This window comes from Sporosarcina ureae (genome assembly GCF_029267015.1).
In the GTDB taxonomy this organism is placed as follows: domain Bacteria; phylum Bacillota; class Bacilli; order Bacillales_A; family Planococcaceae; genus Sporosarcina; species Sporosarcina ureae_D.
In genome coordinates, this window is record NZ_JARIEA010000060.1 from 57,672 (window position 1) to 115,342 (window position 57,671).

A 57,671-nucleotide genomic window follows, 5' to 3' on the forward strand; every position below is an offset into this window, starting at 1 on the left:
TATTTGGCTATCTATCCCTGCTTCTGAGTTTATCGTATTTGTTGGAGTATATTTATATCAACGAAACGCGACTCGTCATTCGCTGAGTGGATAACTTGATTAAGGAAAAAGTTATAGTGCAGATCCTATATGGATACTGCGCTATTTTATTCCTTTCATAAATAATAGTGATATACTGAGAGAGCAACTGAATATCGTGTTAGAGATAGGTGCGTTTATTTTTCTTAAACGCTTAAAAGGGAAATCGGTGAAAAACCGATGCTGTCCCGCAACTGTGAGTTGGAGTATAATTCGTTACCACTGTTTCACCGCAAGGGAAATGGGAAGGTGAAATATACGTTGAAGACGAGCCAGGAGACCTGCCTAGATCAGTACACACCAATACCCTACGCGGATAGGAGGTGTCAAGTGCGGCTTATGAACAATCATACACAAGCCGACGTACGAAAAAACGGGATCAGGACATTCATTAGGTGGCTTCGATACAGCTTCTATCGATCCACTATATATGAATATCCGACTGAACCGTTTAATTCGTCATGGCTTCCCACTTAACATCCTTCCAGGTATTTACTCGGACGGATGTTTTTTGTCGACGAACCACTACAAAACACGATGAGGAGAATGAATTATGAATAACCAAACAATCGATGATTTTACAAACTTATTAAAGGATACGCTGATGTCGGACCGAGTGAGCACTCACTCTACTCCACTCCCCTTAGTACTCAATGATGTGAAGAAACAGATTTCCGAAGATACTTCAAAAGATCAAATAGAAAAAGAACAGCAACTTTATAATTTAGATAAAGCATATAAAACAGTAGTAGAAGAATTGGTTGGTAGTAACTAATAGTAAATACGCCTCTGACATTAATCTGTCAGAGGCGTTTACACTTTATAGAGAATCTTTTATCACACGTTTATAATTTATAACGGATAGTAATCCGAATATCGAGTATAATGCCGTGTAGATGAACATCACAATAATCATTGGTGTTAGCATTTCAGTACCGAATAAAAACCAGCCCGACTTTACTGCGAAGTAGCTATGGAGCAATCCGACAACTAATGGAATACCAAAGTTAAATAATTGCTTTTTCTGGATGCCCTTCAACAAATCAGATTGTGTAAAGCCCAATTTACGAAGAATCGTGTAGTTTGATTTCTCATCTTCACTTTCGTCCATTTGTTTGAAATAGAGAATGCAGCCGGATGTGATGAGAAATGCAAGGCCTAGGAAGCCTACGATAAACATCGTGATGCCAACACTTTGCTTTTGGTTTATTCTTTCTTCATATTTTGATTCATGTCCCGCCCATACATTTATTTCCAACTCATTGAAAATAGCATTCGCTATTTCAAGTTGATTTTTATTATTAATATTCACTCCATGATACTCAGTGAATTCAGACGTAAAGGAAGAATCCTTATCTACTAGCATTCGCTGAAATACTTGGTCATCGACTACAGCGACAGGGAAAGCATAGGTTATACGAGTTGGTAGAATAACCAAATTCTCTACACCTTTAAAAGTCAGATCATATGAATGTTCTTCACCTTGGAATATGACTTGTTTATCAGCTTGAAACTTCATAAATTTTTCCATGACAGAATCTGAATTAATAAACAGTACTTCGTTTTCCTCTACATCTACTTTCTTTACTGTTTTCTCGCTCATTACGATCATACGCGTGTTACTATAGCTTTGATCTCCAGGAACCTCTCCTAGAATAGACAGTACTTGCGATAAATCAACTGGTGATGTTAATAAATCCGTAGCCGTCTCCGTATAGGCTACGTTCTCTTTTTCTAACGCTTGTGTGAATTCCGCGGCACGCTCAGTATTTGGAATAGTGAAGTCTGTAGGAATAGTTCTTTCCACAGTTTTCTCTACTGAGTAATACGAAATGTAACTAAGCGATAGCAACGCAATAGATAACGCGGATAATGTTGTGATAATCATCAATAAAAATGAATTGGATTTCATTCGGAACATAATAGATGATAAAGACAATACATCGTTAACGTTTAAATATCCCCCTTTTCGCTTACGGATCAAATTAAAAATGAAGCTGACAGAGCCTTTATAAAATAAATACGTACCTATAACAACAGATGCCAGAATGACGACCATTGTGAGAAACAAGTACTCGCCAAGGATTGCGCCACTGAATAGCCGAGTAGATAAATAGTAGCCAAACGAAATAAGCAAAATGCCTACCACGCCAATGAATGCTTGAAATGTTGTTACCTTTTGTACACGTTGCTGCGCAACAGTCGTTACACTAAATAGTGACAAGATGCTTTGACGTTTAATAAATAATGCATTCATAATTAAGATTAATACATAAATCACTGCAAATACTACGATTGTTTGAAGCATTGCTTCCAACGAGAAACGCAATGTTGCCACGTCGGTAACACCTGTTACCTTAAAAAGAATGATCATCAATAATCGAGACATAGAAAAACCTAGGAATATACCCACGAGCAGAGATCCAATGTATAACACGAAATTCTCAACACTCAATATGCGGAAAACTGTCCCTTTCGTCATGCCAATCAATTGGAATAAACCTATTTCCTTACTGCGACGCTTGATGAATAAATTGTTAGCATAAAGCAAGAAGATCGATACGATAACAATCAGTAAAATCGAACCCGACTTAATAGCCGCCGCACCTTTTACTCCACCCGTTGCATCGTCTAATGCTGGATCAAATTGCAGTGTAACGAATGAAAAGTACAGACCAACACTAAAGACTAAAGCAAAGATATACACATAATAATGCTTGAGGTTTTTCTTAATATTGCGGAAGATTAGCTGATTAAGCGTCATGTTGCACACCACCCAATACACCTTGCGTTTTTATAATGTCATTGAAAAACTCATTCCGTGTTTGGTCTCCTTTATATAGTTGCGTGTAGATTTGTCCGTCTTTAATGAACACGACCCGCTCACTGAAACTTGCCGCTAATGGATCATGAGTGACCATGACGATAGAGGCATTTCGTTTCGTGTTAAGTTCACTTAGTTTATTCAAGAGATCAGATGCTGCTTTTGAATCGAGGGCGCCCGTTGGTTCATCTGCAAAGATGATACTTGGATCATGAATAAATGCCCGCGCAGCAGACGTTCTTTGCTTTTGACCACCTGATATTTCATTAGGATATTTGTCTGCAATGTCTGCAATGCCTAAGTCTTCCGCCACTGCATGAAATTTTTCATTGGCTCTTTTTTTCGCTACTTTTTGTACCGATAACGGAAGTAGAATATTTTCTTTTACAGTTAACGTATCTAGTAAGTTATAGTCCTGAAAGATGAAGCCTAAGTGACGTTTACGGAATTCCGCCATTTGCTTCTCCTTCATTTGATTAATATTCTGCCCTTCTATGCTAATCGTTCCTTGACTCACCCGATCAATAGAGGAGAGAACGTTAAGCAGAGTCGTTTTACCGGAGCCAGACGCCCCCATAATACTGACGAATTCACCTTTATTTACTTCTAAATCAAGCGCACTGAGTACTTCTTGTTTATTAAATTTGTTGCCGTATGTTTTATATATTTTCGTTGCTTGTAGAATTACCATGTCCATCACTCCTTCTTAATGCTATCTTAATCAAGATACGGATGTTTCTCCTGTCTTTGACATGACAATTAGAAAAAGCATGTGACATTATCGTCACATGCTGTAAGTTGGGGTGACTAGTAGTATTCTGCATCGCCCCACTTTTTAAGTAGGATTGAAGCGTTCGCTAGCTGGAGCTACAATCCCAGACCACTTATCTCCTACATACCAGCAATGCGTATCAACTCGTTTTCTTTCGCAAAGATCAAGTTGAACCGCGTACTTTTTCCATGTGTGGACTCTACTTGGATATCAATCAGCAGTGCGTCCGCCACTTGTTTAGCTAAGTACAGTCCCATTCCTGTAGCTGCATGGTCTTGGTGGTCGACAGTTCCGGTGAAACCTTTGTCGAATATGCGGGATATGTCTTTCGGATCGATTCCACGGCCAAAGTCTTCTATTGATAGCGAAGTCATTTCATTATGCGTTGTACTTCGAATACGTATATCTGACGCTTCACTGTATTTCACCGCATTCGTCAACAGTTGTCGAATGATAAAGCCGCACCATTTTGCGTCAGTCAGCACTTCTTCTGTCTCCAACGATATATCAAATCCTATCCCTTTTTGCATACACCATTGTCTTAATGACTTAATCTCTTGAAATAACAGCTTCTCCATTTCCACTTTTTCGATATATAAATCATTTTGAATGAATGGAATACGCTTATGATGAAGTTGTTGATCGAGTAGCAGATGAATACGAAGCCATTCATACATTAGCCGTGAACGAAGAACAGGATCTTCCGTACGTTCAATCATTAACTGCATTGTCGTAAGCGGTGTTTTCACCTCGTGTATCCAATTTAAAATATCGTCTTTCTCTTGCTCAACACTCGTTTGTAATTCATTTAATTGAAGGTTAAACATCTGGTTTTGTTCAGCTATCCTTTCGGCTGTTACTACTTCGAAAGGGGTATTGGCTACTGGTATTTCACTATTATCAAACGTTGAATTTAGTCTCATTAGACCTTTGTAAAACCGTGTTTCTCTTACATAGCGCATTACTAAAAACAGTAAGAAGAAGAGGCTAGACAGAAACACAATGTACATAGCAGAGCTAAATGACACACTTGTATCAAGATAGCCCATTCCTATAATCAACAACTGCAAAAGAACAAAAAACAGTATCCAGCTGGCCCGCTCTTTTACAAACAATCGAATCATAGCGGTTCTTCTTTCGCCATATAGCCTTGACCCACTTTTGTTTCAATTACATCCACTAAGCCAATTTCCGCAATCCTTTTTCGTAAACGATTCACGTTGACTGTGAGCGTATTGTCACTAACAAACCGTTCATCATCCCAGAGGCTCGTAATAATTTCTTCTCTCGATACGATTTCATTCTTCCTATCTATCAATATTTTTAAAATATATATTTCGTTTTTCGTTAACTCAATTGTACCGTTTCTATTAGACAGCGTACCTTTTACAAAATCAACAGTTGCGCCACACCACGTTTTGACTTCCAAGATCTGCTCGGTATTATAGTTATAAACACGTCGTAAAATAGCTTGAACCTTTGCGATCAGTACATCGAAATGAAAAGGCTTTTGGACAAAGTCATCGGCTCCCAGTTGCATGGACATGACGATATCAGTCGGATGGTCTCGTGAAGACAGAAAAATGATAGGTACATTCGAATGCGCGCGGATCATCCGACACCAATGGAATCCGTCAAATTTAGGTAACTGAATATCGATAATGACTAGATCAGGTTTGATTTCTGTAAACTCATGCAGCACATTTGAAAAGTCCTGAATTCCAGCCACTGTATAAGACCACTGTGTTAGACGTTCTTTAATTTCTTCAAATAATGTCTGATCATCTTCTATCAGCATAATCGTAAACATAGGACTCACCATACTTCCTTTAATTACATTTAGTTTATCCTATCTGAAGGTAGAATCAAAACAACGCGCAAGTGAAAGTTGATTTCACTTGCGCGTTTATATTCGTTTGGGCTATACGTTATTTCAAATAAAATAGCCCGCCATTCACAATATCCAACGTCATTCGCGGTTTAAAACGTTCTTCCATCGCACGTTTCTCATTCTCATAACTCTCAGGTTTTTGTTCCTGTTCCTCATAGAAATAATCCAAGACTGCTAGATCCTTTTTCCATCGTTTTTCCGCTTCATCTATCCACGTTAGGTCTTCATTTTCAATTACTTGCGTGATTACAGCGTCCAGTCGATCAAGTGCCCGAACAGGTGTGATGATATACGGCAAATGAAATACGTGTTCAGATTGTTGCTCGGTCATGTCCCGTAAACTAATAGCTTCCTGAAAATCTTTCACTACGGCACCCGTCATCAAATTAATGCCTAATGAATACAGCATTTCCTTTGTTTGATGACTGATGAATGATACTTTATAATTTACACCAACCCACGGGGTCAAAACTATCTGCTTGTTAACTTCAACTAGCCGCTCATACATTTTCACGAACTGTCCCATCTCTTTGGTCACTCTAAAAAGCTGATGCAAGCGAGGAGAACCAAGATGAATGACTTCTCCCTTCATTCCATGTTGCAACTGCTCCATGTCCGTGATCAACGTAAGTTGTGCGGGATTCGGTGTTTCATTGACACTTTCTATATACCGCCAATAAAATGGCCGGTTCATGATCCTTTTATCCATATCAATTGTCAGTTGTACAGTTAAATAGTGCTCGTTTCCATGAAGTACTTCACAGTTATTCTCTTTAAAGAATCGGTGAAGATACGTATGGATTTCTGTCGAATGCATGGATCTACCTCCTTCACACAGACTGTTCTTTCATCACCAATATATCATCTAGTTCGCCTACCACTTGTTCAAATGTATCAATCTTACCTTGCAATACATTCATCACGTGATCATCTATCGTGTCTTTTACAGCGAGATTGTAAATCTGTACATCATGTTCCTGTCCTAGTCGGTGAACTCGGCCAATTCGTTGCTCCAACTTCATTGGATTCCAAGGCAGATCATAATTGATGACGTGATGGCAAAACTGTAGGTTAATCCCTTCAGCGCCGGACTCAGTCGCAATTAGCACTTGCGCTTGCTGCTTGAACAGATGTTTAATCCATTCTCTACTACTCTTACTTAACTTTCCGTTGAAAATGACATTTGATATTCCATTCGCATATAGATAGTCGCTTAAATATAACTGTGTCATGCGATACTCTGTGAAAATAATCACTTTATCTTTTGCTTGTATGATCAGTTCGGTTGCCTTCTTAGCTTTTGAATGGAGAGGCAAACTTTCTAATTGTCCGAGGATTTTTTCCACGTATGTGATTTCTTCTGGCTGCTTGCATTCTTGACGTAATTTCATCAATGTACCTATTGTTGCATCTGGACTGCTACACATCTCTCTTTGCAATGTCATAGTAGAAAATGCATCCGAGAATACGGACGATATGTTTTTGAGATTGGATACCGCTGCATAGACTTGTTTTTCTTTGTCCGTAAATGTTATAGGTATCGCGTGCACCTTTCGAGTGGACCATTCTACGCCCGTATCCTGTCGTCTGTTGCGCACCATGACTTGACTAACTAGCTCTCTTAAATATCCATCTCGTTCTTCATCCCGAACTTTAGTAGAAAATACTGCAGAAAACTCCTCATAGTTGCCTAAATGTCCTTGTTTAAGTAAAGTGACCAAATAAAATAATTCAAAAATATCATTTTGAATAGGTGTAGCTGTTAGTAATAAGCAAAATTTCTTCTTCAAACTTTTCACAAACTCATAACTAATGGTTTTATGATTTTTTAATTTATGTGCTTCATCAACAATAATCAAATCATAGTCTTGTGCAAAAATCTTTTCCTTATGTGGACTCCGCTTAGCTGTATCCATACTCATGACTACTACGTCTACATAATCGAGCTCGTAATTCTTTTTGTATAACAGAGCAGGGATGTGAAACTTTGTATACAGTTCCTCTATCCATTGATTTACAAGAGAAGCAGGAACTAATATAAGTACTTTTTTCACTAGTCCTCGCAGCATATATTCCTTAATAATCAGACCTGCTTCAATTGTTTTTCCAAGTCCTACTTCATCGGCTAAAATCGCTTTACCATTCATCTGTTCAATCACTCGTTCGGCCGCTTGTAATTGATGGGGTAAAGGTTTGATGTTAGGTAAATACGCAAGTGATTGTAATCCTGTAAAATCAGTAATTAAGTTATTTTTCGTGATGGCGTAGCTCATGTTATAAAGCGTAGAACTGTCCCACGGTTCATGGTTTTCAAGTCGTTTGATAAATCCTTCTTTCCAAGAAGACGATCTTTCAATTAGCATTCCAATCACCTCAACTAGCTTGTATGTTTTGATTAGAATACCCATAAAAGAAGATATTATGATAAAACATAAAAAACCTTCCGCATACAGGAAGGTTTAAATTATTCTTCGATTAGATTTCAAAAGCGACAAAGCTCCCTTCGTCTTCAAAATCGGTCACATGTATTACGCGGTCAGAAAATGATTCTGCAATGGTAGTATCACTCCCTAGCACTAGAGTAAGTACATTGAATTCCTTTTGCTTTTTCTTCTCATTAAATTTAATTAGGAACGCTTCACTCATTTCATCTTCTCCATCACTGACAAAAATAACATCGGCGTTTTTGAATGTACTTTCTTCTATCACTTCTAATGCCCCTTGTAGCGATAACGAAAAGTCTGTCCCACCGCCTAAGTAAGTTCGTGCTAACCTTGCAAGTTCATTAGACGTGATTTTGCCTTTCACGAAAGTATCTTTCTGGATCGTGGTGGAAAATAATAAAACGCATAAGTCACGACGTTGTTTTTTGGCTATCGAGAGAAGTGCCAGAATAAATCCTTTTGACTGATTATCGAGCAATTTCATACTTCCCGACTGATCGAGACAAAAAATGATTGGTCCCTTTCCAAGATTTTCTCTTTTCTTCTGTTCAAACTGCATAGTTTCACCTTCAGCAAAACGACGAAGAAAGTCTTTTTTTGTTTTTTTATTTGAATAAAGTCCTAACTCCATAGGTAATAGCCGTTCCAGTTCACTTCCCATAGTCACTCCACGTCTTTCCATCGCTTCTATATAATCCGTTTTCTGTTTCTCTCGCGCTATTTCTTGAAAACGCCCTGCCCATTCCGCAATTTCTTGCATCTTGGGATCCATCGCTACTTGATCAGCTATCGCTAATTGTTCACGTAACGGCACTTTCTTTAATTCTGCATCTCCTTTACCGGCGGTGCTGCCACCCATAAGGGAAATCAAGCTGTCCTTTACTTTGATTGTTTCATCAACCGCTTCGTCTATCGCTTGTAAAAACCGTTCGCCATTCGTTTCTAGTGTTAATTCAAGCTTATCATTTAATTTATCCGTAGCATCGGCGAGTTCTTGGACAGGGCCATCTTCTATTTCACCCTGTTCCTCATCTGCTTGCTCAAACGGCACATCATCTTGTAGTGATTCTACGGCTTCCATTTGTTTTAATAAGTCATCATCGAGAGCCTTTGCCTCAGCAAGCCAAACATTGATCTTCTCGCCAAATTTCACTGTACAGACCGTGGCTGCCAAATCATCCAGTTTGGTGAAGCTTCTATATTCTTCAAAATGCTCGTCACTCATTAATTTTTCTAAAATCGTCCGATTCGGTTTCAGCGCAGGGTTTATTCCCTCTTTTAAGATCTTAGGCTTCATTTTATATAGCGCCGCCCAAATATCCCCGAGCAATGATTCCGTAGTGGGTAATTGACCTTCTTCTCTAACCTTTTGCAAGCCTTCTGACATCTCGAACAGCTCTTTAAAACGCCTTTTATCGTATGCATCAGTATTCAATACGGAGCGATGATCTCTGACTATTTTACTGCGTTTCATAGAAATCACCCCTTTTACATTCTGAAAAAGACTCCCGTCTGGTCGCCATTTCTATCTTTCTGTTCATTCGTTTCGCCATAGTAAGCAGTATCCAAACGACTGCTTTCCACTTCATTTTTTAATGAAATGAGCTGATTTTGTAAGTGATCAATTTCTGTCACTCGGCTTTCATTTTCCTCTTTCAACTTATTTACTTCTGTTGATAAAGCTGAAAATTTCTGGACCGCCTCCATACCTGCTTCCGTCGACTGGTCACGCACTGCGGAATCATAGATTTCATTCGCTTCATTTTCAATCGCTGAAAGCCTTTGTGCTAATCCATCTTGTGAATGTCGGCGAACTATGTTGCACACTGCTTCTTTCTGATCAAGAGTTTCCCACAATGCGTTTTCAAGTATCGCAATATCCTCTATTTGTACTGACTCTCTTTGATTGATTAGGGCCCTCGCTTGCAAGATACTTAAAGATTGTTTGAATCGACGGTCGGACGGCTGAATTCCTTCATCCTGTAGTTCCCTGCGGATAGTAGACAATGTTTCATATACTTCATCAGGAATTTTCACTTTATCCGTCATGTTTTGAAGTTGTATTAATTCATCCAAATGCATTTTGGGAGTTTCAACATCTTCTCCCTCGTCTTTCATCATCGATACAAAATTCGATTCGTCGGCAATGAAGTCTATTTCAAAGCGCAATAAAAATCGGTCAAATAAGGCTTCAAGCCCTTCACCCTCTTCGGGATATTCGTTGGATGCGCCAATAACTGATATTAACGGTACTTCAATCGGATGACCGTCATTATAAAATAATCGTTCATTAATTAGTGTCAATAAACTGTTGAGTATTGCAGAGTTCGCTTTAAATATTTCGTCCAAAAACACAAGATGCGCTTCCGGCATTTTGGAAGTAGTATTTCGTTTGTACACGCCTTCCTCCAAATCTTTTAATGAAAGAGGACCAAACACTTCTTCTGGTGTACTAAATCTTGTCAGTAGCCATTGAAAATAAGAAGTACCTTCAACGATTTTTGTTAATTCTACTGCTAATGCAGATTTCGCAGTTCCTGCTGGTCCAATCATTAACATATGTTGTCTAGACAAAATCGCTACTAAAATCCCCTCTACTTCATTTTCTCTTTCGAAAAACTTTTTATTCAATGCACTTTTGATTTCATGTAACTTCTGTAAATTAATATCCATATAGGCAACTCCTCAATTTATAGTAATGATCTACTGTTGGCTTTATAGAACAGTGTGACTGAAATAGCATGTTTTTAACCTTTAAAAGACTAATTCTTTCATGATGTCTCGGAGTTAGTATGATTACCCCTTTGTCTAACCTTAGACAAAAGTTTTAAGTTCAATACACACTTTGTTTATACAAGACTCTCTACTCTATCATTACCCCCTTTGCTCTATATAAACTCTTCTATACTATATATTTTTGTAATACTTTATTGATAGTAAGTCATAAATTTCCACCCATAGGTTGTACAATGATTATACAAATATATATTTTGCGATTTTTTCAATGTAAATTGATATGGTATGATGAATGTATAATTTAGGGAGGTGAGTGTTAAATGTCGATTGAAAAGAAGAATACAAAAGTTGTCTTAGTGGATTACAAAGATAAAATGTCACTTACACACGCTGCTGAATTCCTTGAAACACTCGCAAAGAAATTGAGAGAAGACGGCACATTTACATTGACTCACGATGGAGTACATCACGGAGTTACACCCGCTTCAGAGGTAGAGCTCGAAATAAAATTAGAAAAAGAACAGAATAAGTATTCATTCGAAGTAGAACTTGAGTGGCGTGATGGGAATAAAAGTACGGATTCTAGTATTTCCATTAGTTAATAGGATGAGACGGAAAAAGGCTATCCATTATATATAAACGATGGATAGCCTCTTGTGTTTTACTTGCTATTTAATGTGTAGTTAACAAATAATTATTTATTTCAGCTACCTATCGTAATCGCATTGCCTTTATTTTGTAGAGTAGACAAAATACTTAATGCGGCAAGATAGCTCGTTTTAGGATTATTCGGCATAGGTTCGTTTTCAATCGTCAAATTCATTTTGCCGAAATCACCCTTCGCTTCAATACTATGTGTATTACGTTGAATTTTCGGATCCGCGATAACACGGACTGTCGTATGTTGCGCACCAAGTCCCGCAATTGAAAGTAACAACGCCACATTAACATTTTTAGGAAACTTCTCGATGGCATCTAGTGCAATACCATCAAAAATACATTCTTCTACATATTGAACTTCAAGCCCTAATGATTGGTATGATTTTCTGGTTGTAATATGTACTTCTTTTAAGCCGCCCATTGAATTTGCTGATTGAAGAAGATCCAGACCGCCTATCGCTCCTGAAGGCAAATAGATATGTTGCTCATATGATTTTGCAATTTCTTTCATTTCATTTAGAAAGTCTACGTTTTTAAACGCGCCAATACTGCTTAGAATCAGATCTTTTTTGTTCTTCAATACTTCTTCCATGTGCTCTATCGCCACGCTGATCGTTGCAGCTTCTACAACTATATCGACAGGAGATTCAATGAACTCTTGAAAATTCGTGTAAAATTTCGTACCATACCGTGACTCTAGTTGTGGTCCCACTTCCTGATTCCGTCCAAATAAAGAGACTATTTTCCCATTCACTTTTTCACCTTCATTGATACTTTCCAATAAATATTGGGTGATATTTCCAGTTCCTATTACACCAATTTTCATTGCATAACACCTCTTCCTCTAGTATATACACTTCCACAAGAAATAGATGACTTTCTATTTAGATACCCTGTCTGTACATAATCAACACCCCAGACGAATAGGATGATGTTGATGGCAGACAATAGATAAGTAGGGGGAATGTACGAAATGGCTGGGTATACAGACAATTATGAACGCGATGCGTATGGTATTATCGACTTTTGGGTACGTAACAACTTTGAGCATGGGGAATTTTTCGATCGAGAAATCAGCCATCATGAGCTAGAACTAGCACGCGCCAATCAGGAAATGGTTGATCGCATGGGCAAAATCTTCAAGAAAACTGAATCTAAAACAGGGGATATTGGATTAATTATCGATGAGGCGAAGAGTTCGACGAAAGAGTTTTCTGATTTACTAATTCATACAATGGACCGTGCACTTCATTGTGATGTAATCATTTCTACCCCGACTTCCCTCCTTGATCATATGATACGAGAAGCCGAAGAAGCAGAGCGAGTGTTCAAGTTAATCGAAACGAATTCCTACGTTACTCCTGCCGATGCGACGTTGCATGAAAGTAACTTCTGGCTTCGTCAAATGCTTGATCACTTAATATTCATTAGTCACTACGTAGATGCTTCCAACTATGAATTGCACGATCAAGTGCGTGCTATGACAAGAAAGTTTGAAAATCTTTTGTTGCAGGCGCAAGCTCTGAAGACCATTATTCGTAGACCACGCAATGAAGTTTCACCTGTGTTGAATACGTTCAATCAAATGATAATCAAAGAAGCCAAAGCGCTAGAAGCCTTTAAGTTAGAATTAAGCGAACTGATCAAAGCTTGTGCTGCAGTTACGACTGCTCCACCTGATTTACTTGAACACATTGCGAGAGAAGCGCATCATCTGTGGAAAAACCTTGAAGATCAAGTGGTTAACTAAATTACACGAAAACATGACGATATATATTTTCTCGTCATGTTTTTTATTACGTGAAAATCTACTAGAGCAAAACTATTCTTCATCGAGCTTCGTTATAGTAATAGAGAGGCGGTGGTGGGAATGGATTCCGTGAAACTGGAACAGATCATGGATCAATACGGGGAACATTTATTGAAAATGGCCTACTTCTATTTACGTGACCATGAACAGGCAAAGGATATCGTCCAGGAGGTATTCATTTCATTTTACGAGAAATCTAACTATCAAGAACGAGGAAAGTTACGCGCTTATTTAACGAAACTAACAGTGAACCGCTGTAAAGATCATTTGCGAAGTTGGTCTTTCCGACATTTGAAATTTAATAAAGAATGGGCAGAAACTATACATACTGAACATAATCGATTGATTCTAAAAGAAGAAAGATCTATGATTGCTTCTGCTATATTGGCATTACCTGTAAAGTATCGAGAAATTATACTGTTTTATTATTACGAAGAACTAACTATGCGAGAGATTGCTGCGTTTCTTGATCTGTCGGAAAACACCGTGAAAACGAGAATGACCAAGGGGATTCCGATGATTTACGCTACCGCATATTCCAAGGCATACTTGAAATCGACTCTATTTTTGATTATGCCCATTCTTTAGGCTATGAGGAAGACATGGAGAAAATCGATACACTTATCGCCGAACAACAAAAAACGTTCTTTGATGACTTTACAGAAGAACAAGCAAAGAAGATGAAAAAAACTCAAGTAGACACATTCGGATATAGCTATGATCAATATTTAAAAGTTATTTTGAAATACACTCAACGTCATACACTCGTCATGGACTGGCTCGAGCGTAATAAATTAGAAGACCAAACAACCCAACGACAAATACTAAACGCTTTCCAAAAAGAGCATCAACAAGTCATCACTGCGTTCATGGAGAAGAAATCTATTCCAGATTTAACGGAAAAGTTTCGAACTCAGAAGTTAGATGGCGTGGTAGCATCTGCAGATCAAGGACAAGTATTACTTGTGTTAGGGCTTGAACCAAAAGATTATGAGGGTCTATCTACGGATGAAATAATAGAGGCAGCTTATGAATCGGCCTGGTTCGACTACAGCGAATCCTTTGATGGTATTCAACCTGATATGCATATTGAAATTACTTTTGATCCACTTTCATACGTCATCACTCAGCAAGAGCGTCCGACAAGATTCCATGACATAATCAAATGGAATGAATATAAAAAGTAAAAGAAGCGGTAGACCCATTTTAAAGGGCTACCGCTTCTTCACGTAACTTAATACTTCACTAGATATATATATTAAAAATCAATGTGCATAAAAACGATCTATATTTATCTGAGTAAAGTAAGTGATTTTTATTTTACCACCGTCACAGGACAATCAACATGTTTCATTACTTTATGACTGACACTACCAAGTACCATTTCCTGAATAGTATTCAATCCACGACTGCCGATCACTAGTATATCGATTTTCTTTTCATTGACATACTGAATGATTTCCTGACTGGGATTGCCTTTTAGCATGATCACTTTAGCATCGACCGCGGCTTCCTTCGCCATCGCTAAAATCGGATGTAATTTTTGCTCACGTTTTAATGATAGACTTTCAGGGCTTTGCGATAATAATCGTTCATCTTTTGCTTTGTTATAATCCTGTACATAGATAACTTCCAACGTAACTTTAGGTAAATACTCCGCCAGCATTATTGCGTGTTTCGCAGCACGCATTGCATTTTCTGATCCATCAATTGCTACAGCTATCTTCATACTATTCACTCCTTCACAATAATTTTTCATATAGTTGTTGGCTCGAGGAATTTAACCCTCGCATCGTGACGTTGATCCCCCTGCTTTCTAATTTGCTCACAACTTTAAAAATCGCACCTACAGCAGATTCATCCCACAACTGACTATTTTCAAAGTCGATCGTGATCCTCTTTTCATATACATGATCAAAAGCTTGAATAAATTTTGTTGTGGAAGCAAAGAATAGCGGTCCTTGGATTTTATAGACTCCATCGTGATTGGTTACAGTCACGCGTGAAATCTTCGCTACAAAGAATAATGCACTCAGAATAACTCCAATAACCACGCCAATTGCCAAGTTATGCGTATATAAGATGATAGCCACTGTAACAAGCATCACTACAGACTCTGAACGTGGTGCAGAGCGCAAGAACTTAAACGAACCCCAATTAAATGTTGTCGCAGCTACCATAACCATGACCCCAGCGAGAACTGGCATCGGAATTTTAACGACTACATCTCCCAGTACAATAATCAAGAACATCAAGAATACTCCTGCGGTCAACGTGGACAAACGCCCTCTGCCTCCCGACTTCATATTGATCACCGATTGGCCAATCAATGCACAACCTGCCATACCTCCGAAGAACCCAGTGATGAAGTTGGCAATACCCTGTCCGCGTGCTTCACGGTTTTTATTACTCGGAGTGTCTGTTATATCATCAAGAACTTGAGACGTAAGTAAGGACTCAAGCAATCCTACAATAGATAATGCTAATGAATACGGTAAAATGATCTTCAATGTTTCAAAGCTTAACGGAATGTCAGGGAAAAAGAATGTCGGCAATGAGCTCGGCATCGTCCCTAAATCACCGATTGACTGCAACTTCACACCGCTAAATAAGGCAATCGCCGTCATGACGACAATGGCGATCAGTGGAGCGGGTATAGCTGTGAAAAAACGCGGTACCGCATATACCAATATTAGTGTCGCAATGGCGAATACATATGTCATCGTACCAGCACCAACCAAGTACGGTAATTGCGTAATGAAAATCATTATTCCAAGCGCATTGACGAACCCAAGCATGACGGAATTCGGAATGAAGCGCATTAGATTCGCGACTCCTAATGAGCCTAAAATTAGTTGTATAATACCTGTTAAAATAGTTGCTGCCAGTACATATTCAAGACCGTGATTGGCCATTAAACTGACGAGTACTAGAGCCATTGCACCTGTTGCGGCAGATATCAGACCTGGACGACCGCCCACAAACGCAGTTATAACTGCAATAGTAAATGATGCATATAACGCTACACGCGGATCGACACCCACGATAAACGCAAAAGCCAATGCTTCCGGAATGAGCGCCAATCCTACGACAATCCCTGCCAATATATCCGCTCGCACATTCCCGAACCATTGTTGTTGTAATGTTTGCATATTGTTCCCCTCTCATGATGTCAGCCATTTTCCATGTTAGAATGTAAACAGCATAACATTTACAGTCCCATAAGTGAATGGTTTTGGGAGGAAAGGAATGAAATGATGAAGTATGGATATATACGACCGATCGTTGAAGATCAGCAAGCAACAGATCAATTAATGGATTTACTAGTAGATAGGATGTATATAGAAAAACATGGTTTAGCCAAAAAGAGAACAGAACTTGAACGCTTATTCATGCAAATAGAAAATGGAGATGAATTGTATGTTCAAAACATTGAAGTATTAGCTGACTCGCTTCAGCAGTTTCTTGATATTTTACGATTAGCAGAACGGGATCAGCTGATGATTTATTTTGTCGAAGATGGGTTAACTAATCAATCGATGATGAATGCTACACTGCTTCAAAATATTGAGTTTTTTACTAGCTTACAATCTATATTCTTAAGTCATTCTTCTACTTTCACCTTGCAAGCTGCCAAGCAGGAAGGTAAATCGATCGGTCGACCACGAAAATCTGATGTAAATTTACAACTCGCTTTTGAGATGTATGATAGTAAAGACTTTTCATTGTACGAGATCAAAGAAGCGACTGGAATCAGTAAATCAACGCTTTATCGTTACTTGGACGATCGAGCCGCAACAACGTCGGATGATAAATAACATCTACATCCGACTACTTTTGTTATCTTAATTGACTCCCACCATTATCCATGTTTACTATACCCTTTTTTCCACCTAATCTATTCCGCTAATTATTATTTTTCCGCATCCACTCTCCTATCTAAAACTTTCCTACGATAACATCTGCATAAATAGTAGTCTAAATAACTATTAGTAGACTACAAACGAAATTGCAGTTATAGTTAAAAGTATCTATACTCAATTAAATTATTAGGAGGCGTGATAGATTATGTTTTCGTTCAAAAGCATTCGCGGAAAACTTTTGACGGGTTTTTCTATAATCTTAATATTAATCATCTTACTTGGGTTCTTTATTTTCTCTACACTTCGTGCGAATAACGAAGCAACGAGAAACATTCTGGAGAAAGAATTGCCACTATTGATTGCAGATGAGCAGCTATCGCTTGATATGGCAAACCGGATTTCTAGTTCGAGAGGATTTATTCTGACAGGGGAAGAGAGTTATAAAGACTTATTTGATACATACACAAAAGATAGTGAAAAGCATCAAGCCACTATTAAAAAAATAGGTACGTCCGACGAAACAATAGACTTAATGCGAAGAACTGTTGAATGGCGTGAATACGTCTTAGAGAATGTATTCGCTGAACACGCACGCGGTAACAAAGAGTTAGCAGAACGTAATCTATTGGCAGTTAATGATGACGCACGCGAATTAATGACTTCGTATGAAGAAGCTGCGCAAAATCGAGAAAAGATTATTATTGATATTGAAAAAAATTTACTTTCTAGTGGAAACAGCACATTAATTTTAGTTACTACTATCATTTTACTAGTCATTCTTTTAAGCATGGCGGTTGCTTTATTCACCGCAAATTCAATATCTAAACCGCTACAAACTGTTATGGAGCGCATGAGATTAATTGCAATGGGAGATTTAAGTAGTCCTCCTTTAGAGACGAAGTTACAGGACGAAATTGGACAACTGATCAAATCTACAAATGAAATGAGTAGCAATACACATAATCTATTGGACGAAATTCACATTGTGGCTCAAACAGTTTCTTCTCAAAGTGAAGAATTGACACAGTCTGCGGGTGAAATTAAAGCAGGTACAGCACAAATCGCTACAACTATGGAAGATCTGGCATACGGCACAGAATCGCAAGCTACCAATGCAAGTAGCTTATCAACCTCAATGGAAAATTTTGTTGCAAGAATAATGGATGCCAATGAAAACGGTACGTATATTCACCAGTCATCAAATGAAGTACTTTCGATGACAAACACGGGAAGCGAAGCGATGAATACTTCTTCTAAGCAGATGAAAGTTATCGATCAGATTGTTCATGATGCAGTTGTAAATGTTGAAGGATTGGACAAGCATACTCAGAATATTTCTCAACTCGTAGCTGTGATACAAAGTATTGCAGCGCAAACTAACTTATTAGCATTGAATGCAGCGATCGAAGCTGCACGTGCTGGTGAACACGGTAAAGGGTTTGCAGTTGTAGCCGATGAAGTACGAACTCTTGCAGAACAATCTTCTGAATCTGTTACGAACATCACTGAAATCGTCAATAAAATTCAAAGCGAATCTAGTTCAGTAACAAATTCTTTACGTGAAGGTTATAAAGAAGTAGAAGAAGGCACAAATCAAATTGAACGTACGGGCGAAACATTCCAGAAGATCAGTGCTTCTGTAACTGAAATGGTCACACGTATACAGACTATTTCTAATGACCTGCAAAACATTTCTGAAACAAGTCAGGAAATGAGCGGTTCGATCGAAGAGATTGCTGCAATTACTGAGGAATCTGCTGCGGGAGTTGAACAAACATCAGCTTCTTCCCAACAAGCAAGTAGCGCTATGGAGGAGATAGCGAGTAATTCTAATGATTTGGCGCAATTGGCTGAAGAACTTAATAATCTTGTCCGAAAATTTACCTTATAATAAGAAAAAGCGTCTGCTCTTGGGCAGACGCTTTTTCTTCATGTACTTTATTTCAAATAGTTTGCTTTCCATCGGATGCATATTAATAAATTAAACAACGTGAAGTCTGTCTATTACTTTTACTTTACTTCTATTTGTCCCATCATTCCATTGTCTTCATGTTCTAAAATATGACAATGGAACATATAGACGCCTTTATGTTTGAATTGTATAGCGATTCTCACTTTTTCTCCCGGATGAACAGAAACAGTGTCTTTCCAACCTCTTTCATTTTCCTCGGGTTCTACACCATCTCTTGAGAGTATTTTAAATTGTGTACCGTGAATATGGAATGGATGAATCATCCCCCCCATCATATCTTTCTTATTGTAGATTTCCCACACCTCAGTGACACCTTGCTCTTGTGTGAAATCAATTCTTTGGGGATCGAATTTCTTACCATTGATTGTCACATGATCCATCATGCCAAACAGTTCAATATTTTTTGTGACCGGCATAGCTTTTTCTTCATCTGTCACAGAAAACTCATTCAACTGTTTCACTTCTTGTGTACTCTCTACTTCTTGATCTGATATTTCAAACGGTAGGAGGATGGATCCATCTTCATTAATTAATGATAAATCATTTAGCGAATTGAGCTGTGAAAAGTCAACAATAATTTCTGCTCGTTCTGATGGTGTCAAGGTAACTTCGTTCAATGTGACGGGTTCATTCAAAAAGCCGCCATCTGTCGCGATTTGAACAAACGATTCACCCGTATTTAGCTTGAATGTGAAGTTCCTCGCATTCGATCCGTTCAGCAAGCGAAGAAGCACTTGTTCTTTCCCTACTTTTAATACGGGATTTACTGTGCCGTTAACTAATAATGTATCACCTATCGTCCCGTCCTCATTCATCACGGCTTTATAATCTAATTGATGTTGATCATCGAAAATCCGGTCTTGGAAAACTAAAGGTATGTCATTCTCTCCATATTGTTTAGGAATTTCTAACTTGGCTGAATTAGGATCTTCAATATAAATCATTCCTGCTAAGCCTTTATATACTTGTTCAGATGTCTTGCCCTCTGGGTGGGGATGAAACCATAAGGTAGCCGCCTCTTGTGTGACTTCAAATTCTATTGTCTCTTCTTCACCTGGACTAAGTGTTTTATGTGGTCCGCCATCTGCTTCGCCAGACACTTCTAAACCATGCCAATGAAATGTTGTTTCTTCATCTAATTCATTTACCGTATTTATTTTTACAGTTTCACCTTTTGTGAATTGTAAAACGGGTCCTAATAAATCTCCGTTATATCCTAAAGTTTCTGTAGTCACATTATCAAATATATTCACGTTTCCTTTTTGCGCCTTAACAGTATATTCGGTGCCTACTGCCGTTTCACTAGTTAATAAGGCTGGGATGTTTATTTCATTCTCACCAGTCGAATCTTTTAATCTCACTACATTATCATGGCTCATATGTCCGTTACCCATTGTCGAACCATCCTTCATGGAATGATGTTCATTGCTAGTCTGGTTCATCATATGTTCATTACTCTGTTCATTTGATTGCGCATCACTACTACATCCACTGATCAATAATGCGCTCAATAAGAATAGAACAATTTGATTTTTTATACTCATTTAAATATCCCCTTTATCTATTGTCATCAAGGATAGTATAGCTGACACATGTGGAAAAACTATGCACATTCTATACTTATGATTGTGTAAATGAAATTTTCTCCACACAAAAAGGATACCCGGTATATTACTATCCCGGTATCCCTCACTTTGTAATTAAAATCTAGATCTAGATGGTTTTTTCATCGGTGCTTTATTCATTAGGTAGGATATAAACGTATCGTCCTCAAGGTTCGGATTTGATGAGTTCAATAGCAATGCTAAGTTTTTCGCATCATCTAGTGCCCTGTGTGCGTTCTGTACTTGAATCCGATGCGCTCTCAGTAATTGTTGAAGCTTACCATTCTCAAAGCCGTAATTTTTCCATTTAATTTGTCTAACAGAACAATACCAGTCCATGTCGAGAGTTTCCGGTAATAGTCTACTGACAAAGCCCCTGTCAAATGAAGCATTATGCGCCACAATGCCGTCTGCTCGATCAAGTATCGATAGAATTCTGTCCATGTCGAGTGACTTCCCTCTTACCATCTGATCAGTGATGCCAGTTAGGTTTGTGATCATTGGCGTTATAGAGTAGAACGGCTCTTGAAACTCACAATATTCATCTGCTACCCGAACAATCCGGTTATTATCGTATTCGCCAAGCATAACACCGAGTTCAATTACATCGCTTGCCTCTGCTCTCATACCTGTAGTTTCTACGTCAATGAACGCTATATGTTTCGTCATGTAAAAACTCCTTTAAATCTATTTAAATTCGTATATGGCATGCAATTAGGATCAATTTGTATCCTATTAGTATAACAGGATTTCAACACACTGTAACGAAATTAACCTACTTCGGGATTCGCACTTCATCCAACTTTTGAAGTGGTTGCCAGACAAATTGATGTGCTGTATACTAGGATTGCTTACATAAATGTCCGTACGGGTGCTTGAGTGAATCAGGCTGAGATAGCAGAGGAATCCACTGCTGACCGTTAATCTGATCTGGGTAATGCCAGCGTAGAGAGCGTAATCGATGGAAATATACAGGAATCTCTTTCCTTCCTCGGCCGTCTGCTCTTCAGACGGCTTTTTTGTATAGACAAATAAGAAGGAGTGGAAGAGTTTGAAGAAATTAAAGTTTACCGATATTTTGATCACGATCATGATCGGGGTAGTATTTGGGGTATTGATGAAGTTTTGGGACGATTTATATACCGTCGTCAAACCGATTCTCCCCGTTGCACGTCAATTGATTTACGGCATGTGGTTCATGGTGGGACCGTTCGCCTTTTTACTATTACGTAAGCCCGGTACTGCATTGATCGCAAGCATTGCAGGCGCTTCCTTGTCTGCATTCGCAGGACATGGGATTGAAGTATTGATGTACGGGTTCATGCAAGGTCTTGCTGCAGAATTACTATTCGCCGCATTCCGATACAAGCGCTACACGATAGTAGTCGCCGGAATGGCTGGTATTGCTTCTTGCCTCGCAAGTTTCGGACTCGATTTGGTTTACGGCTATGCGGCACTTGAAACATGGGCACTTATAGTGAAATACGGGTTACGTGCAATTAGCGCATTCATTTTCACAGGTATTTTTGCTGTACTAATTGTTAAAGCAATTGAAGCAACCGGCGTGACATCTTTAATCCGCCCTGTTGATAAGAAAGAATATACTTTGCTCGATCAGTAAATGCGGAGGAATGATTCAACTATGCCTAACATCAGTGTTACCGATTTACGACTGAAGTTTCCCGGAGAGAATTCACTGGTTTTTAAAGATCTTTCTTTTTCCGTTCAACCTGGTGAAAAAGTGCTCATGCTTGGACCAAGCGGCTGTGGTAAATCTACTTTACTGCAAGTACTGAGCGGAATTATCCCGCATTCCATCGAATTACCAATAAAAACAAAAGACATCCAACTGCCTGACTCATGGGGATTCGTTTTTCAAGATCCCGAAACGCAGTTTTGCATGACCTATGTCGATGAAGAACTTGCATTTGTTTTGGAAAACCTTCAAGTACCGCGTGAAGAGATGGCCCCTCTTATAGAGGAAGTGTTAAAACGCGTAGACCTGAATTTAGAAGACGTCCATACACCCATCAATGAAATGTCTCAAGGTATGAAACAACGGCTAGCTTTGGCTACAGTGTTATTACTTAAACCCGACGTATTATTTCTAGACGAACCTTCTGCTCTACTTGACCCAGAAGGCACGCAGCAAATTTGGTCTGCCATCAAAACAGCAACTACAGATAAAACCGTACTCATTGTCGAGCATAAAATTGATTTGATTGCTGATTGGGTAGATCGAGTGGTGCTATTTAATGATCACGGAGTCATTATAGCGGATGGTCCTCCAGACACGATCTTTACAAACAATCAAGAAGAACTGAAGCGCTATGGCATTTGGTATCCGGGGGTTTGGGAAGAATATAAAACGTCCGAAACATTTCAATCGATGATGAAAAACCGTCAAGCAGTTGCATGCCAAGAGAAAATTCAGATTCAAGACTTTCACGGCTATCGCGGTCAAGCGGAGAAGATTTCTGTCAAACAGGCGACCGTACAGGCTGGTGACTGGATTTCGATTGTTGGAGAAAATGGCTCTGGTAAAAGCACATTGCTTCTATCTCTCATGCAACTACTTCGCACTGACGGTGTCTATGAAGTTAACGGTGTACCGATTGTGTGGAAAAAGAAGAAGCGACAACTTCCTAAAGGACTATCGCTCGTTTTCCAAAATCCTGAACTGCAATTCGTGACCAATTCAATTATGGAAGAGTTGACCGTTTCGTTGCACGGTATGCCAAAAACAGAGGCAGATCGTTATGCTAAAGAAATGATACAATTATTCAACTTGCCTGATTCTGTTTCACGTCATCCCTATCAACTATCTACGGGTCAAAAGCGACGTTTAAGTGTAGCGACTGCTCTTACTCCAGATACAAATATATTGCTACTTGATGAACCTACTTTCGGGCAAGATGCACGAAATACTTTTGCCATTCTTGAGAAGTTAGAGCAATTGCGCACTGAAGGGATGACGATTCTAATGGTGACGCATGATGAGGAAATCGTAGAAAATTTCTCTACTGCAGTCTGGACAGTAGTGGATGGCGTATTACAAACAACTACGTTTGCTGGAGGTGCGCCATATGCTGAATTGGTTCACACCTGAACGGCAAACCTGGTTGTTTCGCGTCAACCCTGCGCTAAAATTCGTAGTGTTTTTCACATTCATGATCATCACACTCATAAATCAAAACTTACACTTCGCCCTTTGGCAAACAATATTGTATGGGCTGTTGTTTTATGTATTCAGTGGCTATTCACTAAAGAAATTAGCAGTGCTGTCAATTCCGTTAGTCATATCATTTCTATCTACTGGATTGACGATGTTGCTGTTCGGCAAAGGGGAGTCCGTTCTTTGGCAATTTGGGATTTTCAAGATATCTGAGGAAAGTATTCAACATGCACTTTTGCTCGGAAGTAAATCCCTATCATTCGGTCTCGTCGGCTTTACGTTTATCTTGACGATCCAACCAATACTGTTCTTCTATGCGATGATGCAACAGTTCCGCATGCCATCCAAATACGCGTACAGCTTTATTGCGGCGTTTCGTTTAATACCGGCTGTTACTGAAGAACTGCAAATACGCCGAAACGCGTTAAAGGTGCGAAACGTCCAATTTTCAAGGGGGAGCAAAGGGCTATATGAGCGATTGCAAAGTTACACAGTCCCCTTGTTTGCACAAAGCATTCGCCGAGCACAGCGGATTGCTGTAGCAATGGAAGCAAAGCAGTATCAAATGGGAGCCGCCAGGACATATTTTTATCCTACTCGGTATACGCATATGGATGTGGTGTTTATAGCTGTAATGATTCTTGGCTTTGCTATCACGCTATTTTTATCGAGCAGTGGGTTGTTAACCTCTGGCTGACATCTCTTGAGGAGGAGCTATTATAGTAAAAAGGAACATGGAAATCCACTTCAGATTCCATCTCCCTTTTCATTTACATGATTACTAGATAAATAGCAAGAAAGATTATCAACATCCTACAGAAAAGTGCAAATCCGAGAACGCAAAACTGCTACAGCATAAAGACTTGCTGTAGCAGTTTTTTTATATATTTTATTTAATTATGGTGACTGAGCTATTCACATGCTTGATTACCTTTTGACTGGTACTGCCCATAACTAATTTCTGCAGTGTATTCAACCCACGACTACTGAGTATGAGATGATCAATTTCATTTGTATTTACATACTTAATGATTTGCTGTTGCGGATTTCCTTTTAACATCGTAACTTCGGCATCTATTCCTTTATCTTTTACTAACTTCAATGCAGACTGTATCTTCTTCTTTTGATACATAGCAAGGCTGTTAGGACTCTGTTTTAATAACCGTTCATCTTCTTTGTTATAATCAATAACATGGATCAATTCAAGTTTCGCTTCAGAAAATTGTCGCATTAACATCAACGCGTAATCTGTTGCACGCAATGCATTTTCCGAGCCGTCTACCGCCACAGCAATCTTCATGATAAAACCTCCCAAAACTACTTTTCAAATTTTTTATTGAGATTTTCCTTCAACTTCCTTCACCAGCATAAGACTCCATTACCATGTTATATACCCATTTCACTGACGAGGTAGTCCAGTACATAAGAGGTATCTGTACCCAACAATTCAAAACCATTCTACCAACTACTTTATAAAAAGCCAACTATCTGCTACTAATACAATAGAAAATTGTAACCGAAGTAAAAATCGCCATAAGAATCCAGTAATCTAGACCTTTACGGCGATTCCATTTACTTTACGATCGTCACAGGACAATTTGCTTGCTCCATTACACTGCGGCTCACACTGCCTAATGCCATTTCCTGCATTAAATTCATTCCACGGCTACCAAGCACTAATTGTTCAACTTCTTCTGTTTGTAAATGTTTAATGATTTCCTCATCCGGTTTCCCCCGTAACAGCTTGACAGTTGTTTTTACTCCGGCCTTTTCTGCCATTTCCACTACAGGTCTAACTAGTCGATCTTGATAAAGGGATAAGCTTTTAAGATTTTGAAGCAGAAGTTGTTCTTCTTCTACTTTGTTATAATCTGTTACGGAAATCACTTCCAGTTCCGCATCAGGCGTATTTTCTACTAGTGTTAGCGCATACTCGGCTGCACGAATCGAATGATCTGAACCATCTATAGCTACGGCAATTTTCAATTTACCCACTCCCTACTCTTTCGTATACTTTCTACTATTAGTATATATCAAGAGTTCGAATTATTCAGTATTCATGTCGTTTATCTTATTTAACTACACTAGAAGGATCGGGTTACCACAAGATTGAACGGTTGTATGCGCACCACTACCGAATTCCCTTATACGATAATGAATGTATAAAACGCCAAAAACGTTAACTCCCATTATAAGAGTTAACGTTTCGTATCTAAGATTACATTACGCGAGTAACAAACGATTGGCCAATAATCGACCCCGTACTATAATTCCAGCCCACGCTGCAAGAAATGCTTTGATAAATCCACCAATTAAAAATGGAACAAAACCGGCCATAACAGCAGCAGTCCATGATAGCTCGGCTATAAACTTCAACCACACTGTACCAAATGCCAATGCAACGAACATCCCAATAATATTGGCGATAACTGCGTTAGGCAGCTTAAAACTTGTACGTTCCATATAATAACCCGTAATGAAAGCTGTTGGAATAAAGCCAATGAGGAATCCGCCAGTCGGTCCAAAAATCACACCTAATCCTGAAGACATGCCTGAGAATACCGGCATCCCTACTGCTCCCATTGCTAAATATACTAATACAGAAATCGTTCCATAACGTGAACCTAAAATCGTTGCCGCTAAACCAACTGCAAGTGTTTGTCCTGTAATCGGAACTAATGGTAACGGAATAGTTAATTGCGCCATGATGCCGATAATGGCTGCGAATAATGCTGTTACAATCATCATCTTCAATCTGTTTCTCGTATCTAACATGTCTAAATTCCCCTTTATGTAAACACTCTTTTTTATTTTGTTGACTCTAATTTTATCGTACGCCATTCTCTACGTCAACATATTTTTGAAAGGTGTTTACTCAAAGAACATATTAAAATACAGTCATTATTCAGTTGTCACTCAGGGAAAATTCTAATATCCACTGATGCGAATTTAATTTCTGGATTCTTTTCAAACTCTGCTAAAATCACACGTTGTAAATCCGTCTTCGTACTAGTTCCCTGTCTGTAGTCCACCATATACCGCAAAATCAAGACAATTCCCTCTGTATTGGTATCTAATGCAAAAACAGGCTTCAGTTTAGATTGATTATTAGGTAGATGCTTATGCCCTTCTATTGTCAACGGTAAAATCACATTGGAAAAATACACGTCACCTGCTCTTGTTATAATACGTTCTGCATCTTTCCAATCACTATCAAAAGCAAGAACATACTTAATTTCATGCCAAACAAAGACGTTATCGACACCGACCATTTCAATGGATTCATTAAAAACGATGCTATTTGGCAACTTGACGATACGCCCTGTATTGGAATCGGATGAAAGATTATGTCGTACTTCTAGCAACTTGATATGGATTGGATTGATATCGATAACATCGCCGACAATATTATTGATTTCTATCCGGTGACCAATTTCAAAGTATTTACGATACTTGATGACAAAGTATCCGATGATATTTGTGGTCAACCCCCTTACCATAAATACAATAAAAACTCCAAATAGTAATACCATGAGAATTAGAGCATTGATGGCTTGAATCCAGATAAATAGCACAGCTAGTATAGTAAATGTTGTAATGATATTTCTCGCAACTCTGCGAGCAGTTATTTCCCTTTTGTACTCATTAATACTTTTTATGATTAAACGTTTGAATAATATATTTAATAATAAACCTACCACCATGATTGTAGCAGTTAAAGCAATCTTGTTTAAGTACGCATCAGGTTGTCTTAACGTAATCAATAAGCCTTCGGTCAACCCATCTAAGTACTCTGTTAAGAATTCAGGCATAGATTAAAACCTCCTCAGTTACAACGTATATCCAGTATACCTAACAACAGATTTTAATAGTATTTTGAAAATCAAAAAGCATAAACCCTATCGATGGGTTTATGCTTCTCTACACATTAGTTATTTTTCAAACCGCACAAAAACAGACTTGTAAAATCCTGAGCGAGTTCTTCAGGACTGTGAACACCAGTCCAAAGTTTTGTTATAGACAGATGTTCAATAGCACCAACCATAGTCGTTGCGACTAAGTTCATGTTTATATCCGTAGTGAAATATCCGTTTTCCGCTTCTTCTATAAGATTCTCTTCTATCTTTAACGCCATTTGGACTTTAATATCCTTCGCTTCTTCCGAGACAACAAAACCGATTCTTGCTACATTTTCATTTTGCTTGAAAAACTCAAACAACCTACTGAGCCCATAGGCAATCCTAGATAACAAACCTTCTTTAGCCACATCAGCGGGAAGTTTACTCTGAGCTACATGATTATATAGTTTTTCTTTAAAGACCTGGATTAATTCCTGGAATACAGCATCTTTACTTTTAAAATACAAGTAGAACGTGGGCTGTGTGACGTTTGCTTCCTTCACAATTTCACTGATCTTCGTCTTATGAAAACCATGAAGGGCAAATTGCTGTGCAGCAATTTCTAAAAGCAGTTTCCGACTTTTTTCGCCATCAGCACCTACTTGTCGACCTCTTTTATTCAGTTGAAACACTTCCTATCTTAATATAAAGAATTATTCATAGATATGTCTAATTATACAGTGAAGTGATAGAAAAGCCAAATTATATTTAGATTGTTGAAATAATTAGTCGAATTTCAAAGGTTCATTTTCTGTTTCTATCCTCATTTATTAGTTAGCTAAATCGGTAACTAGTAAGTTGACAAACTGCGAAAGATATCGAATAATATTAAGTAAGCGCTTTCATACCATCTTAATCAATTGAATACATTATATAAAGGAGGGATTTTTATGAAGTTGGCTAGGAATATTGTTATTGCACTTATTGCAGGGGTTATCGCAGGGTTAGTATTGAATATTTTTTCACCTGATATTTTTTCAAAAGTCGATGCATTTTTATTTAAACCGCTCGGTACAATCTTCTTAAATCTTATGAAGATGCTAGTTGTTCCTGTCGTTTTCATTTCCATCGCACTTGGAACAGTTGGTATTGGTGATCCAAAAAAATTAGGAAGGATCGGTGGAAAGACCATTGGATATTTCTTAATTACAACCGCTATTGCCATTGTCATCGCAATTTCTCTTGGATTATTAGTAAAGCCTGGCGAAGGAGGAAACTTCGAAACAGCCAATGCCGTGTATGAAGCTCAAGAAGCTCCACCAGTCGCCGAAACTTTACTAGGAATTATCCCGACAAATCCTATTAGTGCTATGGCAGAAGGCAATATGCTTCAGATTATCTTCTTTGCAGCATTGGTTGGCTTCGGTATGGCCATGCTAGGTACTAAAGTGGAAAGAGTAAAAGAGTTATTTGAACAAGTCAATGAACTTATCATGTATCTGATTACGTTTGTTATGAAATTCGCGCCTTATGGAGCATTCGGTTTAATTGCATCCGCTGTAGGGAGTCAAGGTATTGATGCGCTAAAGGTAATGGGAATGTACATGGGAGTCGTTCTGGGAGCGCTATTCATTCACACTATTGTTGTCTATGGCGGATCTGTCGCATTAATTGGCAAGCGAAATCCCATATGGTTCTTTAAGAACTTTTTCCCAGCGCAGGTTGTAGCGTTTAGTACTGCTAGTTCTGCGGCGACACTACCTATTTCCATGAAAACTGCACAAGAGAAGTTAAAAGTTCCTGAGTCCATATCTTCGTTCACTCAGTCACTTGGAGCCACTATCAATATGGATGGTACCGCAATCATGCAAGGTGCAGCTGTTATCTTCATTGCGCAAGCTTATGATATCCAGTTATCTTTAGGTCAGTTGTTGACAGTTGTGTTGACTGCAGTGCTTGCCAGCATTGGAACAGCCGCTGTACCTGGTGCTGGTTTGATTATGCTAGCAATGGTACTGACATCAGTCGGTTTACCAGTTGAAGGAATTGCGCTTGTTCTTGGAGTAGATCGCTTACTTGATATGGTGCGAACGGCTGTTAATATTACGGGTGACGCTGCTTGTGCAGTTGTCGTTGCGAAAACAGAAGGTGTTTTAGGCGAACCGGAAATTGAAGACGTTCACAGAGCTACAGAAACAGCATAATTCTAACCACTTCCTGTACAGAGACCTTCGTGTTTAACAAGCACGATAGATTTCCATACAGGATTTTTTATGTTGGCGACTTGATTCCTGCCCCGCATAACGGTATAACAATCACTTCGTCTTTAGTAGTCGCGTACTTTACGTACCCTGCATAATTAATTGCTGATGTTATTTCTACGTAGAATCCTTTGGCAGCAAGCATTTTGCGCGCTGCTAAAATCTCTTCTTCGGCAATTGTGATAAACGTACCTTTTGTATCACGTACTGCTTCTAATATTTGTTTTGATCTGGCTGGTGCTGCAATCGCAATACCTTCTGCGAAAGTTCCTTCATTCACGACCGATTTTGCTATTAGCTCTTGTCTCTCAAATGCTTTTACGAGCGGTGCACACTTCTCGGCTTGGATAGCAATAATCTTCGGCATATGATCAATTAACTTTGCGTCCAATAATGCTTTAAAACCATAGTAAGCCCCTAATAATAATGTTCCATTTCCTACTGGAATCAGTACAGCATCCGGTGCCTTACCTAATTGTTCATACACTTCAAAAGCATATGTTTTGGTACCTTCAAAAAAGTATGGATTGTAGACATGGCTCGCATAAAAAACTTGCTCTTCTGCGACTGCTAACTGGGCTGCAGCCGCTACTTCTTCTCTAGTTCCTTTTATTGCTTTTATTTTCGCACCATGCGCTTCTATCTGTGCCAATTTGCTCGGAGATGTATTGGCACTTACATACACGTCACAGTCTATGCCTGCTCTAGCACTATAAGCAGCAAGGGCAGTTCCTGCATTGCCGCTGCTATCTGCAATCATCTTTTTCACACCTAATTGTTTCGCCAGAGCAACTAGTACCACAGCGCCTCGGTCTTTAAATGAAAGTGTAGGCATCATAAAATCTACTTTTACAAATGTATTTGGCTCTGCTTCATCTAATTTAAGTAAAGGGGTTTGGCCTTCACCTAAAGTAATAGACTGCCAACCTTTTAAATTTTCTCGACCAACCATCGATGAAATATAACGCCATATAGATCTATCGCTTGTCCAGTGATCGTTCTCCTGTTTGGATTGGGATGGTAATAAGTTTAGTAGACCCCCGCAATCACACTTCCATCGTGTCACTCGAATCAAATAGGCTTTATTACAATTTACGCAACTATATTTTGTCATGTCTTTTATCTCCTTTATTTAGATGAATAATAATTTCTAACCATTATACTTGAAAGTTATTGCTCAATTCTTGCTAATCGGAAGATCTTTTGTTTTTGGAAATAAAAAACCTTTGCAAGGTCTACTTACAAACCTCGCAAAGATTGGATTATATTCAATCTTTCTTCATATACAATGATATATCAAAATGGATCACCTCTTAGATGACCGAGTGTATCATTCACACTCAATAAAAAGCGCAAGGCTAGTCTAGTTTGTGAAGTCGACATGTTCTTATACCAATTCAAACTCTTAACATCCCTCTAAATCCCCTAGCAGCATAATAGGATTCCGCACCGTTATGGTACACAAAAACCATATTATACCGTCGATCACAAAATAATGCTCCTCCTAGTTTTCTGATGTTTTCAGGTGTTTGCACCCAGCTAGACGTCTTCTTATCAAACTCATCTAATTGCTGAATTTTTCTATACTGCTCTTCCGTTAAAAGTTCCATTCCGATGTTTGCTGCGAGATCCACTGCAGAATTCTCTGGTTTGTTTTTCTTTCTTGAATCCAACGCCTGACGATCATAACAAAGACTTCTGCGTCCGACAGGTGATTCAATAGAACAATCAACAAAGCAATAATCTTCTGATGTCGTATCAAACACCACGACATCTGGTTCCCCACCAGTATTCTCCATCTCATTTAGAGACCATAACTTTTGCATGTTAGCTAGGAGCTTGTCTTGAACATCCTTCCATTCTATACCTACATGGCGATGTTTATTTTCTTCAAAGCGTGTTTGTAGCGTGTGAAGTAAATATTCTTGTTGTTCAATCGTTAAGCGATTAGATTCGTTTGTCATTTTTTATTCCTCCTAAGGATTTAAGCACTTCGCTAAAGTATATAGCATACGAAAGAACTTAAACCATTTTAATGTCAGCATAAACAACCATAGGTTCACTGATATATTAAAATTCTTCTAATCAATTTATCATAACTTTTCACATACATAAAATTTATCATCAATAAAAATATTCCAATTTAATTTAGGCTGGAATTAGCTTTACTTTAAGAATCTTGTTAATTGTCACAAATATTAATTGTGGTTCATTTTATAGATACTTAGATGCAACATACAATCTATTTCTGCTAAATAAGTAAGTCTTATTTCCCTTACACATTATAATATTTTAATATAACTAATTTAATTAAATATTTTCAATAAAAAATCATAGACAATGTAAGCGCTCTATAGTAATGTAGAAAACGACATAAAGGAAACATAAAGGAATATGTCCTTATATAGTTTCTTATTAAGAAAAGTAAAGGGAGGTGGTCCATTGCAAGTTACGATAGGTGTCATCGGGCCGTCTGAGTCAGTTGGGAAGATCCTGAAAGTAGCAGAAGAGTTTCCAAATACGCAATGTATTCCTTACATTTATGAAAATGTGACGGAGTTACCGGCTCTAATTGAGCAAGGTAGACCCATCGTTGATCAATGGCTATTCTCCGGCATAATGAACCATATGTACGCATTGGAAAATGATTTAGTTCAAGAAGAACAATCAAGTTTCCCTTATTTGCACGGATCAAGCTTCTTTGGAAAGTTATTGGAAATCCAACAAAAAGAAGAACGAATTATTCAATCTGTAAGTATTGACTATATTACTGCTGAAGAAGTACAAAAAGCGTTATCTTTCTACGACTTGGACAAACTTCAATTTGAAACTGTTTCATCTTCCTTAAACGGCAATGCTGAACAACTATCTCTCGTTCATGAAAAATTATATATAGAAGGTAAATCTGAAGTGGCGATCACAGCTATGAAAGATGTTTATGACAGATTAAGAAAAAGAAATATACCTGTCTATAGACTGACCCCTTCTTATATAGCTATTAAATTAGCTATTGAGTTACTTATTGAAAAGGCAAATTCTAAGCGCTTTGAAAACTTACAAATGGCAGTAATTGGATGCCAAGCGTTGAATTCAAGTAACGTCATCGATCAATCGCTCTTTGAATGGAAGCATCAGGATTTAGATCTTAAGAAAAACTTACTAACTTTCACACAAAAGTTAAATGGTTCATTCGTAGAAGTGGCAGATGGACTCTACTATATCTATACTACTAAAGGCGAAATTGATGAAGAAGTAGAAGCTTCATTGCTAACTGCCATTGAATCTTTCAAATTAAACAATCAGTTGGAAATCGGGTTTTCTATCGGTTATGGACAAACTGTCTTAGCTGCTGAACAACATGTACGGTATGGACTCAATCAATTAAAAACTGGTGCAGAACCTTCCTTATTGGTCGTTAAGACGAAAAATGATATTACACAAAAAGTACAAAGTGATTTTGGAAGTATGCTAAACACTGCCGCTATACGTACTGTTCTACAAGAGAAATTCCATTTAACAGAAACCAATGCTCGAGACGTACTCCGTATCGCACTTAATTCGCGAAGAGACAATAAACAAGAGTTCACAGCTGATGACGTGGCAAAGTGGTTTAATAATACAAAGCGAAATGCACGTCGTATTCTCGTGGATTTACAACAAGTCGACATTATTGAGCTATACAATAAAACACAAACTACCCCAAGAGGACGTCCAAGTAACGTCTATCGTTTTAAAGATACGGAACTACTCTTCGGAAAGGAGGAGTAAGCATGAATGATCATATTAACTGGATAGAAGAGAAACTCCTTCAAATAAACCTTGTAAAAAGTATGGACCAAGCAGAAGGTTTTTCACGTCTTGGCTATACAAAAGAAGAACAAGCATCACAAGAACAGTTTCGTTTAATTAGTCAGAGTCTTGGATTAAAAACCTATGAAGATCCAGCAGGTAATCAATGGGCCTTGTGGGAAGTAGACAAGCAAGCAGGTTGGATTGCGACTGGTTCACACGTAGATACTGTGTATAACGGTGGAGGTTACGACGGTGCAGCTGGTGTAGTAGCAAGTCTTGCAGCAGTAAAGATGCTAAAAGATGAATCCTTCCAACCACGTAAAAACATTGCGGTTATTGCATTTGCTTGTGAAGAGTCTGCACGTTTTAGCGTTTCAACCATAGGAAGTAAAGCAATTAGCGGCTTATTGGACAAGGATAAAGTCGCTTCCTATGAGGACGTTAATGGTACGACTCTTGAGAAAGCGTTTACAAAACGTGGTCTAGATTGGCAGAGGATTCAGGATGCACAATTAGAGGATAATCAGCTAGAACAATTTATTGAATTGCACATTGAGCAAGCAACCAAACTACAGAAATCTGGTAAAGAAATTGGCATAGTACGGTCCATCGCTCAGCCTACGCGACTTCATATAACATGTACTGGAAAAACTAATCATACGGGTACAACCCCTATGAATGAACGCCAAGATGCACTTGTGGCTATTGCTCCACTTATAACCTTTATTGAAGAAGCTACTATTGAAATAAACAACGAGCAAACCGTTGCATTAGTAGCCACGGTCAGCACTATACAAAATACTCCAAACTCTATGAGCATGATACCTGGAGAAGTTGTAGTAGGCATTGACATCCGAAGCACCAAAGCTGATTTAAAGCATCGTCTTGTAGAAAAGATTCATCATTTCGTTCAACAAATCGAAATGAACAAACCCGTTTCGTTCACTATTAAAACACTTTTCGATGATGAACCTACTGATCTTGATCCTGGCATACAAGAAACTCTCACTTATATATGCGAAAAGATCGGATTATCTTCGATGTCACTCGACAGCGGTGCTGGTCATGATGTGATGAACATGAGCAAAAGATGGCCTTGCGGACTTATATTCATCCCTTGTCGTGACGGGATTAGTCATCATCCTTTAGAACATGCGAATATGGAAGATTTGTTGAAAGGCACGAAAGTGATTGCTGAATACTTAAAGGAAACATCTTGTTAAAAATTCTAACGGACCAAAATAGGAGGACTTCAAATGAATACATTCATCAAAGAATATATGGAAGAGCATAAAGATTACTTTAATCAAGTGTCTGAACATATTTTCCATACCCCAGAAACGCGTTTCGAAGAATTTAAATCTGCTGAATTTTTATCAGCAGAATGTGAAAAACAAGGTTTTGAGGTCAAGCGTAATATTGCAAATATACCTACTGCTTTCAAAGCTACATATGGTACAGGAAAACCCGTCATCGCCTTTTTAGGTGAATACGATGCCCTTCCTGGTCTAAGTCAAACCCCAGGTAAATCTGAAGCAGAACAAGTCAAGGAATCGCCTGACTTCGGACACGGCTGCGGTCATAATCTACTTGGCACTGGAGCATTTGCCGCTGCATGTGCAGCGAAAGCTTACCTTGAAGAAAATAATCAAGAAGGTACAGTCGTTTTCTACGGATGTCCTGGTGAAGAAGGTGGTTCCGGAAAAACCTTTATGGTACGGGATGGGGAATTTGAAGGTGTGGATGCGGCTCTAACATGGCACCCATCGCCAGGTAACTCCATTATGAGTAAGCCAACATTAGCTAATTATCAAATCTCCTTTAAATTTAAAGGTGTAGCGGCCCATGCAGCAAACTCTCCACATTTAGGTCGGAGCGCTTTGGATGCTGTCGAATTAATGAATGTCGGTGTCAATTACTTGCGCGAACATATCATTCAGGATGCCCGCGTTCATTATGCAGTAACTGATACAGGCGGCCTTTCACCTGCAGTAGTTCAGCCGCGTGCGGAAGTTCTGTATCTGATTCGTGCTCCAAAAAACAATCAGGTAGAAGGTATTTATCAACGTATTTGTAAAATAGCCGAAGGTGCTGCATTGATGACTGAGACACAACTTGAAATTGAATTCGTTAAAGCTTGCTCAAATTATGTGCCTAATAGAAGTTTGGAAAAAGTTTTATATAAGAACCTAAAAGAAGTTGGTGTCGAAGAGTCTTCCGATCAAGAAATAGCCTATGCCAAAGAAATTTGGGAAACTTTCTCGCCAGATGAACAGGAATTCTATTTGGATGTAATGAGAGGTTTCGGCTATATAGGCGACGGAAGTGAATTCGAAGGTAAATACTTAAATGACGGTATTTCGGATTATCAAGAAACTGAAGAAATATTCTATGGTTCTACAGACGTAGCTGATGTGAGCTGGGTAGTACCTACTGCACAATTAACTGCAGCAACTAGTACGCTCGGCACTGCATTGCATACATGGCAGATGACTGCTCAAGGAATCTCGGACTTTGCCCATAAAGGTATGATGCGCGCTGCATCAGCAATGGCATTGACAGGTATCGAGCTCCTCTCTTCAGAAGAGCAGCTTAAGCAAATAAAAGAAGAACATGCAAAGTTCCAAAGTAAAAACCCATATATCGCTCCTATACCAAAAGATGTTAGACCATCTACTCTAGGCGGCAAACGAATCTAATTTAAGAGGTGACAACATGAAAGAGAAAAACGGCGTAGCAAAAAAAGGTTTGTTTCAAAGGTTTTTAGATATTGTTGAACGTTTAGGAAATAAACTGCCAGATCCCTTCGCTTTATTTGTCGGTTTAGCAGTTGTGATGATTATCGTTTCATGGATCTTTAGTTTATTTAACGCTTCTGTTGTGCATCCAGGCAATGGTGATGTATTGGCTATCAAGAGCTTAATTTCTGGGGAAGGTTTACAGTTCATCTTAACTTCCATGCTTGATAACTTCACCGGTTTCGCGCCGCTAGGCTTAGTATTGGTTATGATGCTAGGTATCGGTTTAGCGGAGAAGGTTGGCTTACTGGATTATGCAGTGCGGAAGACCATCCTAAAATCACCACCTTATTTATTAACTTACACAGTAGTATTCGTAGGAATCATGGGTAACCTTGCTTCCGATGCTGCAGTCGTTTTAATTCCGCCATTGGCAGCACTTGTCTTCTATAAAGTCGGACGTCATCCTCTTGCAGGTTTGGCTGCAGGTTTCGCCGGTGCAGGTGCAGGATTTACTGCTAACTTATTCATTGCAGGTACAGACGCTTTACTTGCAGGTATTACAACAGAAGCAGCACGCTTTTTAGATGAATCGTTCACTGTTACTCCAGTGGATAACTGGTTCTTTAACATCGCTTCTGTTATCGCCTTAACTATCGTAGGTGGATTATTGACTACTAAATTCATCGAGCCTCGTCTTGGTAAGTATACTGGAGACGCGCTAGAGGAAGAGAATACAACTGAATTACCAAATGCTAAAAGAGCATTTATTAACTCTATGATTGCTGGTCTAGTCTATATTGCCATTGTTGTGGGCACAATTCTAGCTCCTAATAGTCCATTAGCTAATGAAGACGGCGGACTCATTCCCTCTCCATTCCTAGATGGGATTATTCCGATCATTCTATTCTTCTTCATCATTATTGGTGTAACATTCGGTATTACGGTTGGTAAAATCAAGTCAAGTAAAGACGTTAGTAAATACATGGCTGACTCGATTCGAGACATGTCCAGTTATATCGTACTTGTTTTCGCTATCGCTCAGTTTACAGCTTACTTCAACTGGTCTAACCTCGGTACTTGGGTTGCAGTAAACGGTGCAGAATTCCTGACGAGTGTCAACTTTACAGGAATGCCGCTCATCGTAGGTTATATTATTTTCACATCACTAATGAACTTCTTGATCACTTCAGGTTCAGCGAAGTGGGCAATCGAGGCACCGATATTTGTCCCGATGTTCATGCAACTCGGCTACCATCCGGCATTTACTCAAGTCGCTTACCGTGTAGCAGATTCTTCAACAAACATTGTTACGCCTTTGTTCCCCTATATGGTTATCATCTTAGCGTTCATGCAAAAATATGATAAAAAAGCCAGTATCGGAACATATATGTCTCTAATGATTCCATATACAATTGTGTTCTTGATAACATGGATTATATTAATCATGGTATTCTTCTATCTTGGTATTCCATTTGGACCTGGTATTCATGCACGCTTGTAATTCATAAGTTAGATACGATCCAATTATATAGGAGGTAACACTATGCAACTAGAACAACAGATCATTAGCTGGAGAAGAGATTTTCATCGCTTTCCTGAACAAGGTTTTCTAGAAATGCGCACAGCTTCCATCGTAGCAAACATATTAGAAAGCTTAGGCTACGACTTAAAATTAGGAAAAGAAGTCATGAAAGAAGACGAATGTATGGGGAAACCTACTGCAGAAAAGACCCGTCAACATGTAGAGTGGGCGAGAGAAAATGGAGCCGTGGAACGTTTCCTTCCCCATTTTGAGGAAGGCTTCACGGGAATCGTTGCCACAATGGATACGAAGCGTCCTGGACCTACCGTCGCTTTTCGTGTTGACATGGACGCTCTACCTATTCTTGAATCTGATACTGAACAGCATGTACCTATGAGTTTGGATTTCCGCTCTACTGCTGAAGGTTCCATGCATGCATGCGGACACGATGCGCATACTTCTATCGGTCTTGGACTGGCTACTATGTTAGCCGGAAATCAGGACAAGTTAAATGGTGTCATCAAGTTGATTTTCCAACCAGCTGAAGAAGGTACACGTGGAGCAAAGGCAATGGCTCGTGCTGGAGTAGTAGACGACGTAGATTACTTCGTTGCTTCTCATATTGGAACAGGCGTGCCACAGCACCACTTTGTCGCAGCAAATAATGGTTTTCTGGCTACGACAAAGCTTAATATTACGTTTACAGGTAAAGCTGCACACGCTGGTAGTGAACCTGAAGTAGGTAAAAATGCGTTACTAGCTGCGGCAAGCGCAACATTGAATATGCACGCTATTTGTCGCCACTCTGGCGGAGATTCACGTATAAACGTCGGTGAACTTCATGCTGGATCAGGAAGAAATGTCATAGCAAACCATGCAACTATGATTGCCGAGACGCGCGGAGAGACTAGTGAAGTAAATGACTATATGAAGGAACAAGTAAAGAATATTGTTGCAGGTGCTGCACAGATGTATGGAACCGACTATACAATCGAGACTGCTGGAGAAGCCGTCAGTGCTAAATGTTCTGATGACTTGGCTAAAAGATTGGGTAAAATTGCTGAGCAACATTCCTTTATCGAAAAAGTCATGATCACTAGTGAAGATAGTGCCGGTTCAGAGGATGCAACTTACTTCCTGGAATCTGTTCAACAGCATGGCGGCCAAGCAACTTACTGTATTTTCGGTACAGATTTGGCTGCAGGACATCATCATGAATGTTTCGATATCAATGAAGATACCCTTCTTCCAGCGGTGGAAATTTTATTCGAAACTGCAATAGAATTAAGTCATTCAAATCGCAACGAAGTAAAATAACATTTCATTGTTCGACTTATGACTAGACGATAATTAAAATCCCCTTACCATTTTGAGATCAAAACTGGTAAGGGGATTTTTTTCCTTCTATTATATAACCTTTATAATGTCTTGTTGAAAAACTCTACAATTAATGTATTCATCGTAATATGATTGGAAAGCTTATCTGTTTGATGTCCTTCATCTTCAAACACGACTAGTTCTACATCCTTCTTCAGTTCACGCATAATAGCCGTTAACTGCTCTGCCTCACTGACCGGTACCCTAGTATCATTTTTGCCGTGGAACACTAGCAATGGAGCTTCGATACGTTCTAAGTGATTCAAAGGTGCGATTTCTTCAAAGAAGTCATCATCTGTACCAAGCGTTCCATATTCGTACTCCCGTAGTTTCCTTCTCCAAGGTCCTGTATTTTCTAAGAAGGTTTTGAAGTGTGAAATACCAACGATGTCAACGCCCGCTGCCCATAATTCGGGATAATGTGTTAATGCGGCGAGTACCATGAAGCCTCCATAGCTTCGTCCCATAATCCCAATCTTGTCTGGATCAATCGATTTAGTTTTTACTAAATCATCTACTAGACTGGCAAGATCCGCTACAGCATCCATGCGTTTTCTGCCGTCATCTAACTGGATATACTTTCTGCCATAACCTAGACTACCTCGTACATTAGGTGCCACTACCGCAAAGCCTTTGGATACCAAGTACTGAATCACTGGATTGAATTCTGCTTTTATTTGGCTTTCAGGTCCACCATGAACATAAATTACTGTAGCCTTTGGTCGCTGTTCGTTTGAATAATAAAAGTAAGGAACTTGTAGTCCATCAAATGAGCTGAACTGACATACTTCAGGCTCTACGAGAAGCTGTTCGATTTCTTCACAAACACCGAAGTGAGTCAAACGTGTAGAGGTTTTATCGTCCAAATTGTATTTCCAAATATCACCTGGCATCAAAGGAGTCTTAAGAGCGAAGAGTAGTTCCTGATCTTCAGTCCACGAAAGCGAGTCAATTACGCCACTAGGAATACCAGGTAAAGTTTTAACTTCTTGTGTTTGAATATCATAACGCTTAAGAATAGATGTGCCGCCTGCATTTATATTAAGTACGATGAATTTTTGGCATGGAGATAATGAAATCTCTGCAATATCCCATTCGAGTTCACTAGCTAGTAACTCTAGCTCCCCTGCAGATTCGGTATCAAAACGATAAATGGCTAATTTGTCTTTTTCGAAGTCAGACAATACATAGCCCGTCTTTTGATCTTTTGAAAAGACCAATGATTGGTACCGAGCCTTATTTTGACTAGGTCCGACGTTTAGTAGTTCCTGTGTTTTCAGGTTAAGTATCTTGTACGTACTAAAGATATTAGTCTCTTGTATTGAAACTACAATACGCGGATATTCTTTGTCTAGCCAGCGTACAGGCGTACAATTTCCATCGAATTCGTAAACTAGTTCTTCTTTTCGTGTGGATAAATCTAGAACGAATACATCGAAAAAACCACTACTTCTTCGATTGCTGGAATAAGCTATGCTTTTCTCATCATCAGACCAACCACCAAAGTTATTAAAATGCTTTGGCGATAACACAATGGCTTCAGCATTGCCTTCCGTGTCGATCTTATAAAATTGTTGCTTTTCATTTCCCTCGTAATCCATTCCGACAATTGTCTGCTTGGCACTTGGTGAATGATAAACAGACATAATGCGGTCTTCAAAGTCTCCCAATAATTCTACTTCACTGTTATTTTCATCCCAAATATAAGCTTGCGGAATTCCAGATTTTTTACTTATAAACGTAAATTTATTTTTTCCTGGATAGACAACTGGATTATACGCATTGATAACATTTAGATAAAGCGAAAGATGATCTTCCATATTTGCACCTCTTCTGTAATTTTTACACTCAATAATACAAAGCTAAACAAACTAATGAAATAGCCAGAGTCGGAAATGCGATAGTGGCAGCAGTTTTTTTGAATCGTTGCTGAATAGAGGTTTTCCATTCAGCCAATTCATGATCTTCATTCAATAAGTCGTCCGTCCTTTTAGATGAGCGTGATTGCGGAAATGCTATATACTTAATTTTCTTGAATCCACTCATAAATATTGTTAAGAAGTTAGATTCAATGATCATGACGATTGCATATACAATCAGACCGACTAACCCTACAAGAAAAGTCATATTAGCCATCTCTACTAGTGAGAAAGATCCCAGTATACCGATTAATATCCACGTAATGATTGTTATTCCTGCTATGAGTAAAGTTAGCATTCCACATTTCTCCCTATACGCATTTTCATTGAAAACAACCCTCTATCAAATATGATAAAGGGTTGTTTACTGATTACTTAGCTTCTACTTCTGCCCACTTCATGAACGGATAACGGTTTACATAGTTAGCAGAACCTTTAATATTTGTCTTCATTAAATATGTGTTTGTGTAGAAGTGAATTGGCATCATCGGGAAGTCTTCCATTAAGATTTCTTCTGCCTGATGTAACATTTCATAACGTTTTTCTTGATCTTGTTCTACTTTCGATTCCGCCATAATGCGGTCAAACTCTTCATTGACCCATCCTGTACGGTTGTTCGGGCTATCACCTAAGAAATAGTCAAGGTTTACTACAGGATCAACGAATACACCGATCCAGCCCATACGAGCCATCTGGAAGTTATGAGTTTTCGTAGTTTCAAGATATGTTTTCCACTCTTGGTTCGCAAGTTTAATATCTACGCCGAGGTTTTGTTTGAACATTTCTTGAGCTGCTTCCGCAATTTTCTTGTGGTTTTCATCCGTGTTATAAAGAAGTGTTACTGCAGGAAGTGTAGACCAACCTTCTTCTTCCATACCTTCTTTAAGTAGTTTCTTTGCTTCATCAACATCTTCTTTGAAGTAGTCTCCACCTTCTTCGCGGAAATCACCTTTTGGTGTATCTGCACCTTCAGGAACCATTGCATATGCAGGAATTTCACCAGCTAACGTGACATTTTCAGATAACACTTTACGATCCACTGCCATACCAAATGCTTTTCTGATTTTTTTATTTGTAAACGGCTCTTTTTCTACATTAAACATATACATATATGTTCCGTAGTAAGGTACGATTTCAAAGTCTTCATTACCTTTTTCTGACTCAATCGCATCTGTCGGTAACGTCATCATAAAGTCTAACTCATCTGTTTTGTACATTTGATAAGCTGTTGTCGCTTCTCCAACCATTTTAAATGTAATTTTATCTAATTTCACTTCATCTTCTTTGTAGTATTCATCATTCTTTTCAATAACAAGTTCGCTATCATGACTCCAACCTGTCATTTTGAATGGACCATTACTGACATACGTATCGGCTTCTGCAGCCCAATTTGCATCGCTAGATACTAACTCTTCTTTAACCGGATAGAATGTCCACATAGTTAATAGTGTATCAAAGTATCCTAGTGGTGCATTTAATGTAACTTCGAGTGTTCTTTCATCTAAAGCCTTTACAGCAACATCTTCTACAGTACCTTTTCCTTTGTTATACTCTTCTGCACCCTTAATATAATATAAATAGAAGGCAAATGAGCTCCCTGTGTCTGGATTTAGTACATGTTTCCACGCAAATTCAAAATCATTTGCTGTCAATGGACTACCATCAGACCATTTTGCATCTTCTCGGATTGTAAAAGTATGTGTTTTTCCATCTTCTGAAACTTCAGCTTCTTCAGCAAGACCAGGAACTGTTTTTCCGTCTTGATCTCGTGTATAAAGTCCTTCAAAAACGTGATCCATTACCCAACCAGATGTTGTATCCGTTGCTAACGCAGGATCCATGGAAGGTGGTTCACTCTTCGCGTTCATCGTAATTTCTTGTTTTACATCTTCTCCAGATGAAGATTCATCTCCATCACTTTTACCGCCACATGCACCTAGAATTGTTCCTAACGACAAGATCGCTATAAAAAGCCACAATATTCTCTTCAAAATTATCCCTCCAATATGTTTTTATATCTTTGAATCTGTAGTAACTATCGAACAACCAGTCAGGTATATAGATGGCAGGCCGTGAAATGATCTTTCTCTACTTCTTTCCATTCAGGCTCTACAGCAGCACATATATCCATAGCGTGTGCACAACGTGTTCTGAATCGACATCCACTAGGAGGATTCACTGGACTTGGCGGATCTCCTTTTAGCACAATACGATCTCTCTTGATCAAACTTGGATCGGCAACTGGAATAGCCGACATTAAAGCTTGTGTATAAGGATGTAATGGATTTTTAAACAAGTCATCACTACTTGCCAACTCCATCATTTTCCCCAAATACATCACTCCGATACGGTCACTAATATGCTTCACCATACCTAAGTCGTGGGCAATAAATAAATACGTAAGTTGTTCTTGTTCTTTTAAATCTTCCAGTAGATTAATTACTTGCGCTTGTATGGAAACATCCAAAGCGGAGATAGGTTCATCAGCTACGATGAATTTGGGTTGTACGGCTAAAGCGCGTGCAATACCTATACGCTGCCTTTGACCACCACTAAACTCATGGGGATATCGCTGAGCATGCTCTGGTCTAAGTCCAACCTTCTCTAATAAGTTGTACACTGTTTCCTTTCGTTCTTTACCTTTTGATAACTTATATCCGTCAATTCCCTCAGCAATTATTTCACCTATACGCATTCTTGGATTCAGCGACGCGTGCGGATCTTGGAAAATAATCTGTACTTCCCGATTGATGATCCGTTGTTCTTTTTTGGTCAAGTTAGCGTAGTTTTTATCTTCAAATGTAATAGAACCCGAAGTAGGTTTGTCCAAGCCTACTACTAATCTTCCTAGACTGGACTTCCCGCTACCACTCTCTCCTACCAAACCAAGCGTTTCACCTTTTCTGATAAAAAGTGATATGTCATCAACCGCCTTGACAGTTTTCTTTCCGGCTACAGGGAAATGTCTTTTTAAGTTATCGATTTTAACCAGCACTTCACTCATACATGGCTCCCCCTAACGCAATCACTTCTTCTGCACTTGGCGATTGTTCATCATTTAACCAACATTTAGCGGTATGATTCGGACTTATTTCATAATCACCCGGCATCTTACTTTCACAAATCTCCATTGCATATTTACATCGCATCACAAATGGACAACCTTTTGGAGGGGCAAACAAATCTGGTGGTGATCCTTCAATAGGAATAAGTCTTTCCTTTTGATCACTATACATATCTGGTATGGACTCCATTAACCCCCATGTATACGGATGTTTCGGTTCTTTAAAGATTTGATTTACGGTTCCTGTCTCTACTATTACGCCTGCATACATAACCGCTACTCGTTCAGCAGTTTCCGCCACTACGCCCAAATCATGCGTAATCAATATAATCGATGTATTCATTTTATCTTTCAAATCAATCATAAGATTTAGCACTTGTGCCTGAATAGTTACGTCGAGTGCTGTTGTAGGTTCATCCGCAATAAGCAACTCTGGCTTACACGCTAATGCGATCGCGATCATTACACGCTGCCGCATTCCCCCACTAAATTCATGTGGATATTGATTATATCGCTGTTCCGGATTAGGAATACCAACCAGTTTAATCATTTCTAACGCCTGTATCTTAGCTTCTCTTTTACTCAGGTTATGATGAATAATGAGTCCCTCTGCGATTTGTGTTCCTATTCTCATAGTAGGATTCAAGGATGTCATAGGATCCTGGAATACCATACTAATTTTAGAACCTTTCAACTTACGCAATTCACTTCTCTTTAGTTTCAGCAAGTCCTTTCCTTTATAATGAATAGTTCCACTTTTAATTTTGGAGACCTTTTTAGGAAGTAGACCCATGATTGTTTGAACCGTAACACTCTTTCCACTACCACTTTCGCCTACGATGGCCAAGATTTCACTTTCATTTATATGAAAGGAAACATCCCGTACCGCTTTTACTTCTCCCCCGTAGGTGCTGAAATTTACTTTCAAGTTTTTGACTTCTAGCAATTTACTCATGTTGTGCACCTCCAGTTTCCTTATTTCGGATCTAACGCATCTTGAATCCCATCTCCAAATACGTTAAATGCGAACATTGTTAGTGAAATTAGGAACCCAGGGAAGAAGAGTCTCCACCATTGACCGCTTAAGATTACACCCAGTGCATCATTGGCCATTGTTCCCCAACTAGCAAATGGTGCTTGAACGCCTAATCCTAAGAAACTTAGGAAAGATTCAGCGAAGATCGCTGTTGGAATCGTGAATGTTAGATTAACGATAATGATCCCCATTGTATTGGGAAGTAAATGTTTAGTAATGATCTTAGTATGAGATGTCCCCATCTTCTCAGCAGCTTGAACATATTCCTGTGATTTAAGCTGCAAAATTTGTCCTCGGATGATCCGTGCCATTCCTACCCAACCTGTAATCGAAAGCGCGATAATAATTGCCGTAATTCCCGGCTCCATGATTACCATCAACAAAATCACGATCAACAAGTAAGGAATTCCGTATAGCACTTCAACGATTCGCATTAATACGCTATCAATACGGTCGCCTTTCTTTCCGCGACCAGCCATATAACCAGATACTCCGCCTACAATCAACCCTAGTATCAAGTCGATGATTGCGGCCACAATACCGATGATTAATGAAACTCGCGCACCATACCAAGAACGTACCCACATATCTCTTCCTAAGTTATCTGTACCGAACCAATGAGCCGATGAAGGCGCTAAATTAGTTTTCGTCAAGTCTTGTCCAGAAGGAGAATATGGAACCATCGACGGACCGAAGATTGCTAGAAATACGATAGCTGCTAATAAAAAGAATCCAACTAAGGCAAGTTTGTTCTTTAAGACACTTAATAATGTATCTTTCCATACACTTAAACTAGGTCGCTGTATCTCATCCGCAATCTTTTTATCCGGATGCAACGGAGCAAATAGTGTATCGTTGTTTTGTTTTATAACCACATTACCCCTCCTTACTTGTAAGACTAATTCTTGGATCAATAAGTCTGTATGAAATATCTATCAAGAACAGTGTAAATACTAATATGACACTAAAGAATATGGTCGTACCCATAATTACGGGATAGTCTCGGTTGAATATACTATCTACAAAGTATCGACCAATACCCGGTATAGCGAATATCTTTTCTATTACGAATGTTCCCGTAATCAATGAAACAAACAAAGGGCCTATAAAGGAGACAACAGGAAGAATAGCATTTCGGATCCCGTGTTTGATGACAATTCCCGCTGTGCTCAATCCTTTTGCATCCGCAGTTCGAATATAATTTGCATTCATCACTTCAATCATGCTGGAGCGCATGAATCTGGCAACTACTGCTAGGGGCATGGAGGCTAGTGCGATAGAAGGTAGAACAGTATGCATCCATGTTCCCCAAGTGGCTACAGGGAATATCCTTAAGTCTACTGAAAACACTTTAATTAAAAGTGGTGCCAATATAAAGCTTGGTATCGAAATCCCTATAATAGCTATAATCATTGAAATATAATCTAGGAATCGATTGTGATAAAGTGCGGCAATAATTCCAAGTAGTAGTCCAAAGAAAAGTGCAATGACTAAGGACTGTAAGCCTAAGAAGGCTGACGGTGGAAAACCGGACTTTATAATATCGTTTACAGTTCTTGTACGCGACTCGATGGAAGGCCCTAAATCAAAACTAGCTAAACCTTTTAAGTACAGCGCATACTGAACCGCCACCGGCTTGTCCAGATTGTATTGGGCTCTCATGTTTTCTAATACTTCAGGCGGTAAGACGTCCGCGTCAGATGCAAAAGGATCACCTGGTATAAACTTCATCATCACAAATGTTAAGGTGACAATCACCCATATTGTTAAAATCATTGTTAAAATACGTTTTAATATGTACATTCGGACATTCCCCCTCCCTGCCATCCACTGAAATTTCAGTCTACTTGGTAAGAACTTTTGGATACTTCTAATTGAATCATCGAATTTACCTCTGTAATCTCTTCATGTTTATACAATCTAATTATGAGTTCTGCAATTTCTTCTTGATTTGCTGCTGCTACCTGAATCAATATTGGATAGTCTCCAGTAGTGGTAGTGATGTAGCGGATGCTCCGGATCTTGGATAAATACTCTATAACACTTTCCCAACATGCGGGCTTCACTTTCAACTGAATAATAGCACCTTCTTTTAATCCAATTGTAATAGGATTAATTCGTCCCACGATTTCCAGTATTCCACTGTCGATCAAGTGTGCATATCGCAACCTCACAGTTTTTTCAGTAACCTCTGTACTCTTAGCTAATTCCCTGAATGACATTCGCCCATCTTTTGACAACAGTTTAATAATATGTGTATCTAATTCATCTAGCTGCTTTATTTAAATCACCCACTTTCGGTAGTTATCAACTGAATAAGTACTTATATGCATACTACTTTTAAAATACTAAGGGAATAAACAGTACTTTTTTCTAAATATGTACTCTTTGTGACACCTTACACGTTATTATAATAACTATACTATTGGATTGCAACCAATTTTCCGAATCTTTTAAATAACTTTATTATTATCATTATATAATGTATTGTAAACTTCTATTTGACGGCGTTTTAAGGCTGAAATTAGTATATTCTCGTACCCCTTTTTTACTATTTCACAATAGAAAAACGCCTGACATTGACTAAATCCAATGTTCAAGGCGTTATGTTATTGCATTATCTAATTTTCTTTTCTACGAATTCTTTAACTGTTTGAATAAACTTTTCGTGTTCGTCTTTTACTACCGAGTGACTACTTTCTTCAAAGATCACTAATTCGCTGTTTGGAATTTTTTCACTCATAAGAATGGAACCCTCTACCGGTGTGATCCAGTCATGTCTACCTGTAATAATAAGTGTAGGAACATGAATGGATGGCAAAAACTCTTCTACATCATACTCTCGTAAAAATCCTCCAAATCCTTCGTTAAGTGCTTGATAAGAACGATTCGCACGCTGATCAGCATGATTTCTAGCTAATTCCGCTTCAAGTGTATCTGAATAGCTATAAGAATACATAGGCGCCATCACCTTAAAGTATTCACTTTGCTGTTCTGTCGATTCAAAAGCTCCGTCGAATAGAATTTGTGCCATTTCCTTTTGTTTAGGAGTTCCTTTTAGTTTGACAGTTTCCTTTGCTTTCTCTAGGAACTTTCCGCTTGGTGCAGTTACGACAAGGAGCAATGACTTGAGATTTTCCTGATACTTCCTTGCATACTCCAAGGCAACCATTCCACCATAAGATTGACCCATTAACACAATCTTATCTAATCCTAGATACTTTCTTAGTTCTTCTAGGTCTTCCACGTTATTTTCAAGTGTGTATGTCGATTGTGGTCCTTTTTCTGATCTTCCACTACCACGATAATCAACATAAACGAGCTGCATATCTTCCGCCAATGGACTTAAGGCTGGTTTAAAACCTGTGTGATCTCCTCCTGGTCCACCGTGAAGAATAAAGCAAACTGGTTTTTCCCGCATAATCGGTCCATCTGGAACAAAGCCCATTCCCTCTACATCAAAAAATAATTTTACTCCGTTCACATGAGCGTACATATAAAAACCTCCAATGATTTAGTTTTTGTCATTTACACTATTTCTCAAAAACTTAATCAAGTGTAGCATCACATTTTTATATTGACTAGGTTTGTAAAATCATTTTCTATAATTTTCTGTCTACTGGACTAGTTAAAAAATAAATATTTCACTTTAATTTGATCAATAAAAATCACGATCAAATGGCTGACCTATAGTATTTTAAAGACTACCTATTCAATTCTTGTATATCTTCAAATAGTATTTCAATTTATAACTAAAAATATTTTATCGACAGACCCTAGTTGCATTAATTTATTGCTCGATACTCTTATTTTGACTATTAATCATTTTAGGTATAACTTATTATTAAATTCCACTTATACGACATATAACCTGTCCTTTGACGTAGTTTGTAATGACTGTTTAGTAAGTAATTAACTAACAATTTATGTGAAAGTTATGCGTTTCACAAAATGAATTACTCTTAAGATTCAATCATGACCAGTGTATAAATATGGTATAATTAAGGTAGAATAACAAGTAGTTTTTACCATACTATCGTTGCTATATTACACTGTACGAATAATTATCTAGATTTTTCGGAAGGGGATTTTCCAGATGAATGAATATAAGAGTATTCTCGTCGCGGTAGATGGATCAAATGAGGCAAAATGGGCTTTGCATAAATCGATTGAGGTGGCAAAGCAAGAAGTTGATGCGAGGTTGCACATCGTTAATATCATTGATGTCTTTTCTATTGATGAAGAGGATGCTTCCTTTGTGAAACGTGAACAACGACATATAGAGGATTTGCTAAACAGCTATGAGCTTATTGCCAAAGAAGAGGGACTTGAACATGTAGAAACACATATCAAGCACGGTGATCCCAAAGTCAATATTTCCAAAGATTTGGCTCTTGTAGTAGAAGCGGATTTAATCGTCTGCGGCGCCCAAGGCTTAAAAAATGTCGAGCATTATTTCCTCGGCTCTGTATCAGAAGCCATCGTTTTAACTGCAAAGTGTGACGTGTTGGTCGTTCGACAAAGCGATATGTAATATAAAATGCCTGTATACCAGCGGAAGATACTATCCTCTGGTATACAGGCATTATTTTAATTTTTATTTACAATTTCTAATCCCTTTATTTCCAGCAAATACTGAAGGCTTTCACGGAAATTCGTAAATGCACGAATGCGATTAAAATTGGACACATTGGATAATATCAAGTTTTGTGCAAACTCAGGTGAAAATCCTACAAAAACGGTTTCTGTCCCCATTAATTGTAGCACGCTGACTAACTCATTGATCTTTTCACTCAACAACTCATATCCCATATTTTCTTCTACGGAAAAAGAACCAATATCAGTAAAATCAAATACTACTGTATGTATATTGTTAGATGATATTCTTTGTACAACTTTATCCTGAATATGTATAAAGCGTCCTACCGAAAGAGCACCCGTTAGAGGAACCAAAATTGTTTCGGGCACAATAGAAGGTATAATAGGAGCCGACAAGTCTTCTATTATTTTTTCATAAGCTTCGATCTTTTCTTTTAACTCTTTAATTTGTTGTGTGGAACTTGTTTCTTTATTCATAGAAGGATTTCCTCACCTTTCCAAGTAAAACTTTTAGTGTCTACAATGTATTTTTATTAAACAATTATACCATAGGTTAACCTAATTCGACTGAACCAAATCATTTCAAATCGTTGAAACTAAGTTTCCAACACGATAAACTAAGCTAAAACCATCCAATAAAAGGAGATTCATTACATGGCTTATCAACCAAACATAACTGAAACGAAGAAGCTTATTCAGCAACTTGTGTCCATTCCAAGTCCTTCTGGCTATACGAAACAAGTAATATCTTTTGTAGAGGACTTTTTACAGGCATATAATGTAGAAACTAAACGCAATCGTAAAGGTGGATTGATCGCCACTTTACCCGGTACAAATGATAAAGAACATCGTATGTTAACTGCTCACGTCGACACACTGGGTGCGATGGTCAAAGAAGTGAAATGTAATGGGCGTCTAAAACTAGATTTAATTGGCGGCTATCACTACAATTCAATTGAGGGTGAGTATTGTAAGATTCATACGGCATCCGGCAAGACGATTACAGGAACGATCTTACTCCATCAAACGTCTGTGCACGTGTATAAAAATGCTGGTACCGTAGATCGCAATCAAATGAACATGGAAGTACGCATCGATGCAAAAGTTCATACCGCAGAAGAAATTCGCCAGCTCGGTATTGAAGTAGGAGATTTCGTCTCACTTGAACCACGTGTAGAAATCACGGATAATGGCTTCATCAAATCTCGCCATCTAGATGATAAAGCGAGTGTGGCCATCTTGTTGCAACTCATCAAACATATCCAAACAGAAAACATCCTGTTACCGTACACTACCCACTTCCTTATTTCGAATAATGAAGAAATTGGATACGGTGGTAACTCCAACATTACTGAGGAAACAGTAGAGTACTTGGCTGTCGATATGGGGGCCATGGGGGACGGTCAGACAACAGATGAGTACACAGTGTCTATTTGCGCAAAAGACTCTAGCGGTCCGTACCACTATGGATTACGCAACCATCTAGTAGAGCTAGCCAATAAAAATGACATAGGATACCAAATCGATATGTATCCACACTATGGTTCTGATGCATCTGCGGCGATTAAAGCAGGACACGATATTATACACGGCTTGATTGGTCCAGGAATTGACTCTTCCCATGCGTTTGAACGTACACATGAGGATTCTTTGAAAAACACTTCACAATTGATCTATTATTATTTGCTATCCGATCTTCAAACCTATTAAACAAAAACAGGTACTGGGCATTTAATGCTCTAGTGCCTTTTCGATTCATTGACATTACGTGTGAAATAACAAATAATAAGAGGTAAGCGCTTTCAAATTGTCAGTCAGTTCTAACAAATACAGCGAGAGCGGTTCCTGTTTTTTCTATATGGAACAGTTCTCTATAGGGAGCAAATACACATGGCATTCACGAGTTTAAACCAACTGATCGAGCATGCGGAACAGGACAACACTCCGATATACGAGTTAATGATTCTGTCTGAAATTAAACAAAAAGGCATGCAGAGAGAAACTATCATCAAGAAAATGTCAGAGCAATTTACCGTTATGGAAGAAGCAGTTCGTAAAGGAACGACTACCTCCGTTATGTCACGGACGGGATTAACAGGCGGAGATGGACAACGTTTGTATGATTACGCGAAACAAGGCAATTCATTCGTTCATCCTTCTACACTAAATACTGCAGCAAACGCATTAGCTGTATCTGAAGTAAATGCGAATATGGGAAGAATCGTTGCCACTCCTACAGCCGGTTCGGCAGGAATCTTACCCGCTGTTCTCGTTCATGCTCTTGATACGGGCAAATACACACGCGAACAAATTGTCTTATCTATGTTCACGGCGTCTGCGCTAGGGTTGGTCATCGCAAACCGCGCTTCTATTTCAGGAGCCGCGGGAGGATGCCAAGCGGAAGTCGGTTCCGCTACAGCAATGGCGGCAGGTACATTAGTGGAACTTGCTGGCGGTACGCCTGATCAAGTCGGACACGCAATTGGTATTGCACTGAAAAATTCATTGGGACTTGTTTGTGATCCAGTAGCAGGCCTAGTAGAAATTCCTTGTATTATTCGAAACGGATTGCATGCTATTACAGCTGAAGCTGCAGCAGACATGGCGATGGCAGGTGTAGTAAGCATTATCCCCCCTGACGAAGTTATTCATGTAATGCACGAAGTGGGACAGCAAATGCCTGAATCATTACGTGAAACAGGTATTGGTGGATTGGCCGGCACTCCAACAGGTCAAAAATTAAAGAATCAAGTATTCAGTAATGACAAAGGCAATAAAGAAAAGAGTAAAGGGGCCCCAGCTAAATACCAGAGCGCCTACGAAATCATTGGACCTGTCATGATTGGTCCTTCTAGTTCGCATACTGCTGGTGCTGTACGAATAGGCAATGTTGCATATCAGTTATTGAATGAACAACCAACACACGCGAAGTTTTCATTAATGGGCTCTTTCGCTACTACTTATCAAGGTCACGGTACCGACTTGGCATTGCTCGCTGGCGTCATAGGTTTCAATACAACAGACGAAAGAATTCCAAATGCGAAAGAACTAGCTGAAAAAACAGGGTTACAATACGAATTCACGAAACGTGTGCTCGGCAGCTATCATCCGAATACCGTCCTTGTAGAATTGACTGGACCAACCAACTCCATAAAAGTTCTTGCCAGTTCACTTGGCGGCGGTAAAATTGAAGTACAAGAACTAGACGACTATCCTTTAAAATTTTCTGGCGAACGACCTGCACTCCTAATTCGTCATACGGATCAAAAAGGTGTCATCGCCGATCTTCTTGGAATTCTTTCAAGAAAAGGGATCAATATTGCACGTATGGCCAACGAACGTTTTGCGATCGATGGACCTGCCATCACGATTTGTGAAATCGATAGTCAAGTAGACGATGAAATGTTGGCGGTATTGAAACGCGATGTTCCGATTATCGATGATATTGTGCTAGTAGAAACAGAATAACTACAATCTATTTACCAGGTCCCTACTCACTAGATTAGGGATCTGGTTTTTTTACGTGTGGCTAACTAGTTGAATATTTAATAATCTAGTATGATCTATGTATACTCGACAAAATGGTACCTTAAAGAAAGAAGGAATAGACTATGGCTTTGTCCAACCGATTACAAAATCTCCCTCCGCATTTCTTTACATTATTATTAAAAAAAGTGGAAAAAGCTATGGATGAAGGTAGAGATGTAATTAATCTGGGGCGGGGTAATCCTGATCAGCCCACACCTCCTCATATTATTAAAGCATTACAAGAAGCTGTTGAAGATCCCGCCACACACGGTTACTCACCTTTCCGTGGAACGCCGGCTTTAAAACAAGCCGTTGCTGAATACTATCAGCGAGAATACGATGTGGTGATAGACCCTGAAACAGAAGTCGCGGTACTAGGTGGCACAAAAATAGGTGTCGTAGAACTTCCTTTAGCTATCATGAATGAAGGTGACTTATTATTGCTTCCAGACCCCGGTTATCCTGACTATTTATCAGGTGTGAGCTTAGCGGGTATTCGCTATGATACGATGCCACTCTGTAAAGAGAATGGATTTCTACCTGATTATGACAAGCTAACTAACGATCAGAAAAAAGATGCTAAGCTCATGTACTTAAATTATCCAAGTAATCCGACTGGCGTCACAGCAACACCAGCGTTTTATGAAGAGACCGTGGCATTTGCCAAAGAAAATCAGATTGCTGTTTTACAAGATTTTGCCTATGGCGGCATTGGGTTTGAAGGTAAGAAACCAATTAGTTTTTTACAAACAGAAGGTGCAAAAGAAGTGGGTATTGAAATGCTGTCCCTTTCCAAAATGTATAATATGGCGGGATGGCGTGTAGGTTTCGCTGTAGGAAATGCAGAAATCGTAGAAGCATTAAATATATTGCAAGATCATTTATTCACCAGCCTATTTCCTGCTGTTCAACGTGCTGCAATCGAGGCTTTGACAGGCCCTCAGCAATGTGTTGAAGAGTTAGTCGACTTGTATGAAAGACGTCTAACGGTTTTGCTATCAGAATGTAAACGTATTGGTTGGGATGTAACGGCTCCCACCGGCTCATTCTTCGCTTGGCTTCCTGTTCCTGAAGGATTTACGAGTGAAGCCTTTGCTGACTTGTTATTGGACAAAGCAGATGTTGCCGTATCGCCAGGCAATGGTTTTGGTGTTCACGGAGAAGGATACATACGTGTCGGTTTATTAGAAAGCGAAGACCGCATGCGAGAAGCCATGCACCGCATTGAAAAACTAGACGTATTTAAATAAGACAAAAACCTTCTCTTTCATTCCATAAGCGTTGGAATAATAGAGAAGGTTTTATTAGTAGTTAATCAAGCTCCACGGCATCAAGTAAAGCGCGCACTTCATCTGTCGTATTGGTATTCATCAATTCATTTCTCAGTTCAGCTGCTCCACGGAATCCTTTTACGTAAATTTTGAAGAAACGACGAAGCGGCTTGAATAGTCGCGGCTCTAGTTCAGTTGAATATTTATCAAAAAGATCTAGATGCAGAAGTAAAAGATCTAATAATTCTTTGTGGTCATGTTCTCTCTTTTCCACTTCAAAGGCAAATGGATTATGGAAAACTCCCCGTCCGATCATGACACCATCTACTCCGTATTTCTCAACAAGTTCTAGTCCCATTTGACGATCCATAATATCCCCGTTGATTGTCAACATCGTGTCAGGCGCAATCTCGTCACGAAGTTTCTTAATTTCGGGAATCAAATCCCAATGTGCATGTCCTTTACTCATTTCTTTACGTGAACGCAAGTGTATCGATAGATTGGCAATATCCTGTTCCAATACATGTCTGAGCCAAGTGCGCCATTCGTCAATATCTGTGTAACCGAGACGCGTTTTCACACTGACCGGCAATCCTCCTGCTTTTGATGCTTGAATAATTGCAGCCGCTGTTTCAGGGTGATTGATTAATCCACTACCTTTTCCTTTCGCAGCCACATTTGGTACTGGACATCCCATATTTATGTCAAGCCCCTTAAACCCAAGCTCTGCCATGCCGATACTCATTTCGCGAAAATGTTCCGGTTTATCTCCCCAAATATGAGCAACAATGGGTTGCTCATCTTCAGTAAACGCTAAACGTCCACGCAAACTATAGATTCCCTCCGGATGACAAAAACTTTCGGTGTTCGTAAACTCCGTGAAAAACACATCAGGACGTGCAGCTTCTGCTATCACATGACGAAACACCACATCTGTCACATCTTCCATCGGTGCTAATATGAAAAATGGCCGAGGTAACTCGCGCCAAAAATTATTACTCATTGTTCATTTCAATTCCTCTCATCGTAATTCGCACTGTTCTTTTTGAAGCAGATGCCAATTATATCATTATACAAAAAATGAGGCAGTGAATTCCACTATCTATGAAATGATACCAAAAATGATTAAGGACATACTACTACTCTGCACTATTTCAGGGAAACTTCATCAGACTTTACATACAACACAATTTTTAGCACATTACAAGAATTCATCGAAAATACCGCTACTAAAAATAAAGTAGCGGTTAAAATATACTCTAGCTTATATACAAGTAAATAATCTTACTGTTATCTTCGTGAAATGTTTTCCTGACCTAGTGCTTTCATCAGAGATACTACCATCAGCAGCATAACGAATGAGAATGGTAAGGCGGCTATAATAATCGTATTTTGCAGTGCCCCCAGACCACCAACCCATAACAAGATCAATGCGATAGATGATTGGATAACACCCCATACAATCTTCACGCTAGTTGCTGGCGTGAGTGAACCGTATGTCGATTGCATACCGAGAACAAACGTCGCAGAGTCAGCACTTGTTACGAAGAATGATGCGATTAATAGAATGGCAATAGCGGAAATGAAGAATGACCATGGCAATTCATTAAACATCTCGAAAATGACTAGTTCTGTTTTAGAACTCGCGATATCAGCGATCCCCGTAAGCTGCATATTAACAGCTGTCGTACCAAATGCAGAAAACCAAAACGCACATAGTAATGTCGGTACCAATAGAACACCGACCATGAACTCTCGAATTGTACGACCTTTTGAAACGCGTGCTATGAACATACTGACAAACGGCGCCCATGAAATCCACCATGCCCAGTAAAAGATAGTCCAGTCAAACAACCATTGTTGATTGTCTACGTTAAGTGGTGCTGTGCGGAGACTCATCTCTACCAGATTCCCCAGATAACTACCGAATGACTCCGTGAACATATTCATGATTAATAGTGTGGGTCCTAAAATCACAACAAATGCGAGTAGCAACACGGCTAGAACGAGGTTCAAGTTGGATAAATACTTAATTCCTTTACTCAATCCTGACCACGCAGATGCAATGAATAGGACGGTGACGATTGCGATGATGATAAATTGAGAGAACGTCCCAATTTTAATACCAAACAAATAATTAAGACCCGCATTAATTTGAACAGCACCAAAACCGAGAGTGGTAGCAACGCCGAACGCAGTTGCAAAGACGGCAAGAACGTCTACGAATATTCCCCACGGACCATCCATTTTTTTACCGAAAATCGGTTTCAATGTTGCTGAAATTAAACCAGGTGAGCCTTTACGGAACTGGAAGTAAGCCAATGCCAATGCGACAACTCCATACATTGCCCATACATGAAGGCCCCAGTGGAAGAAGGATGACCGTAACCCCTCTTTAAATGCTTCATTGGTACTCGGATCCTCAGTTGCCGGACTGACGAAATGTGACAACGGTTCAGCCGCACCATAAAACACTAGACCGATACCCATTCCAGCTGAAAACAGCATGGCAATCCATGTAACTGTGGAAAACTCAGGTCGATCCGTATTTTTCCCCAGACGGATCTTACCGTACGGACTGAAAATGAGGAAGATACTTAATAATAATAGTGAGGATAGCAGTAGCAGATAATACCATCCAAATGATGAGGCGACAAAATTCTTGGCATTACTCGTAATTTCCTCGAAACTATCCGAAGCGAATGCCCCGTATCCGACAGTAATGACGATTAATGCGATAGTAATGTAAAAGACATTTGATATTTTTCTCATGTTTCTCCTTTCGAATTGAGGCTATTTGTTCGTGTAATGAACGATTTCTAACTATACATATACTTTTAGAAAAACGCAAAAGAGAAAAATACATGCAAACATATAGGTAGAGTTGTTTTAC

General features: G+C 39.0%; 53 protein-coding genes and 2 riboswitches (1 of these 55 only partly in view). Of the genes, 21 read left to right on the forward strand and 32 right to left on the reverse strand.

Features of this window, described 5'->3' with window-relative positions:
- Positions 1-94 carry the 3' end of an MATE family efflux transporter gene (locus tag Q7P97_RS10000; protein ID WP_303969049.1) on the forward strand. Its footprint begins 1,253 nt before the window's first position, so only the last 94 of its 1,347 coding nucleotides appear in the window; its start codon lies off the left edge, out of view; its stop codon occupies positions 92-94.
- 96 nt (positions 95-190) lie between these two features.
- A riboswitch (cobalamin riboswitch) is annotated at positions 191-381 on the forward strand.
- 250 nt (positions 382-631) lie between these two features.
- Positions 632-853 carry a hypothetical protein gene (locus Q7P97_RS10005; RefSeq protein WP_303969050.1) on the forward strand — a complete coding sequence of 74 codons (222 nt, stop codon included), beginning with the start codon at positions 632-634 and terminating at the stop codon, positions 851-853.
- Between the two features lie 45 nt (positions 854-898).
- On the opposite strand, the gene Q7P97_RS10010 is transcribed toward Q7P97_RS10005, so the two are convergent.
- From Q7P97_RS10010 to Q7P97_RS10045, 8 genes are all read right to left on the reverse strand, one after another.
- The gene (locus Q7P97_RS10010; RefSeq protein ID WP_303969051.1) at positions 899-2,842 is read right to left on the reverse strand and encodes an FtsX-like permease family protein; all 1,944 of its coding nucleotides are present in this window, start codon (positions 2,840-2,842) and stop codon (positions 899-901) included.
- Positions 2,832-3,593: an ABC transporter ATP-binding protein gene (locus Q7P97_RS10015; RefSeq protein ID WP_303969052.1), complete on the reverse strand. Its 762-nt coding sequence runs from the start codon at positions 3,591-3,593 to the stop codon at positions 2,832-2,834. Before Q7P97_RS10015 ends, Q7P97_RS10010 begins: the two co-directional genes overlap by 11 nt.
- Positions 3,594-3,793: 200 nt before the next feature.
- On the reverse strand, positions 3,794-4,798 hold the full coding sequence (locus Q7P97_RS10020; RefSeq protein WP_303969053.1) for a sensor histidine kinase: 1,005 nt from the start codon (positions 4,796-4,798) through the stop codon (positions 3,794-3,796).
- Positions 4,795-5,484, reverse strand: a complete 690-nt coding sequence (locus Q7P97_RS10025; protein ID WP_303969113.1) for a response regulator transcription factor — start codon at positions 5,482-5,484, stop codon at positions 4,795-4,797. The genes Q7P97_RS10020 and Q7P97_RS10025 overlap by 4 nt, the downstream gene beginning before the upstream one ends.
- 118 nt (positions 5,485-5,602) lie before the next feature.
- Entirely contained in the window at positions 5,603-6,382 is a 780-nt protein-coding gene (locus Q7P97_RS10030) for a YqhG family protein (protein ID WP_303969054.1), read from the reverse strand.
- A 13-nt stretch (positions 6,383-6,395) separates the two neighbouring features.
- The gene (locus tag Q7P97_RS10035; RefSeq protein ID WP_303969055.1) at positions 6,396-7,928 is read right to left on the reverse strand and encodes a DEAD/DEAH box helicase; all 1,533 of its coding nucleotides are present in this window, start codon (positions 7,926-7,928) and stop codon (positions 6,396-6,398) included.
- 112 nt (positions 7,929-8,040) lie between these two features.
- On the reverse strand, positions 8,041-9,483 hold the full coding sequence (locus tag Q7P97_RS10040) for a VWA domain-containing protein (protein WP_303969056.1): 1,443 nt from the start codon (positions 9,481-9,483) through the stop codon (positions 8,041-8,043).
- Positions 9,484-9,497: 14 nt separating this feature from the next.
- Complete coding sequence (locus tag Q7P97_RS10045; protein ID WP_303969057.1) at positions 9,498-10,682, reverse strand: AAA family ATPase; 1,185 nt, start codon at positions 10,680-10,682, stop codon at positions 9,498-9,500.
- A gap of 383 nt (positions 10,683-11,065) precedes the next feature.
- Between Q7P97_RS10045 and Q7P97_RS10050 the strand changes: the two genes are divergently transcribed.
- Positions 11,066-11,347 carry an amphi-Trp domain-containing protein gene (locus Q7P97_RS10050; protein ID WP_303969058.1) on the forward strand — a complete coding sequence of 94 codons (282 nt, stop codon included), beginning with the start codon at positions 11,066-11,068 and terminating at the stop codon, positions 11,345-11,347.
- Between the two features lie 101 nt (positions 11,348-11,448).
- On the opposite strand, the gene nadX is transcribed toward Q7P97_RS10050, so the two are convergent.
- Complete coding sequence (gene nadX / locus Q7P97_RS10055; protein WP_303969059.1) at positions 11,449-12,231, reverse strand: aspartate dehydrogenase; 783 nt, start codon at positions 12,229-12,231, stop codon at positions 11,449-11,451.
- A gap of 147 nt (positions 12,232-12,378) precedes the next feature.
- Between nadX and Q7P97_RS10060 the strand changes: the two genes are divergently transcribed.
- The 3 genes from Q7P97_RS10060 to Q7P97_RS10070 all read left to right on the forward strand — a co-directional run bounded on the left by Q7P97_RS10060 (position 12,379) and on the right by Q7P97_RS10070 (position 14,402).
- A complete protein-coding gene (locus tag Q7P97_RS10060) occupies positions 12,379-13,155 on the forward strand; it encodes a DUF2935 domain-containing protein (RefSeq protein WP_303969060.1) in 777 nt (258 codons plus the stop codon).
- Positions 13,156-13,275: 120 nt separating this feature from the next.
- On the forward strand, positions 13,276-13,803 hold the full coding sequence (locus Q7P97_RS10065) for a sigma-70 family RNA polymerase sigma factor (RefSeq protein WP_303969061.1): 528 nt from the start codon (positions 13,276-13,278) through the stop codon (positions 13,801-13,803).
- Between the two features lie 14 nt (positions 13,804-13,817).
- Complete coding sequence (locus tag Q7P97_RS10070) at positions 13,818-14,402, forward strand: hypothetical protein (RefSeq protein WP_303969062.1); 585 nt, start codon at positions 13,818-13,820, stop codon at positions 14,400-14,402.
- A gap of 128 nt (positions 14,403-14,530) precedes the next feature.
- Here the strand turns inward: Q7P97_RS10070 and Q7P97_RS10075 are convergent, their stop codons facing one another.
- Both Q7P97_RS10075 and Q7P97_RS10080 read right to left on the reverse strand, forming a co-directional pair.
- A complete protein-coding gene (locus Q7P97_RS10075; protein ID WP_303969063.1) occupies positions 14,531-14,944 on the reverse strand; it encodes a universal stress protein in 414 nt (137 codons plus the stop codon).
- A 13-nt stretch (positions 14,945-14,957) separates the two neighbouring features.
- Entirely contained in the window at positions 14,958-16,367 is a 1,410-nt protein-coding gene (locus tag Q7P97_RS10080; protein WP_303969064.1) for a SulP family inorganic anion transporter, read from the reverse strand.
- A gap of 102 nt (positions 16,368-16,469) precedes the next feature.
- Here Q7P97_RS10080 and Q7P97_RS10085 point away from each other — a divergent pair, with 102 nt between their 5' ends.
- Together Q7P97_RS10085 and Q7P97_RS10090 are read left to right on the forward strand one after the other, a co-directional pair.
- Positions 16,470-17,033, forward strand: a complete 564-nt coding sequence (locus Q7P97_RS10085; protein ID WP_303969065.1) for a recombinase family protein — start codon at positions 16,470-16,472, stop codon at positions 17,031-17,033.
- A 250-nt stretch (positions 17,034-17,283) separates the two neighbouring features.
- Entirely contained in the window at positions 17,284-18,969 is a 1,686-nt protein-coding gene (locus Q7P97_RS10090) for a methyl-accepting chemotaxis protein (protein ID WP_303969066.1), read from the forward strand.
- 119 nt (positions 18,970-19,088) lie between these two features.
- On the opposite strand, the gene Q7P97_RS10095 is transcribed toward Q7P97_RS10090, so the two are convergent.
- Positions 19,089-20,594 (reverse strand): multicopper oxidase family protein, encoded by a 1,506-nt coding sequence (locus Q7P97_RS10095; protein ID WP_303969067.1) that lies wholly within the window; start codon positions 20,592-20,594, stop codon positions 19,089-19,091.
- A 156-nt stretch (positions 20,595-20,750) separates the two neighbouring features.
- Positions 20,751-21,323, reverse strand: coding sequence for an exonuclease domain-containing protein (locus Q7P97_RS10100; RefSeq protein WP_085427245.1), 573 nt, complete (start codon positions 21,321-21,323; stop codon positions 20,751-20,753).
- Positions 21,324-21,511: 188 nt separating this feature from the next.
- Positions 21,512-21,623, forward strand: a riboswitch (TPP riboswitch).
- Between the two features lie 82 nt (positions 21,624-21,705).
- On the opposite strand from Q7P97_RS10100, the gene Q7P97_RS10105 reads away from it, so the two are divergent.
- From Q7P97_RS10105 to Q7P97_RS10115, 3 genes are read left to right on the forward strand one after another with little or no spacing between them, the layout of a single operon-like run.
- Entirely contained in the window at positions 21,706-22,275 is a 570-nt protein-coding gene (locus Q7P97_RS10105; RefSeq protein ID WP_255396880.1) for an ECF transporter S component, read from the forward strand.
- Between the two features lie 21 nt (positions 22,276-22,296).
- Positions 22,297-23,763 (forward strand): ABC transporter ATP-binding protein, encoded by a 1,467-nt coding sequence (locus Q7P97_RS10110; protein WP_303969068.1) that lies wholly within the window; start codon positions 22,297-22,299, stop codon positions 23,761-23,763.
- Positions 23,741-24,526 carry an energy-coupling factor transporter transmembrane component T family protein gene (locus Q7P97_RS10115; RefSeq protein WP_303969069.1) on the forward strand — a complete coding sequence of 262 codons (786 nt, stop codon included), beginning with the start codon at positions 23,741-23,743 and terminating at the stop codon, positions 24,524-24,526. The genes Q7P97_RS10110 and Q7P97_RS10115 overlap by 23 nt, the downstream gene beginning before the upstream one ends.
- A 192-nt stretch (positions 24,527-24,718) precedes the next feature.
- Here the strand turns inward: Q7P97_RS10115 and Q7P97_RS10120 are convergent, their stop codons facing one another.
- The 5 genes from Q7P97_RS10120 to Q7P97_RS10140 form a co-directional block, all read right to left on the reverse strand.
- Positions 24,719-25,129, reverse strand: coding sequence for a universal stress protein (locus Q7P97_RS10120; RefSeq protein ID WP_303969070.1), 411 nt, complete (start codon positions 25,127-25,129; stop codon positions 24,719-24,721).
- 272 nt (positions 25,130-25,401) lie between these two features.
- Complete coding sequence (locus tag Q7P97_RS10125) at positions 25,402-25,815, reverse strand: universal stress protein (RefSeq protein WP_303969071.1); 414 nt, start codon at positions 25,813-25,815, stop codon at positions 25,402-25,404.
- Positions 25,816-26,052: 237 nt separating this feature from the next.
- Entirely contained in the window at positions 26,053-26,604 is a 552-nt protein-coding gene (locus tag Q7P97_RS10130; protein ID WP_303969072.1) for a biotin transporter BioY, read from the reverse strand.
- Between the two features lie 137 nt (positions 26,605-26,741).
- Complete coding sequence (locus Q7P97_RS10135; protein ID WP_303969073.1) at positions 26,742-27,641, reverse strand: mechanosensitive ion channel family protein; 900 nt, start codon at positions 27,639-27,641, stop codon at positions 26,742-26,744.
- Between the two features lie 116 nt (positions 27,642-27,757).
- Positions 27,758-28,360 (reverse strand): TetR/AcrR family transcriptional regulator, encoded by a 603-nt coding sequence (locus tag Q7P97_RS10140; protein ID WP_303969074.1) that lies wholly within the window; start codon positions 28,358-28,360, stop codon positions 27,758-27,760.
- Between the two features lie 258 nt (positions 28,361-28,618).
- On the opposite strand from Q7P97_RS10140, the gene Q7P97_RS10145 reads away from it, so the two are divergent.
- Complete coding sequence (locus Q7P97_RS10145) at positions 28,619-29,872, forward strand: dicarboxylate/amino acid:cation symporter (RefSeq protein ID WP_303969075.1); 1,254 nt, start codon at positions 28,619-28,621, stop codon at positions 29,870-29,872.
- 67 nt (positions 29,873-29,939) lie between these two features.
- On the opposite strand, the gene Q7P97_RS10150 is transcribed toward Q7P97_RS10145, so the two are convergent.
- Both Q7P97_RS10150 and Q7P97_RS10155 read right to left on the reverse strand, forming a co-directional pair.
- Complete coding sequence (locus Q7P97_RS10150) at positions 29,940-31,043, reverse strand: threonine synthase (RefSeq protein ID WP_303969076.1); 1,104 nt, start codon at positions 31,041-31,043, stop codon at positions 29,940-29,942.
- A gap of 283 nt (positions 31,044-31,326) precedes the next feature.
- Positions 31,327-31,893, reverse strand: coding sequence for a DUF4256 domain-containing protein (locus tag Q7P97_RS10155; protein WP_303969077.1), 567 nt, complete (start codon positions 31,891-31,893; stop codon positions 31,327-31,329).
- Positions 31,894-32,371: 478 nt separating this feature from the next.
- Here Q7P97_RS10155 and Q7P97_RS10160 point away from each other — a divergent pair, with 478 nt between their 5' ends.
- Genes Q7P97_RS10160 through Q7P97_RS10180 form a run of 5 tightly spaced genes read left to right on the forward strand, consistent with a single transcriptional unit; the run spans position 32,372 to position 39,301 of the window.
- Complete coding sequence (locus tag Q7P97_RS10160) at positions 32,372-33,697, forward strand: hypothetical protein (protein WP_303969078.1); 1,326 nt, start codon at positions 32,372-32,374, stop codon at positions 33,695-33,697.
- 2 nt (positions 33,698-33,699) lie between these two features.
- Positions 33,700-34,944 carry a M20 family metallo-hydrolase gene (locus Q7P97_RS10165; RefSeq protein WP_303969079.1) on the forward strand — a complete coding sequence of 415 codons (1,245 nt, stop codon included), beginning with the start codon at positions 33,700-33,702 and terminating at the stop codon, positions 34,942-34,944.
- A 33-nt stretch (positions 34,945-34,977) separates the two neighbouring features.
- Positions 34,978-36,420, forward strand: coding sequence for a M20 family metallopeptidase (locus tag Q7P97_RS10170; protein WP_303969080.1), 1,443 nt, complete (start codon positions 34,978-34,980; stop codon positions 36,418-36,420).
- Between the two features lie 16 nt (positions 36,421-36,436).
- A complete protein-coding gene (locus Q7P97_RS10175; protein WP_303969081.1) occupies positions 36,437-37,963 on the forward strand; it encodes an AbgT family transporter in 1,527 nt (508 codons plus the stop codon).
- A gap of 42 nt (positions 37,964-38,005) precedes the next feature.
- On the forward strand, positions 38,006-39,301 hold the full coding sequence (locus Q7P97_RS10180; protein WP_303969082.1) for an amidohydrolase: 1,296 nt from the start codon (positions 38,006-38,008) through the stop codon (positions 39,299-39,301).
- Positions 39,302-39,402: 101 nt separating this feature from the next.
- Here Q7P97_RS10180 and Q7P97_RS10185 read toward each other — a convergent pair whose 3' ends face one another.
- From Q7P97_RS10185 to Q7P97_RS10225, 9 genes are all read right to left on the reverse strand, one after another.
- A complete protein-coding gene (locus tag Q7P97_RS10185; RefSeq protein ID WP_303969083.1) occupies positions 39,403-41,181 on the reverse strand; it encodes a S9 family peptidase in 1,779 nt (592 codons plus the stop codon).
- 28 nt (positions 41,182-41,209) lie between these two features.
- Positions 41,210-41,578 (reverse strand): DUF3899 domain-containing protein, encoded by a 369-nt coding sequence (locus Q7P97_RS10190; RefSeq protein ID WP_303969084.1) that lies wholly within the window; start codon positions 41,576-41,578, stop codon positions 41,210-41,212.
- A 73-nt stretch (positions 41,579-41,651) separates the two neighbouring features.
- The gene (locus Q7P97_RS10195) at positions 41,652-43,271 is read right to left on the reverse strand and encodes a peptide ABC transporter substrate-binding protein (RefSeq protein WP_303969085.1); all 1,620 of its coding nucleotides are present in this window, start codon (positions 43,269-43,271) and stop codon (positions 41,652-41,654) included.
- Positions 43,272-43,330: 59 nt separating this feature from the next.
- Positions 43,331-44,284: an ABC transporter ATP-binding protein gene (locus tag Q7P97_RS10200; protein ID WP_303969086.1), complete on the reverse strand. Its 954-nt coding sequence runs from the start codon at positions 44,282-44,284 to the stop codon at positions 43,331-43,333.
- The gene (locus Q7P97_RS10205; RefSeq protein ID WP_303969087.1) at positions 44,277-45,299 is read right to left on the reverse strand and encodes an ABC transporter ATP-binding protein; all 1,023 of its coding nucleotides are present in this window, start codon (positions 45,297-45,299) and stop codon (positions 44,277-44,279) included. Before Q7P97_RS10205 ends, Q7P97_RS10200 begins: the two co-directional genes overlap by 8 nt.
- Before the next feature lie 20 nt (positions 45,300-45,319).
- Positions 45,320-46,255: an ABC transporter permease gene (locus Q7P97_RS10210; protein ID WP_483315752.1), complete on the reverse strand. Its 936-nt coding sequence runs from the start codon at positions 46,253-46,255 to the stop codon at positions 45,320-45,322.
- A gap of 1 nt (position 46,256) precedes the next feature.
- Positions 46,257-47,183 (reverse strand): ABC transporter permease, encoded by a 927-nt coding sequence (locus tag Q7P97_RS10215; RefSeq protein ID WP_303969088.1) that lies wholly within the window; start codon positions 47,181-47,183, stop codon positions 46,257-46,259.
- 35 nt (positions 47,184-47,218) lie between these two features.
- Entirely contained in the window at positions 47,219-47,662 is a 444-nt protein-coding gene (locus tag Q7P97_RS10220) for an Lrp/AsnC family transcriptional regulator (RefSeq protein WP_303969115.1), read from the reverse strand.
- Between the two features lie 335 nt (positions 47,663-47,997).
- Positions 47,998-48,876, reverse strand: a complete 879-nt coding sequence (locus Q7P97_RS10225) for an alpha/beta fold hydrolase (RefSeq protein WP_303969089.1) — start codon at positions 48,874-48,876, stop codon at positions 47,998-48,000.
- Positions 48,877-49,476: 600 nt separating this feature from the next.
- On the opposite strand from Q7P97_RS10225, the gene Q7P97_RS10230 reads away from it, so the two are divergent.
- Positions 49,477-49,914, forward strand: a complete 438-nt coding sequence (locus Q7P97_RS10230) for a universal stress protein (protein WP_303969090.1) — start codon at positions 49,477-49,479, stop codon at positions 49,912-49,914.
- Positions 49,915-49,970: 56 nt separating this feature from the next.
- On the opposite strand, the gene Q7P97_RS10235 is transcribed toward Q7P97_RS10230, so the two are convergent.
- Entirely contained in the window at positions 49,971-50,456 is a 486-nt protein-coding gene (locus Q7P97_RS10235) for an STAS domain-containing protein (protein WP_303969091.1), read from the reverse strand.
- A gap of 177 nt (positions 50,457-50,633) precedes the next feature.
- Between Q7P97_RS10235 and Q7P97_RS10240 the strand changes: the two genes are divergently transcribed.
- The 3 genes from Q7P97_RS10240 (at position 50,634) to Q7P97_RS10250 (ending at position 54,757) form a co-directional block, all read left to right on the forward strand.
- Positions 50,634-51,689 carry a M42 family metallopeptidase gene (locus Q7P97_RS10240; protein WP_303969092.1) on the forward strand — a complete coding sequence of 352 codons (1,056 nt, stop codon included), beginning with the start codon at positions 50,634-50,636 and terminating at the stop codon, positions 51,687-51,689.
- A 180-nt stretch (positions 51,690-51,869) separates the two neighbouring features.
- Entirely contained in the window at positions 51,870-53,447 is a 1,578-nt protein-coding gene (gene sdaAA / locus Q7P97_RS10245) for an L-serine ammonia-lyase, iron-sulfur-dependent, subunit alpha (RefSeq protein ID WP_303969093.1), read from the forward strand.
- A 143-nt stretch (positions 53,448-53,590) separates the two neighbouring features.
- Positions 53,591-54,757 carry a pyridoxal phosphate-dependent aminotransferase gene (locus tag Q7P97_RS10250; protein ID WP_303969094.1) on the forward strand — a complete coding sequence of 389 codons (1,167 nt, stop codon included), beginning with the start codon at positions 53,591-53,593 and terminating at the stop codon, positions 54,755-54,757.
- A 61-nt stretch (positions 54,758-54,818) separates the two neighbouring features.
- On the opposite strand, the gene Q7P97_RS10255 is transcribed toward Q7P97_RS10250, so the two are convergent.
- Together Q7P97_RS10255 and Q7P97_RS10260 are read right to left on the reverse strand one after the other, a co-directional pair.
- Positions 54,819-55,781 (reverse strand): tRNA dihydrouridine synthase, encoded by a 963-nt coding sequence (locus Q7P97_RS10255; RefSeq protein ID WP_303969095.1) that lies wholly within the window; start codon positions 55,779-55,781, stop codon positions 54,819-54,821.
- 287 nt (positions 55,782-56,068) lie between these two features.
- A complete protein-coding gene (locus tag Q7P97_RS10260; protein ID WP_303969096.1) occupies positions 56,069-57,550 on the reverse strand; it encodes a glycine betaine uptake BCCT transporter in 1,482 nt (493 codons plus the stop codon).
- Positions 57,551-57,671: the final 121 nt, after the last annotated feature.

Bases quoted from the DNA above. Each gene is read 5' to 3' on its own strand.
- nadX (WP_303969059.1), bottom strand. From the start codon at position 12,231: ATGAAAATTGGTGTAATAGGAACTGGAAATATCACCCAATATTTATTG.
- Q7P97_RS10150 (WP_303969076.1), bottom strand. From the start codon at position 31,043: ATGACAAAATATAGTTGCGTAAATTGTAATAAAGCCTATTTGATTCGA.
- Q7P97_RS10235 (WP_303969091.1), bottom strand. From the start codon at position 50,456: ATGAATAAAGAAACAAGTTCCACACAACAAATTAAAGAGTTAAAAGAA.
- Q7P97_RS10110 (WP_303969068.1), top strand. From the start codon at position 22,297: ATGCCTAACATCAGTGTTACCGATTTACGACTGAAGTTTCCCGGAGAG.
- Q7P97_RS10120 (WP_303969070.1), bottom strand. From the start codon at position 25,129: ATGAAGATTGCTGTGGCGGTAGACGGCTCGGAAAATGCATTGCGTGCA.
- Q7P97_RS10095 (WP_303969067.1), bottom strand. From the start codon at position 20,594: ATGAGTATAAAAAATCAAATTGTTCTATTCTTATTGAGCGCATTATTG.
- Q7P97_RS10260 (WP_303969096.1), bottom strand. From the start codon at position 57,550: ATGAGAAAAATATCAAATGTCTTTTACATTACTATCGCATTAATCGTC.
- Q7P97_RS10145 (WP_303969075.1), top strand. From the start codon at position 28,619: ATGAAGTTGGCTAGGAATATTGTTATTGCACTTATTGCAGGGGTTATC.
- Q7P97_RS10205 (WP_303969087.1), bottom strand. From the start codon at position 45,299: ATGAGTAAATTGCTAGAAGTCAAAAACTTGAAAGTAAATTTCAGCACC.
- Q7P97_RS10170 (WP_303969080.1), top strand. From the start codon at position 34,978: ATGAATACATTCATCAAAGAATATATGGAAGAGCATAAAGATTACTTT.
- Q7P97_RS10090 (WP_303969066.1), top strand. From the start codon at position 17,284: ATGTTTTCGTTCAAAAGCATTCGCGGAAAACTTTTGACGGGTTTTTCT.
- Q7P97_RS10045 (WP_303969057.1), bottom strand. From the start codon at position 10,682: ATGGATATTAATTTACAGAAGTTACATGAAATCAAAAGTGCATTGAAT.
- Q7P97_RS10175 (WP_303969081.1), top strand. From the start codon at position 36,437: ATGAAAGAGAAAAACGGCGTAGCAAAAAAAGGTTTGTTTCAAAGGTTT.
- Q7P97_RS10005 (WP_303969050.1), top strand. From the start codon at position 632: ATGAATAACCAAACAATCGATGATTTTACAAACTTATTAAAGGATACG.
- Q7P97_RS10180 (WP_303969082.1), top strand. From the start codon at position 38,006: ATGCAACTAGAACAACAGATCATTAGCTGGAGAAGAGATTTTCATCGC.
- Q7P97_RS10085 (WP_303969065.1), top strand. From the start codon at position 16,470: ATGATGAAGTATGGATATATACGACCGATCGTTGAAGATCAGCAAGCA.
- Q7P97_RS10015 (WP_303969052.1), bottom strand. From the start codon at position 3,593: ATGGTAATTCTACAAGCAACGAAAATATATAAAACATACGGCAACAAA.
- Q7P97_RS10230 (WP_303969090.1), top strand. From the start codon at position 49,477: ATGAATGAATATAAGAGTATTCTCGTCGCGGTAGATGGATCAAATGAG.
- Q7P97_RS10115 (WP_303969069.1), top strand. From the start codon at position 23,741: ATGCTGAATTGGTTCACACCTGAACGGCAAACCTGGTTGTTTCGCGTC.
- Q7P97_RS10020 (WP_303969053.1), bottom strand. From the start codon at position 4,798: ATGATTCGATTGTTTGTAAAAGAGCGGGCCAGCTGGATACTGTTTTTT.
- Q7P97_RS10215 (WP_303969088.1), bottom strand. From the start codon at position 47,183: ATGTACATATTAAAACGTATTTTAACAATGATTTTAACAATATGGGTG.
- Q7P97_RS10040 (WP_303969056.1), bottom strand. From the start codon at position 9,483: ATGAAACGCAGTAAAATAGTCAGAGATCATCGCTCCGTATTGAATACT.
- Q7P97_RS10165 (WP_303969079.1), top strand. From the start codon at position 33,700: ATGAATGATCATATTAACTGGATAGAAGAGAAACTCCTTCAAATAAAC.
- Q7P97_RS10240 (WP_303969092.1), top strand. From the start codon at position 50,634: ATGGCTTATCAACCAAACATAACTGAAACGAAGAAGCTTATTCAGCAA.
- Q7P97_RS10190 (WP_303969084.1), bottom strand. From the start codon at position 41,578: ATGCTAACTTTACTCATAGCAGGAATAACAATCATTACGTGGATATTA.
- Q7P97_RS10030 (WP_303969054.1), bottom strand. From the start codon at position 6,382: ATGCATTCGACAGAAATCCATACGTATCTTCACCGATTCTTTAAAGAG.
- Q7P97_RS10035 (WP_303969055.1), bottom strand. From the start codon at position 7,928: ATGCTAATTGAAAGATCGTCTTCTTGGAAAGAAGGATTTATCAAACGA.
- Q7P97_RS10135 (WP_303969073.1), bottom strand. From the start codon at position 27,641: ATGCCTGAATTCTTAACAGAGTACTTAGATGGGTTGACCGAAGGCTTA.
- Q7P97_RS10080 (WP_303969064.1), bottom strand. From the start codon at position 16,367: ATGCAAACATTACAACAACAATGGTTCGGGAATGTGCGAGCGGATATA.
- Q7P97_RS10200 (WP_303969086.1), bottom strand. From the start codon at position 44,284: ATGAGTGAAGTGCTGGTTAAAATCGATAACTTAAAAAGACATTTCCCT.
- sdaAA (WP_303969093.1), top strand. From the start codon at position 51,870: ATGGCATTCACGAGTTTAAACCAACTGATCGAGCATGCGGAACAGGAC.
- Q7P97_RS10075 (WP_303969063.1), bottom strand. From the start codon at position 14,944: ATGAAGATAGCTGTAGCAATTGATGGATCAGAAAATGCAATGCGTGCT.
- Q7P97_RS10155 (WP_303969077.1), bottom strand. From the start codon at position 31,893: ATGACAAACGAATCTAATCGCTTAACGATTGAACAACAAGAATATTTA.
- Q7P97_RS10100 (WP_085427245.1), bottom strand. From the start codon at position 21,323: ATGACGAAACATATAGCGTTCATTGACGTAGAAACTACAGGTATGAGA.
- Q7P97_RS10130 (WP_303969072.1), bottom strand. From the start codon at position 26,604: ATGTTAGATACGAGAAACAGATTGAAGATGATGATTGTAACAGCATTA.
- Q7P97_RS10185 (WP_303969083.1), bottom strand. From the start codon at position 41,181: ATGGAAGATCATCTTTCGCTTTATCTAAATGTTATCAATGCGTATAAT.
- Q7P97_RS10225 (WP_303969089.1), bottom strand. From the start codon at position 48,876: ATGTACGCTCATGTGAACGGAGTAAAATTATTTTTTGATGTAGAGGGA.
- Q7P97_RS10025 (WP_303969113.1), bottom strand. From the start codon at position 5,484: ATGTTTACGATTATGCTGATAGAAGATGATCAGACATTATTTGAAGAA.
- Q7P97_RS10065 (WP_303969061.1), top strand. From the start codon at position 13,276: ATGGATTCCGTGAAACTGGAACAGATCATGGATCAATACGGGGAACAT.
- Q7P97_RS10250 (WP_303969094.1), top strand. From the start codon at position 53,591: ATGGCTTTGTCCAACCGATTACAAAATCTCCCTCCGCATTTCTTTACA.
- Q7P97_RS10070 (WP_303969062.1), top strand. From the start codon at position 13,818: ATGGAGAAAATCGATACACTTATCGCCGAACAACAAAAAACGTTCTTT.
- Q7P97_RS10060 (WP_303969060.1), top strand. From the start codon at position 12,379: ATGGCTGGGTATACAGACAATTATGAACGCGATGCGTATGGTATTATC.
- Q7P97_RS10255 (WP_303969095.1), bottom strand. From the start codon at position 55,781: ATGAGTAATAATTTTTGGCGCGAGTTACCTCGGCCATTTTTCATATTA.
- Q7P97_RS10010 (WP_303969051.1), bottom strand. From the start codon at position 2,842: ATGACGCTTAATCAGCTAATCTTCCGCAATATTAAGAAAAACCTCAAG.
- Q7P97_RS10050 (WP_303969058.1), top strand. From the start codon at position 11,066: ATGTCGATTGAAAAGAAGAATACAAAAGTTGTCTTAGTGGATTACAAA.